Annotated in this window: 57 protein-coding genes (2 of these 57 only partly in view); 29 read left to right on the forward strand and 28 right to left on the reverse strand. The window is 73.5% G+C overall.

Annotation, left to right across the window (positions count from 1 at the left end):
• The 6 genes from FFT21_RS07710 to FFT21_RS07735 all read right to left on the reverse strand — a co-directional run.
• A protein-coding gene (locus FFT21_RS07710; protein ID WP_137813073.1) for an ATP-dependent DNA ligase crosses the window boundary here: on the reverse strand, positions 1–878 show its 5' portion. It extends 673 nt beyond the left edge of the window; the window shows 878 of its 1,551 coding nt (coding positions 1–878); its start codon is at positions 876–878; its stop codon lies beyond the left edge, outside the window.
• 188 nt (positions 879–1,066) lie between these two features.
• On the reverse strand, positions 1,067–2,464 hold the full coding sequence (locus FFT21_RS07715) for a class II fumarate hydratase (protein WP_137813074.1): 1,398 nt from the start codon (positions 2,462–2,464) through the stop codon (positions 1,067–1,069).
• Between the two features lie 93 nt (positions 2,465–2,557).
• Positions 2,558–3,154, reverse strand: coding sequence for a L,D-transpeptidase (locus tag FFT21_RS07720; protein WP_225978187.1), 597 nt, complete (start codon positions 3,152–3,154; stop codon positions 2,558–2,560).
• A 133-nt stretch (positions 3,155–3,287) separates the two neighbouring features.
• Positions 3,288–4,088, reverse strand: coding sequence for a S1 family peptidase (locus FFT21_RS07725; protein WP_137813076.1), 801 nt, complete (start codon positions 4,086–4,088; stop codon positions 3,288–3,290).
• Positions 4,089–4,289: 201 nt separating this feature from the next.
• Positions 4,290–5,375, reverse strand: coding sequence for a class II fructose-bisphosphatase (glpX, locus tag FFT21_RS07730; protein WP_137813077.1), 1,086 nt, complete (start codon positions 5,373–5,375; stop codon positions 4,290–4,292).
• Positions 5,372–5,551 (reverse strand): hypothetical protein, encoded by a 180-nt coding sequence (locus FFT21_RS07735; RefSeq protein WP_137813078.1) that lies wholly within the window; start codon positions 5,549–5,551, stop codon positions 5,372–5,374. Before FFT21_RS07735 ends, glpX begins: the two co-directional genes overlap by 4 nt.
• A 399-nt stretch (positions 5,552–5,950) precedes the next feature.
• Between FFT21_RS07735 and FFT21_RS07740 the strand changes: the two genes are divergently transcribed.
• A complete protein-coding gene (locus FFT21_RS07740) occupies positions 5,951–6,601 on the forward strand; it encodes a DUF4245 domain-containing protein (protein WP_137813079.1) in 651 nt (216 codons plus the stop codon).
• 166 nt (positions 6,602–6,767) lie between these two features.
• Here FFT21_RS07740 and FFT21_RS29630 read toward each other — a convergent pair whose 3' ends face one another.
• The 4 genes from FFT21_RS29630 to FFT21_RS07760 all read right to left on the reverse strand — a co-directional run bounded on the left by FFT21_RS29630 (position 6,768) and on the right by FFT21_RS07760 (position 9,415).
• Positions 6,768–7,094, reverse strand: coding sequence for an exodeoxyribonuclease VII small subunit (locus FFT21_RS29630; protein ID WP_371856739.1), 327 nt, complete (start codon positions 7,092–7,094; stop codon positions 6,768–6,770).
• Entirely contained in the window at positions 7,091–7,513 is a 423-nt protein-coding gene (locus FFT21_RS07750; RefSeq protein WP_137813081.1) for a hypothetical protein, read from the reverse strand. Before FFT21_RS07750 ends, FFT21_RS29630 begins: the two co-directional genes overlap by 4 nt.
• Positions 7,514–7,518: 5 nt before the next feature.
• Positions 7,519–8,781 carry an exodeoxyribonuclease VII large subunit gene (xseA, locus tag FFT21_RS07755; protein ID WP_137813082.1) on the reverse strand — a complete coding sequence of 421 codons (1,263 nt, stop codon included), beginning with the start codon at positions 8,779–8,781 and terminating at the stop codon, positions 7,519–7,521.
• Between the two features lie 88 nt (positions 8,782–8,869).
• Positions 8,870–9,415: a lipid droplet-associated protein gene (locus FFT21_RS07760; protein WP_137813083.1), complete on the reverse strand. Its 546-nt coding sequence runs from the start codon at positions 9,413–9,415 to the stop codon at positions 8,870–8,872.
• Between the two features lie 125 nt (positions 9,416–9,540).
• On the opposite strand from FFT21_RS07760, the gene FFT21_RS07765 reads away from it, so the two are divergent.
• On the forward strand, positions 9,541–10,569 hold the full coding sequence (locus FFT21_RS07765) for a 4-hydroxy-3-methylbut-2-enyl diphosphate reductase (RefSeq protein WP_137813084.1): 1,029 nt from the start codon (positions 9,541–9,543) through the stop codon (positions 10,567–10,569).
• 135 nt (positions 10,570–10,704) lie between these two features.
• Here FFT21_RS07765 and FFT21_RS07770 read toward each other — a convergent pair whose 3' ends face one another.
• Together FFT21_RS07770 and FFT21_RS07775 are read right to left on the reverse strand one after the other, a co-directional pair.
• The gene (locus FFT21_RS07770) at positions 10,705–11,469 is read right to left on the reverse strand and encodes a DUF6542 domain-containing protein (protein ID WP_137813085.1); all 765 of its coding nucleotides are present in this window, start codon (positions 11,467–11,469) and stop codon (positions 10,705–10,707) included.
• Between the two features lie 149 nt (positions 11,470–11,618).
• Complete coding sequence (locus FFT21_RS07775; RefSeq protein ID WP_371856740.1) at positions 11,619–12,632, reverse strand: DNA recombination protein RmuC; 1,014 nt, start codon at positions 12,630–12,632, stop codon at positions 11,619–11,621.
• Between the two features lie 78 nt (positions 12,633–12,710).
• Here FFT21_RS07775 and FFT21_RS07780 point away from each other — a divergent pair, with 78 nt between their 5' ends.
• Both FFT21_RS07780 and FFT21_RS07785 read left to right on the forward strand, forming a co-directional pair.
• Positions 12,711–13,865 carry an exonuclease SbcCD subunit D gene (locus tag FFT21_RS07780; RefSeq protein WP_137813087.1) on the forward strand — a complete coding sequence of 385 codons (1,155 nt, stop codon included), beginning with the start codon at positions 12,711–12,713 and terminating at the stop codon, positions 13,863–13,865.
• A 52-nt stretch (positions 13,866–13,917) separates the two neighbouring features.
• Entirely contained in the window at positions 13,918–16,887 is a 2,970-nt protein-coding gene (locus tag FFT21_RS07785; protein WP_137813088.1) for an AAA family ATPase, read from the forward strand.
• A 232-nt stretch (positions 16,888–17,119) separates the two neighbouring features.
• Here the strand turns inward: FFT21_RS07785 and FFT21_RS07790 are convergent, their stop codons facing one another.
• Together FFT21_RS07790 and FFT21_RS07795 are read right to left on the reverse strand one after the other, a co-directional pair.
• Positions 17,120–17,623, reverse strand: a complete 504-nt coding sequence (locus FFT21_RS07790) for a methylated-DNA--[protein]-cysteine S-methyltransferase (protein ID WP_137813089.1) — start codon at positions 17,621–17,623, stop codon at positions 17,120–17,122.
• Complete coding sequence (locus FFT21_RS07795) at positions 17,620–19,146, reverse strand: AlkA N-terminal domain-containing protein (protein WP_137813090.1); 1,527 nt, start codon at positions 19,144–19,146, stop codon at positions 17,620–17,622. Before FFT21_RS07795 ends, FFT21_RS07790 begins: the two co-directional genes overlap by 4 nt.
• A 72-nt stretch (positions 19,147–19,218) precedes the next feature.
• Here FFT21_RS07795 and ychF point away from each other — a divergent pair, with 72 nt between their 5' ends.
• Both ychF and FFT21_RS07805 read left to right on the forward strand, forming a co-directional pair.
• Positions 19,219–20,301 carry a redox-regulated ATPase YchF gene (gene ychF, locus FFT21_RS07800; protein ID WP_137813091.1) on the forward strand — a complete coding sequence of 361 codons (1,083 nt, stop codon included), beginning with the start codon at positions 19,219–19,221 and terminating at the stop codon, positions 20,299–20,301.
• A 9-nt stretch (positions 20,302–20,310) separates the two neighbouring features.
• On the forward strand, positions 20,311–20,640 hold the full coding sequence (locus tag FFT21_RS07805) for a YnfA family protein (RefSeq protein WP_137813092.1): 330 nt from the start codon (positions 20,311–20,313) through the stop codon (positions 20,638–20,640).
• Between the two features lie 60 nt (positions 20,641–20,700).
• Here the strand turns inward: FFT21_RS07805 and FFT21_RS07810 are convergent, their stop codons facing one another.
• From FFT21_RS07810 to FFT21_RS07835, 6 genes are all read right to left on the reverse strand, one after another.
• The gene (locus FFT21_RS07810) at positions 20,701–21,030 is read right to left on the reverse strand and encodes a hypothetical protein (protein WP_137813093.1); all 330 of its coding nucleotides are present in this window, start codon (positions 21,028–21,030) and stop codon (positions 20,701–20,703) included.
• 82 nt (positions 21,031–21,112) lie between these two features.
• The gene (locus tag FFT21_RS07815; protein ID WP_137813094.1) at positions 21,113–21,787 is read right to left on the reverse strand and encodes a YoaK family protein; all 675 of its coding nucleotides are present in this window, start codon (positions 21,785–21,787) and stop codon (positions 21,113–21,115) included.
• Between the two features lie 84 nt (positions 21,788–21,871).
• The gene (locus FFT21_RS07820) at positions 21,872–22,171 is read right to left on the reverse strand and encodes a 4a-hydroxytetrahydrobiopterin dehydratase (RefSeq protein WP_137813095.1); all 300 of its coding nucleotides are present in this window, start codon (positions 22,169–22,171) and stop codon (positions 21,872–21,874) included.
• Positions 22,172–22,294: 123 nt separating this feature from the next.
• Entirely contained in the window at positions 22,295–23,179 is an 885-nt protein-coding gene (locus tag FFT21_RS07825) for an ABC transporter permease subunit (protein WP_137813096.1), read from the reverse strand.
• Between the two features lie 163 nt (positions 23,180–23,342).
• On the reverse strand, positions 23,343–24,356 hold the full coding sequence (locus tag FFT21_RS07830; RefSeq protein ID WP_137813202.1) for an ABC transporter ATP-binding protein: 1,014 nt from the start codon (positions 24,354–24,356) through the stop codon (positions 23,343–23,345).
• Between the two features lie 14 nt (positions 24,357–24,370).
• Positions 24,371–25,486: a LolA family protein gene (locus FFT21_RS07835; protein ID WP_137813097.1), complete on the reverse strand. Its 1,116-nt coding sequence runs from the start codon at positions 25,484–25,486 to the stop codon at positions 24,371–24,373.
• 343 nt (positions 25,487–25,829) lie between these two features.
• Between FFT21_RS07835 and FFT21_RS07840 the strand changes: the two genes are divergently transcribed.
• From FFT21_RS07840 to FFT21_RS07900, 13 genes are all read left to right on the forward strand, one after another.
• Complete coding sequence (locus tag FFT21_RS07840; protein WP_137813098.1) at positions 25,830–26,579, forward strand: response regulator transcription factor; 750 nt, start codon at positions 25,830–25,832, stop codon at positions 26,577–26,579.
• Positions 26,576–27,919, forward strand: coding sequence for a sensor histidine kinase (locus tag FFT21_RS07845; RefSeq protein ID WP_137813099.1), 1,344 nt, complete (start codon positions 26,576–26,578; stop codon positions 27,917–27,919). Before FFT21_RS07840 ends, FFT21_RS07845 begins: the two co-directional genes overlap by 4 nt.
• A 274-nt stretch (positions 27,920–28,193) precedes the next feature.
• Positions 28,194–29,036 carry a (deoxy)nucleoside triphosphate pyrophosphohydrolase gene (locus FFT21_RS07850; RefSeq protein ID WP_225978189.1) on the forward strand — a complete coding sequence of 281 codons (843 nt, stop codon included), beginning with the start codon at positions 28,194–28,196 and terminating at the stop codon, positions 29,034–29,036.
• A 270-nt stretch (positions 29,037–29,306) separates the two neighbouring features.
• Positions 29,307–29,615, forward strand: a complete 309-nt coding sequence (locus tag FFT21_RS07855; RefSeq protein ID WP_137813101.1) for a YciI family protein — start codon at positions 29,307–29,309, stop codon at positions 29,613–29,615.
• Positions 29,616–29,908: 293 nt separating this feature from the next.
• Positions 29,909–31,825, forward strand: coding sequence for a translational GTPase TypA (typA, locus tag FFT21_RS07860; RefSeq protein ID WP_137813102.1), 1,917 nt, complete (start codon positions 29,909–29,911; stop codon positions 31,823–31,825).
• Positions 31,826–32,012: 187 nt separating this feature from the next.
• Positions 32,013–33,737: an ABC transporter family substrate-binding protein gene (locus FFT21_RS07865; RefSeq protein ID WP_225978190.1), complete on the forward strand. Its 1,725-nt coding sequence runs from the start codon at positions 32,013–32,015 to the stop codon at positions 33,735–33,737.
• A 608-nt stretch (positions 33,738–34,345) separates the two neighbouring features.
• Positions 34,346–36,127 (forward strand): ABC transporter family substrate-binding protein, encoded by a 1,782-nt coding sequence (locus tag FFT21_RS07870; RefSeq protein ID WP_137813203.1) that lies wholly within the window; start codon positions 34,346–34,348, stop codon positions 36,125–36,127.
• A gap of 233 nt (positions 36,128–36,360) precedes the next feature.
• Positions 36,361–37,359 carry an ABC transporter permease gene (locus FFT21_RS07875; protein ID WP_137813104.1) on the forward strand — a complete coding sequence of 333 codons (999 nt, stop codon included), beginning with the start codon at positions 36,361–36,363 and terminating at the stop codon, positions 37,357–37,359.
• A complete protein-coding gene (locus tag FFT21_RS07880; RefSeq protein ID WP_225978191.1) occupies positions 37,352–38,296 on the forward strand; it encodes an ABC transporter permease in 945 nt (314 codons plus the stop codon). The genes FFT21_RS07875 and FFT21_RS07880 overlap by 8 nt, the downstream gene beginning before the upstream one ends.
• Positions 38,296–39,417 (forward strand): ABC transporter ATP-binding protein, encoded by a 1,122-nt coding sequence (locus FFT21_RS07885; protein ID WP_137813105.1) that lies wholly within the window; start codon positions 38,296–38,298, stop codon positions 39,415–39,417. The genes FFT21_RS07880 and FFT21_RS07885 overlap by 1 nt, the downstream gene beginning before the upstream one ends.
• Positions 39,418–39,457: 40 nt before the next feature.
• A complete protein-coding gene (locus tag FFT21_RS07890; RefSeq protein WP_137813106.1) occupies positions 39,458–40,501 on the forward strand; it encodes an ABC transporter ATP-binding protein in 1,044 nt (347 codons plus the stop codon).
• An 80-nt stretch (positions 40,502–40,581) separates the two neighbouring features.
• Positions 40,582–41,433, forward strand: a complete 852-nt coding sequence (gene mshB / locus FFT21_RS07895; RefSeq protein WP_137813107.1) for an N-acetyl-1-D-myo-inositol-2-amino-2-deoxy-alpha-D-glucopyranoside deacetylase — start codon at positions 40,582–40,584, stop codon at positions 41,431–41,433.
• The gene (locus FFT21_RS07900) at positions 41,430–41,918 is read left to right on the forward strand and encodes a hypothetical protein (RefSeq protein WP_225978192.1); all 489 of its coding nucleotides are present in this window, start codon (positions 41,430–41,432) and stop codon (positions 41,916–41,918) included. Before mshB ends, FFT21_RS07900 begins: the two co-directional genes overlap by 4 nt.
• A gap of 23 nt (positions 41,919–41,941) precedes the next feature.
• Here FFT21_RS07900 and FFT21_RS28805 read toward each other — a convergent pair whose 3' ends face one another.
• Both FFT21_RS28805 and FFT21_RS30255 read right to left on the reverse strand, forming a co-directional pair.
• Positions 41,942–42,106: a hypothetical protein gene (locus tag FFT21_RS28805; protein WP_153816545.1), complete on the reverse strand. Its 165-nt coding sequence runs from the start codon at positions 42,104–42,106 to the stop codon at positions 41,942–41,944.
• Between the two features lie 88 nt (positions 42,107–42,194).
• Complete coding sequence (locus tag FFT21_RS30255) at positions 42,195–42,320, reverse strand: hypothetical protein (protein WP_264081631.1); 126 nt, start codon at positions 42,318–42,320, stop codon at positions 42,195–42,197.
• Between the two features lie 148 nt (positions 42,321–42,468).
• On the opposite strand from FFT21_RS30255, the gene fdxA reads away from it, so the two are divergent.
• The gene (gene fdxA, locus FFT21_RS29635; RefSeq protein WP_137813108.1) at positions 42,469–42,789 is read left to right on the forward strand and encodes a ferredoxin; all 321 of its coding nucleotides are present in this window, start codon (positions 42,469–42,471) and stop codon (positions 42,787–42,789) included.
• 2 nt (positions 42,790–42,791) lie between these two features.
• On the forward strand, positions 42,792–43,895 hold the full coding sequence (gene dapC, locus FFT21_RS07910; RefSeq protein WP_225978217.1) for a succinyldiaminopimelate transaminase: 1,104 nt from the start codon (positions 42,792–42,794) through the stop codon (positions 43,893–43,895).
• A gap of 91 nt (positions 43,896–43,986) precedes the next feature.
• Here dapC and FFT21_RS07915 read toward each other — a convergent pair whose 3' ends face one another.
• From FFT21_RS07915 to FFT21_RS07925, 3 genes are all read right to left on the reverse strand, one after another.
• Complete coding sequence (locus FFT21_RS07915) at positions 43,987–44,895, reverse strand: CHAD domain-containing protein (protein ID WP_137813110.1); 909 nt, start codon at positions 44,893–44,895, stop codon at positions 43,987–43,989.
• A 377-nt stretch (positions 44,896–45,272) separates the two neighbouring features.
• Positions 45,273–46,265: a 2,3,4,5-tetrahydropyridine-2,6-dicarboxylate N-succinyltransferase gene (dapD, locus tag FFT21_RS07920; RefSeq protein WP_225978193.1), complete on the reverse strand. Its 993-nt coding sequence runs from the start codon at positions 46,263–46,265 to the stop codon at positions 45,273–45,275.
• A gap of 75 nt (positions 46,266–46,340) precedes the next feature.
• A complete protein-coding gene (locus FFT21_RS07925; RefSeq protein WP_137813111.1) occupies positions 46,341–46,781 on the reverse strand; it encodes a hypothetical protein in 441 nt (146 codons plus the stop codon).
• Between the two features lie 126 nt (positions 46,782–46,907).
• On the opposite strand from FFT21_RS07925, the gene dapE reads away from it, so the two are divergent.
• From dapE to FFT21_RS07940, 3 genes are all read left to right on the forward strand, one after another.
• Entirely contained in the window at positions 46,908–47,984 is a 1,077-nt protein-coding gene (dapE, locus tag FFT21_RS07930) for a succinyl-diaminopimelate desuccinylase (protein ID WP_137813112.1), read from the forward strand.
• A 202-nt stretch (positions 47,985–48,186) separates the two neighbouring features.
• Positions 48,187–48,924 carry an LOG family protein gene (locus FFT21_RS07935; protein WP_137813206.1) on the forward strand — a complete coding sequence of 246 codons (738 nt, stop codon included), beginning with the start codon at positions 48,187–48,189 and terminating at the stop codon, positions 48,922–48,924.
• A 44-nt stretch (positions 48,925–48,968) separates the two neighbouring features.
• Positions 48,969–49,544, forward strand: a complete 576-nt coding sequence (locus FFT21_RS07940) for an LOG family protein (RefSeq protein WP_137813207.1) — start codon at positions 48,969–48,971, stop codon at positions 49,542–49,544.
• A gap of 4 nt (positions 49,545–49,548) precedes the next feature.
• On the opposite strand, the gene FFT21_RS07945 is transcribed toward FFT21_RS07940, so the two are convergent.
• Positions 49,549–51,141 (reverse strand): CocE/NonD family hydrolase, encoded by a 1,593-nt coding sequence (locus tag FFT21_RS07945; RefSeq protein WP_225978194.1) that lies wholly within the window; start codon positions 51,139–51,141, stop codon positions 49,549–49,551.
• 304 nt (positions 51,142–51,445) lie between these two features.
• Between FFT21_RS07945 and FFT21_RS07950 the strand changes: the two genes are divergently transcribed.
• The 3 genes from FFT21_RS07950 (at position 51,446) to FFT21_RS07960 (ending at position 52,917) form a co-directional block, all read left to right on the forward strand.
• Positions 51,446–51,784 carry a PadR family transcriptional regulator gene (locus tag FFT21_RS07950; RefSeq protein ID WP_137813113.1) on the forward strand — a complete coding sequence of 113 codons (339 nt, stop codon included), beginning with the start codon at positions 51,446–51,448 and terminating at the stop codon, positions 51,782–51,784.
• An 82-nt stretch (positions 51,785–51,866) separates the two neighbouring features.
• Positions 51,867–52,250, forward strand: a complete 384-nt coding sequence (locus tag FFT21_RS07955) for a DivIVA domain-containing protein (protein WP_137813114.1) — start codon at positions 51,867–51,869, stop codon at positions 52,248–52,250.
• Positions 52,251–52,314: 64 nt separating this feature from the next.
• Positions 52,315–52,917, forward strand: a complete 603-nt coding sequence (locus FFT21_RS07960; protein WP_225978195.1) for a DNA-3-methyladenine glycosylase I — start codon at positions 52,315–52,317, stop codon at positions 52,915–52,917.
• Between the two features lie 3 nt (positions 52,918–52,920).
• Here FFT21_RS07960 and FFT21_RS07965 read toward each other — a convergent pair whose 3' ends face one another.
• Positions 52,921–53,715, reverse strand: coding sequence for an enoyl-CoA hydratase-related protein (locus FFT21_RS07965; protein ID WP_225978196.1), 795 nt, complete (start codon positions 53,713–53,715; stop codon positions 52,921–52,923).
• A 44-nt stretch (positions 53,716–53,759) separates the two neighbouring features.
• Positions 53,760–54,557: a PaaX family transcriptional regulator gene (locus tag FFT21_RS07970; RefSeq protein WP_137813116.1), complete on the reverse strand. Its 798-nt coding sequence runs from the start codon at positions 54,555–54,557 to the stop codon at positions 53,760–53,762.
• A 284-nt stretch (positions 54,558–54,841) separates the two neighbouring features.
• On the opposite strand from FFT21_RS07970, the gene FFT21_RS07975 reads away from it, so the two are divergent.
• Positions 54,842–55,009, forward strand: a complete 168-nt coding sequence (locus FFT21_RS07975; RefSeq protein WP_137813117.1) for a DUF3117 domain-containing protein — start codon at positions 54,842–54,844, stop codon at positions 55,007–55,009.
• A 217-nt stretch (positions 55,010–55,226) separates the two neighbouring features.
• Positions 55,227–56,503, forward strand: the 5' portion of a protein-coding gene (locus FFT21_RS07980; RefSeq protein ID WP_137813118.1) for a leucyl aminopeptidase family protein. Its footprint extends 226 nt past the window's final position; the window shows 1,277 of its 1,503 coding nt (coding positions 1–1,277); the start codon lies at positions 55,227–55,229; its stop codon lies off the right edge, out of view.

The following is a 56,503-nucleotide window of genomic DNA, read 5'->3' on the forward strand; positions in this document are numbered from 1 at the left end:
GCGACGTCCGGGGCCAGCCCGCCCAGCTCCCGGCTGAACCGGCTCATCGTCTCCTGGAACGGCCGCGGCCGGCCGTTGTCGTTCAGCGCCAGGGTCTCCCCGTCCAGCACGACCGACCGGCAGGGCAGCGCGCGGACCAGCTTCACCAGCTCGGGCACGCTGCCGGTGATCTCCCGCAGCGTGCGGGTGAACACCGCGACCTCGCCGCCGTCCCGGTGCACCTGGATACGGGCACCGTCCAGTTTGTACTCCACGCTGCACGGACCGGCCTCGGCCAGCGCCGCCTCCAGCGACTCGGCCGGCGAGGCCAGCATCGGGCGGATCGGCCGGCCCAGCTCGAGGCGGAACTCGGCGAGCGCGGCCTCGCCGCCGGCCAGCGCGGCCCGTGCGGTCGCCGGCAGCCGCCCGGCCAGCATGAACGCCCGGCGCACCGCCTCGGCCGGCACGCCGGTGGCGGCGGCGACGCCGTCCACCATCACCCCTTCCAGGGCGCCCTGCCGCAGTTCCCCGGTGAGCAGCCGGAACAGGAACCGCTGCTCCTCGGCGGTGGCCCGGCCGAGCAGCCCGGTGAGCAACTCCGCGCGGCGCCGGGTGGAGCCCTTGCCGGAGGTGTGCGCGATCGCCGCGAGCGCGGCGTCCACCTCGGCGACGGTGAGCCCGGGTTCGGCGGCCGGCGGCACGTCCAGGGCGGCGAGCGAACGCCAACCGGTACCGATCCGGCCCTGGCGCGGCGTGCCGACCAGGAAGGCCACCACGACCTCCACCTCGGCCGGATCGGCCAGCCGGCCGAGCAGCCCGGCCAGCTCACGCACCTTGGCCAGCCGCGACCGGGTGGCGGCCACGGCCGCCGAGGTGCGCACCACGTCGCTCAGCAGCACGCCCCCATCCTCACCCCGCGCACCGACAATGACCCGCGCCGAATGGGGCGAGCAGCGCGTCCCGGTGCGCCGGCTCGGTGCGGGCCTGCGCCGCGCGGCACCGGACCCCGCCGCGGCCGGCGGGCCGGCCCCCGGTGCCGGGGCCACCGGGCGCCCCGGGTCCGGCGCCGCCCGGTCCGGAGCCCTGGTCAGCGGTCGCCGCGCGCCATCCGCAGCACGTCCAGCGCGGCGTCGAGTTGCTCGGCGGTGATCCGGCCGGCGTCCACGTGGCCGCGTTCCAGCACCACGTCCTTGATCGTCTTCCGTTCGGCCAGCGCCTGCTTGGCGATGGACGCCGCCTCCTCGTAGCCGAGATAGCGGTTCAGCGGCGTGACGATGGACGGGGACGACTCGGCGTACTCCCGCATCCGGTCCACGTCGGCCTCGGCGCCGGCGACCACCTTGTCCGCGAGCAGCGTGGCCACCGAGGCGAGCAGCCGGCAGGACTCCAGCACGTTGCGGGCCATCACCGGCATCATCACGTTCAACTCGAAGTTGCCCTGGGCGCCAGCGAACGCGACGGCGGCGTCGTTGCCGATCACCTGGGCGGCGACCATCATGGTCGCCTCGCAGATCACTGGGTTGACCTTGCCGGGCATGATCGACGAGCCGGGCTGCAGGTCGGGCAGCCGCAGCTCGGCCAGGCCGGTGCGCGGCCCGGAACCCATCCAGCGCAGGTCGTTGGCGACCTTGAACAGCGACACGGCGACCGTGCGGAGCTGGCCGGACAGCTCGACCAGCCCGTCCCGAGCACCCTGCGCCTCGACGTGGTCGCTCGGCTCGGACAGCGGCAGCCCGGTGACGGCGACCAGTTCCTCGACCACCCCGGCGCCGAAGCCTTCCGGCGTGTTCAGCCCGGTGCCCACGGCTGTGCCGCCGATGGGCAGCTCGCCGAGCCGGGGGAGCGCGGAACCCAGCCGCTGCACGCCGTTGCGGGCCTGCGCGGCCCAGCCGGCGGCCTCCTGACCGAGCGTGATCGGCACCGCGTCCATTAGGTGCGTGCGACCCGCCTTCACCACGTCCGACCAGTCCTTGGCGCGCCGGCCGAGGGTGTCGGCGAGGTGTTCCAGCGCGGGCAGCACGTCCCGCACCACCGCCTCGGTGGCCGCCAGGTGGATGGTGGTGGGGAACACGTCGTTGGACGACTGGGACGCGTTCACGTGGTCGTTGGGGTGCACCTCGCGGCCGAGCCGGCGGGCGGCGAGGGTGGCGATCACCTCGTTGGCGTTCATGTTGGACGAGGTGCCCGAGCCGGTCTGGAACACGTCGACCGGAAACTGCTCGTCGTGGCGGCCCTCGGCCACCTCGTCGGCGGCGGCCGCGATGGCCTGGGCGAGCTCGGCGTCCAGCACGCCCAGCCGCTCGTTCACCCGGGCGCAGGCGGCCTTGACCAAGCCGAGCGCGCGGAGTTGTGCCCGCTCCAACCGGCGCCCGGAGATCGGGAAGTTCGCCACGGCCCGCTGCGTCTGGGCCCGCCACAACGCGTCCACGGGCACCCGGACCTCGCCCATGGTGTCGTGTTCCACGCGGTACTGCTCGTCGCCCATGTGCGTCAGTCTGGACCTTCGTCCGCCGGCGGGCAGGGTGACGTCGGCAACGTGCGGGCCGCGGCTCCTCCCCGCGGCCCGCACGCGCGGCGGTCACGGGACGATCTGCACCACGTCCCCGACGGCGAGGACGTTGAAGAACGTCTTGGCCGCCGCGGTGGACAGGTGGATGCAGCCGTGCGACTGGGCGTTCAGGCTGCCCGCGTGGAAGGCCATGCCGCTGTAGAAGAACACCGAGTACGGCATGGGTGCGTTGTTGAACTCGCTGCTGCGGTGGTCCTTGTCCTTCCACTGCACGCGGTACGTGCCCGGCGGGGTGCGGTGTCCCGGCTTGCCCGAGGTGATCGGCACCGGCCCGTAGACCACGTTGCCGTCCTTGAGCAGCCAGGCCTGGTTGGCCGACAGGTCGACGCAGGCCCGTGCCGTCGCGCTGCACGGGGCGCCCACCGCCGGCCGCGGGCGTGCCTGCGGCTTCGGCGACGGGTTGGCCGCCTTCGCCGGCTGCACCAGGACCGGGGCGGCCGGAGCCGCCGTGCCGGCCGGGGCGGCACTGCTCGGCCGGACCGCGCCGGCGGCCGGCGCGGCCACGGTGCCGGTGTGCGCCGGCGCGGCGACACCAGGGTTGCAGGCGGCGACGAGCGTCGCTCCCGTGGCGGCCACGGCCGCGACCAGTGCCCTCGTTGCTCGCACAGTCAAACACCCCCGCCCTCTTCGGCTGGCGAAGCGGTTACCTCTCCGGAGGTACCCGCCGGGCACCCCATCGTGGCCCGCCGTCACCCGATCGAGGGCAACGATACGGCCACAGCCGCGGCGCCGGTGGGGCTCAGCCGCCGGTGTGCGCCGCGATCCAGCCGGCGTACGCGGTCACGTCGGTGTAGATCGACGGGCCGGTGGCGCAGGTCGGATCGTCGTTGCCGCTGCGACTGGTGGCCCCGATGAGCTGCCAGACGCCGGCCACCAGGCGTAGCTGCGGGCTGCCGGAGTCGCCGTAGCACGCGCCGGCGTCGCCGTGCGGGTTGTCCGTGCACAGCTCGTGCGCGGCGTCGATGTGCGTGCACCGCGCCGGGTCGACGAGTTGGGTGTCGAGCTGCCGGAGGGTCTGCGGGATGGCGCACCCGTTGGGCTGCGGGCAGGTCTGCCCCCAGCCGATGATCCGGGTCCTGGTGCCCGGGCCGCCGGAGCCGGCCGCGATCGTCACCGGCGCCGCGTGCACCGCGGTGTCCAGGTGGATGAGGGCGATGTCGTTGCCCGGTGAGTGCCCGTCGTAGCCGGGGTGCACGGTGAACCCGCTGGCGCCGACCAGTTCGCCCCCGGCGGTGCGGTCCATGCTGCCGATGCGCAGCCGGAGCTGGCTTGGCCGGAGGTCGAGCACACAGTGCGCGGCGGTGACCACCCACGCCGGCCCGACCAGCGACCCGCCGCAGAAGTGGTGGCCGGCGGTGTCCTGCAGCGACGCCATGAACGGGTACGCCCGGTCCACGCTGGTGCCGCCGACGATGAACGGCTCCGGCCCGCCCGCCGCGGCGGCGGACGGGCCGTCCGCCGCACCCACGGCACCGGCGACGGTGCTCACGGCGGTGACGGCCGCGGCGAGAAGTCCCCGAACCAGAGAACCTGCGGTCATGTTCTCTCTCCTTCCATGCCCGCCCGCGCAGCGGGAATGTTGCGGAACGTAAGAGAGAGAACAGGCCGGTGACAGCGGCGATGGGAGGTATTGGCGAACTGCCACCCAGATCGGTCAAGAACTAACACCCCGGAGAGGGTGAGCCGCCGGCCGTCCGGGACACATCCCAAGATGGCCCGGGACGGCCGGGCTCCTGCCGGATCAAGGCAGCGGGGGCGGGGCCGACTCGCCGTCGCCGGCCCGGTCGAAGTCCACCGAGGAGTACTGGCGCAGCTTGGTCAGCCGGTGGAAGCCGTCGATCAGCCGCACCGTGCCCGACTTGGACCGCATCACGATCGACTGGGTGGTGCAGCCGCCGGCCTGGTAGTGCACCCCGCGGAGCAGGCTGCCGTCCGTGACACCGGTCGCGCAGAAGAACACGTTCTCCCCGCTGACCAGGTCGTCGGTGCTGAGCACCCGGCCGAGGTCGTGCCCGGCGTCGATGGCCTTCTGCCGCTCCTCGTCGTCCTTGGGCCACAGCCTGCCCTGGATCGCGCCGCCCATGCACTTCATGGCGCAGGCCGCGATGATCCCCTCGGGTGTGCCGCCGATACCCATCAGCATGTCCACACCGGTGTCCGGGCGGGCCGCCGAGATCGCGCCGGCAACGTCACCGTCCGTGATGAACTGGATCCGGGCGCCCGCCTCGCGGACCTCCTTGACCAGCTGCTCGTGCCGCGGCCGGTCCAGGATGCAGACGGTCACGTCGGAAACGTCGCTGTGCTTGGCCTCGGCGACCCGGCGGACGTTCTCCGCCACCGGCGCCTCGATGTCCACCACGTCGGCCGCCTCCGGGCCCACCGCGAGCTTCTCCATGTAGAACACGGCGGAGGGGTCGAACATCGCGCCCCGCTCGGTCACCGCCATCACGGCCAGCGCGTTCGGCATGCCCTTGCTCATCAGCGTGGTCCCGTCGATCGGGTCCACCGCGACGTCGCACTCCGGGCCGTTTCCGTTGCCGACCTGCTCGCCGTTGTAGAGCATCGGCGCCTCGTCCTTCTCGCCCTCGCCGATCACCACGACGCCGCGCATGGAGACCGTGCCGATCAGCTTGCGCATGGCGTCCACGGCGGCCTGGTCGCCGCCGTTCTTGTCGCCCCTGCCGACCCACCGGCCTGCGGCCATCGCGGCCGCCTCGGTGACTCGCACCAGCTCCATCGCCAGGTTGCGGTCGGGTGCTTCACGCCGCCGCCCGGTGCCCGGCGAACCCGACTCGGTGGTGTCGGTGAACCGGCCCGTCGTGTTCATTCGGCCTCCTTCTCCACGAGTTCGCGCGCGACCGCGACGGCGCCGCCAGGGTGCGCCACACGTACCCGGGCCGCGTCCTCCGCGCCGGCACCTGGCCGCCCCGAGCGCCGGGGCCGATCTCCCGCGCGCTGGCACGCGCCGGCGTCGTCTCGGCTGCCGCGGCTCGACACGGTCACGGAAACTCCCGCGGGCCCCGCGCGATGCCGCGCGGGAACGATGTTCGGCGATCGGGCGAAGGCCGGCACCGCGTGCGGTGCCGTGACGCCCCGTCCCTGTTACCCGAATCCTCCCAGATCAGCACGCGGGGCACGTACGTGAGCCCGTCCGGGCCAGGCCGCGAAGCCCTCCGCGGACGTGAGAAAGCGCGCCCGGACAGCGGTACCTGGTACCCGGTACGCGCCTGACGGCCTGTTCCGGAACTGGGCGGACGAGCATGGGAGCGCGCCGGGGCGAACCCCCCAAACGCACGCCCCGGGCGAAGCCCCACGAGCGCAGCGGGCCGGCTCCGCGCGGTGCCGCGTCCCGCCGGGCGATCGTGGTGCGCGCACCGGAACCGGCACTGAGACGATGGGACCGTGACATCCTCCGAGGGTCCCGCCGGGCGGCAGCGGAGCGGCGAGCGGCCGAACACGTCCCCGGCCCGGGGTCGGGGCGGCCGTACCCTGCGCGACCTCGGGCTCTCCCTTGCCGTGCTGGCCGGCATGGTGTTGGTGCTCACCGGGCTGAGCAGGGGCTGCTCGTTCAGCCCGGGCGGCATCTCGGTGGACCCGCACGCGGTGCCCACCGTGGACCAGTCCGCCGAACTGCGCAGCGCCGCAGCCCGGGTCGGGTTCTCGGTACGCGACCCGCGGCTGCCCGCCGGCTGGCGGGCCAACTCGGCCGACGTGTCCGATGCCGGCGCCACCCCGGGCGGGCCGCGGGTGGTCCAGGTGGGCTGGCTCACCGCGGCCGGCCGGTACCTGCGCTTCGCCCAGTCCTCGGCCGACTCCGCCGACCTCGCCAGGTTCGAGGCGGGGCGACCGCCCGGCGAGAACCCGGTGTCCACCGGCACGGTGGACGTGGCCGGTCGGCAGTGGACCGTCTATCCCGGGCTGCGCGACGAACCGTCCTGGCTGACCGACCTGGGCGGGGTGCGGCTGCTGATCACCGGCAGCGGCTCGCCGGACGAGTTCCGCACGCTCGCCGCCGCCGCGCAGTCCGCGCCGGTACTGCCGAGATCGCCGTAGCCGGGTCCGCATCGGTGCTGTGGAGATCGCCGTGGCCGGGTCGGCGCCGGTGCTGCGGACATCGCCGGAGGCCGGTCAGCGCCGGCGTGAAGCCGGTGACCGTGCCGCGAGGCCCCGGCGCTCGCCCGCCGAGTTGCGCCACGTCGACCTGGCAGCGGCTCCGCCGCTACTCGGGTTCCTCGGTGGGAACGTCCTCCTCAACCACGGCCAGCGCGGTGTCGATGCGTTCCCGCGCGCCGGCGAGGTGCCGCTCGCAGACCCGGGCCAGCGACTCGCCGCGCTCCCACAGCGCCAGCGACTCCTCCAGGGACAGGCCACCGGCCTCCAGCCGGCGCACCACCTCGACGAGTTCGTCGCGCGCCTGCTCGTAGCCGAGCCCGCCGAGTTCGTCCGGGATCTGCCGCCCGTTGCCGCCCGCCGGCTCGGCGGCTGGGGTCGCGTCGCCGGGGCCGGCTGCCGGCGCCTCGGGACGGATCGCGTCGTCGGGGGTCACGATGTGGGGCTCCCCATCCGGCCCTGCCCGCATACCACGGCGGTGGCCACGGCCTGGTCGTAGCCGACGAACGCCTCGGCGAACTCCTCGCCGTCGCCGTCCCGCACCGCCTCGTCGATGCGCACCTGGGCCTGGGTGACCCTGCGGCAGTGCACCGAGCCGCTGCCGATGCCCGCGTAGCTGGACGTCGCCTCGGTGAGTTCGCGCAGCCTCGCCGGCAGGGCCCGGCGGGCCGGCGAGTCGCACCCGGCGAGCAGCGCGGTCCAGCAGGCGGCCGCCGTGGCCTCGGCGGCTTCGGCGCGGCGCTGCACGATGTCGGCGCTGCCGCGCTCCGCCGGAGCGCATCGGTCGATCGCCGCCGCCCGGGCCGCGGCCACGGTGAGCGGAAGGAAGGTGGGGCCCTGGGCCTGGTATGGCACCGCACTCACCTCCGCTCGCCGCTACCGGCCGGCACCTCCGGCTCCGTTGGCACGACCGCCTGCACCACTCCGTCAACGAGCCGCACCCGCAGCCGCGTTCCCGGGGGTGCATCGGCGACCGAGCGGACCACATGCGGCACGTCGTCGGGCCCGAACCGCTGGACGATCGCGTACCCGCGGGCAAGGGTGGCCGCCGGTCCGAGGGTCGTCAAGCGTGATCGGATCGCTACCAGCTCAGTCTGCTCCGCCACGATCCGAGCGAGCATCGCGCGACGCGCCCGTTCGCGCAGCGCGAACAACTCCTCACCGCGCCGGTCCAGCGGACCGTACGGGTCGGCCATGCAGGGGCGGCTGCGCAGCGCGTCCAGCAGCCGCCGTTCCCGGTCCACCCAGCCGTGCAGGGCCCGGCGCGCCCGGTCCCGGAGTTGGTGGATGCGCGCGGTCTCCTCGGCCACGTCCGGCACCACCCGCTTGCCCGCGTCGGTGGGTGTGGAGCAGCGCAGGTCGGCCACGTGGTCCAGCAGCGGGGTGTCCGGTTCGTGGCCCACCGCGCTGACCACCGGCGTGCGGCAGGCCGCCACCGCCCGGCACAGCGCCTCGTCGGAGAACGGCAGCAGGTCCTCCACGCTGCCACCGCCACGGGCCACCACGATCACGTCCACCTCCGGGTCGGCGTCTAGAGTGGACAGTGCGGTGCGGATCTGGGGCACCGCGAGCGGGCCTTGCACCGCGACGTTGATCACCCGGAACCGGGCGGCCGGCCAGCGTCCCCTGGCGTTGGTGAGCACGTCCCGTTCCGCGGCCGAGGCCCGGCCGGTGATCAAGCCGACCCGGCGGGGCAGGAACGGCAGCCGGCGCTTGCGCGCCGTGTCGAAAAGGCCCTCCGCGGCGAGCAGCCGGCGCAGCCGCTCGATCCTGGCCAGCAGCTCACCGATGCCCACCGCGCGGATCTCGTCGACCCGCAGGCTCAGCGTGCCCCGGCCCACGTAGTAGGTCGGCCGGCCGTGCACCACCACCCTGCTGCCCTCCGCGGGCGGCGGCTCCATGCCGCGCAGCAGCGCCGCTGGGCAGGTCACCGTCATGGAGACGTCGGCGGCCGGGTCACGCAGCGTGAGAAAGGCGGTGGAGTTGCCCGGCCGCACGGACACCTGGGTGAGCTGGCCCTCGACCCACACCGCGCCCAGCCGGTTGATCCACTCGGCGATCTTGCGGGCCACGGTCCGCACCGGCCAGGGGTGCTCCGCGGTGGTGGGGCCGGTGGACGTCACGGTCGGGCGATCCCTTCTGGGCTGGTGGGCGCGGCGCGCCGGAACACGCGCCGAGCGGACAATCGGCGCTCGGGCCGGCGGCCTTCAGTCAGCGCTGCTGGTTGCGCACGGTGAGCAGGCGCCGTTCCAGCATGCCGAGAAACTCCGGCCGCGCGGCGTGCTCCCGCTCGTACGCCAGCAGCTCCTCGAGTTGCACCGCGGACAGCCGGCGCAGCCTGCCGCGCAACTGGGGCAGGCTCAGCTCGCCGTACTCGGGCAGCGCGTCCGGCCCCTCGCCGTCGGTGCCCTCGGCGCCGCTGTCGAACTCGCCCTCGACGTGCTCCTCGGCCAGGGCCCGCTCCTCCTGCGCCCACGGGTCGGCCACGTCCGGCCCGCCCGCGCCCGGCTCCGGGAGGTCCTCGTCGAAGGTGGCCCACTCCGGCGTCTCCGGCGCCGGGCGCAGTCCGGCCAGCAGGTCGTCGCCCTTGATGGCCAGCTCGGTGACCGTCTGCTGGACCCGCATGGACAGCTGCAGCGCCTGGCTGACCAGCGTCACCGGCAGACCGGCCAGCTGCTGCGGCAGGCGGCGCGCCTCGTCCACGGCGGTCACCGCGAGCCCGGCTGCCACGCGTACCGGAAGCGGTAGGCACTTCATGTGTTCTAGCCTGCCCCAGCGGCCCCCCTCCTGCCCAGCGGGCGCCCCGCACGTAACCGCGCTCACCCGCCGACGATCCCTGCGGGGCGCTGCTCTCCGGCGGCCTCGCCCGTACCCTGGGCACCATGAGCGCTTCCCAGCCGAGCACCGAACCGGGCAGCATCGAGACCGGCGGTTCCGACGTGAGCAGCGGCGACACGCAGACCACGAAGCCGAAGCGGGTGCTGCTGGCCAAGCCCCGCGGTTACTGCGCCGGGGTGGACCGGGCCGTGGTGACGGTGGAGAAGGCGCTGGAGACCTACGGACCGCCGGTGTACGTGCGGAAGCAGATCGTGCACAACAAGCACGTGGTGGAGACGCTGGAAAAGCGTGGCGCGATCTTCGTCGAGGAGACGGACGAGGTGCCCGAGGGCGCGCTCGTGGTGTTCTCCGCGCACGGCGTCGCGCCGGCGGTGCACGACGGCGCGAAGCAGCGGAACCTGCGCACCATCGACGCCACCTGCCCGCTGGTCACCAAGGTGCACCAGGAGGCCAAGCGGTTCGCCCGGGATGACTACGACATCCTGCTGATCGGCCACGAGGGGCACGAGGAGGTCGAGGGCACCTCCGGTGAGGCCCCGGAGCGCATCCAGTTGGTGGACCGGCCCGAGGACGTGGACAAGGTCCAGGTGCGTGACCCGTCCAAGGTGATCTGGCTGTCGCAGACCACGCTCAGTGTCGACGAGACCATGGAGCGGGTGAACCAGCTTCGGGAGCGGTTCCCGGAACTGCAGGACCCGCCCAGCGACGACATCTGCTACGCCACGCAGAACCGTCAGGTCGCGGTGAAGGCGATGGCCGCCGAGTGCGACCTGGTGCTCGTGGTCGGCTCGCAGAACTCGTCCAACTCCAAGCGGCTGGTCGAGGTGGCGCGCAACGCCGGCGCGCGGGACGCGCACCTGATCGACTACGCCGACGAGGTCGACGAGTCCTGGCTGGACGGCGTCGGCACGATCGGCGTGACCAGCGGTGCCTCGGTGCCGGACGTGCTGGTTATGCAGCTGCTGTCCTGGTTGGCCGAGCGCGGCTGGGCGGACGTCGAAGAGGTCACCACGGCCAACGAGAAGGTCGCGTTCGCACTGCCCCGGGAGCTGCGCAAGGACCTGGTGCGCTGACGCGATCGCCGCGGCGCGATCAGCCGTGGCCGCTGATCAGCGCGCCGACCCGAGCGGGGTTGACCGCGAAATTGGGCGCGACCTTCGAGTGCGGCCGCCGATCAGCGGTGACGGGCGATCAGCCGTGGCCGCCGATCAGCGGTCGTCGGACCGCCGGCGGCGAGGCTGCGGCGTCGGGCGACCGCCGCGCGCCGATGGACTCTGCCGCCCGCCGCGCGCCTGCTGGCCACGCTGACCCGCGCCGCCCCGTGCCGACCCGGTAGAGCGCTCCGACGATCCGCGCCGGCCGGCGTCGGCCGAGGCGGCCGCACCCCGGGTGGGCGTGCCGCGCCGGGCGGCGGTGGAGGCGCGCTGCTTCGCCGCCTGCTCGCGCTGCCGGTTGGCCCGTTCGCGCCGCCGTTCCGCCGCCCGCGTCGCGCGTTCCTCGGACCCGTACGGGTTGCGCTGCCTGATCCGGCGGTACAGGCCGATCAGCACGGTCAGCGCGGTCGTGATGGCCATCACCGGAAAGCTGTTGATCAGCGGCGTGGCAACGGACAGCGCCTTGGCGGTCAGGCCACCACCGCCGGCGGTCGAGCCACCTGCCACCAGCACGGTGAGCGGCACCGCGATCACCAGGATCAGCGGGGGCTGCACGGTGGGCCCGAAGACGTTCCTGCGCCGCGCCCAGCACACCGCGACAACGCAGCTCACCAGGTAGAGGGCCTCGAAAATGAAGCCCGGCGCCTTGCTGCGCTGGATGTCCACCACGGCGCCAACCGCCGAGAGCGCCAAGGGCAACAGCACGGTGCCCCACAGGGGCAGCCCTCTACCGGTACCGGCGATGGGTCGCTCGGTCCACGGCGTGACGTCGGGTTCGACGTCGTCAAGGTCGGTTCGCCGGTCGTGCGTCGCGGTCACGAGTGCACACGGTAGCCCGTTTCTCCCGGCCGATCTGTCACCGCATACGAGTCTCCTCTCGCGGACCACCCCGGCGCGGCATGTCGCCGCCTCGTTGGACGCGTATGCGGGGCGCCACCCGCCGATCCCGGCGCGCCGGGCGCGCGTGCTCACTCGCCGGCCAGCTCCTGGCTCAGCACCTGCTGCGCCGCCGAACCGCCGGCCACCTCGTCGGCCTGGCGCACCGCCGGCAGCGGTGTCGGGCTGGCCGCGGTCTCGGTGAGCGGCCGCACCGCGGCGCGGAAGCTCTCCAGCGCGTCCAGTTCGCGGCGGCGCGCGGACAGGAACCGTTGCAGGTGTGTGGTGGACAGATTGGCCGCGTCGATCGCGCCGCCGGCCTGCCGGTGCGCCCTGGCCGCCTGCGCCCGCACCTGCTCCACGTCCTCGGCGAGGGTGCGCTCCGTCGCGGCGAACAGCGCGGCCGAGGCCACCACGGCGAACCCGGTGGGGCCGCAGAGGAACACCCGCCGGTCCAGCAGCCAGCGCAGCAGGTCCGCGTCGGTGTCCATGGCCGCGACCACGGCGGCGTCCGAGGGCACGAACATGATCGTTCCGTAGATCGCGTCGGCCCACCGCTGGTAGCCCTTGCCGGCCAGTTCGGCCGCCCGGGACCGGATGTTGCGCACGTGCACCCGCAGCGCCTCGGCCCGCTCCTCGGCGTCGTCGGTCTCCACCGCCTCGGCCCAGCACGCCAGGCTCATCTTGGCGTCCACCGGGACCCTGCGGCCGCCGCCGACCAGCAGCACCATGTCTGGCCGGACCGATCCGCCGCCGGCCAGGTCGGTCTGCACGGTGAAATGCAGCCCCTCCCGCAGGCCGAGCGCCCTGGCCGTCTCGACCAGCACCTGCTCGCCCAGCTCGCCCCGCCCGCTGATCGAGGAGAACGCCACCTCGTAGCGGCGCAGCGCGGCCTGTGTCGCGTCGGAACGGTCCCGTTCCTGCTGCACCGCGGCGAGCGCGGCGTCGGCGCGGCGCACGCTGTCCTGGTACAGCCGCCACAGCAGCAGCACCGCCCCGGCCAGGAGCAGCGCCACCACCACAGCCGCCGTGCTGATCACTGCAGACGTCACGAGCCCTCCCCGATCGAGGTCGACGCTCACACCTCGCGAAGGATCATCACGCATCCCCCCGACAGAAATCGTCAGGTGACGCGCCGAGGCGTGATCCCGGAATCTGTCGGCGGCTGCCCTTACGTTGGCGCCATGCGGGTGCTGCACACCTCGGACTGGCACGTGGGGCGGACCTTCCACGGCCGGGACCTGCTCCGCGACCAGGAGGCGGTGCTGACCGGGCTGGCCGACCTGGTCGTCGACGAGCGGGTCGGCGTGGTCGTGGTGGCCGGGGACCTGTACGACCGCGCGGTGCCCTCCGGCGAGGCGGTGCAGGTCTGCACCCGGGTGCTGGCCCGCATCCGGGAGGCCGGCGCCCGCATCGTGATCACACCGGGAAACCACGACTCCGCGCCCCGGCTGGGCGCGTTCGGCGAGTTCGCCGCGGCCGGCGGGCTGCACCTGCGCACCCGGATCGGCGAGTTAGATCGGCCGGTCCTGCTCGCCGACGAGCACGGTCCGGTCGCCCTGTACGGCATCCCGTACCTGGAGCCGGAGATCGCCCGGCAGGCGTTGGACGCGCGGGAGGCTCGGGGGCACGCCGGCGTGCTGGGCGAGGCGATGCGCCGGGTACGGGCGGATCTCGGCGGGCGTGGCGAGGGAGTGCGCTCGGTGGTGCTGGCGCACGCGTTCGTCACCGGCGGCCAAGGCTGCGAGTCGGAGCGGGCGATCGCCGTCGGCGGGGTGGAGCAGGTGCCGGGATCGGTGTTCGACGGCGTCGACTATGTCGCGCTGGGGCATCTGCACGGACCGCAGCGGCTGGCCGACCACCTGCGCTACTCGGGCAGCCCGCTGGCGTACTCCTTCTCCGAGGCGGGCCACCGCAAGTCGGTGCTGCTGGTCGAGCTGGGTCCGGCCGGGTTGGTCGGCGTGGAGCCGCGCGAGTTGCCGGTGCCGCGCCGGCTGGGCACGTTGCGCGGCGCGCTGGCCGACCTGCTCGCCGATCCGGCACACGACGAGCTGACCGGCCACTACCTGTCCGTCACGCTCACCGACCGGGTGCGGCCGCTGGACGCGTTGCGGCGGCTGCAGGAGCGTTTTCCGCACGCGGTGCGGGTGGACTGGCAGCCGGACGGCGGGCGGCCCGAGGTGGCGTCGCGCTATCCCGGCGCGGCCCGTGGCCGGCCGGACGAGGAGGTGGCCTGCTGTTTCCTGGCGGACTGCCGCGGGGAGGGGCCGAACCAGCGGGAGCGGGCCCTGCTGGACGAGGCCTTCGCCGCGGTGCGCCGCGCGGAGGTGCACGCGTGAGCCGCGGCCGCCGCCCCGATCGCGCGCGCGAACTCGCGGAAGGTGGGGCCCGATGAGGCTGCACCGGTTGGACCTGGCCGCGTTCGGGCCCTATCCGGGCCACGAGTCCGTCGACTTCGACGCGCTCGGCGCGGACGGGCTGTTCCTGCTGCACGGCGACACCGGTGCGGGGAAGACGACGCTGCTCGACGCGGTGGCGTTCGCGCTGTTCGGCTCGGTGCCCGGGGCCAGGGGCGAGGTCAGGCGGCTGCGCTGCGACTACGCCGATCCGCAGGTGGCCACCGAGGTGAGCCTGGAGCTGACCGTGCAGGGGCACCGGTTCCGGATCGCCCGCAGCCCGGAGTACCAGCGGCCGAAGAAGCGCGGCGACGGCTTCACCACCCAGCCGGCGAAGGCGTCGCTGGTGTGGCTGGACACCCCGCCGAGCGGGCAACCCTCCGAAGGGCTGACCCGGATCGACGAGGTGGGCCGCACCGTGCAGCGGCTGCTCGGGATGAGCGCCGACCAGTTCTTCCAGGTGGTACTGCTGCCCCAGGGCGACTTCGCGCGGTTCCTGCGCGCCGAGACCACCGAGCGCGAGCACCTGCTCGAGCGGCTGTTCGGCACCGAGCGGTTCGCCGAGGTGGAGAAGTGGTTCCGGGAACGCCGGCAGCAGCGCGGGCGGGACCTCGACGACCGCAGGAAGGCCGCGGCCCAGCTCGTCGCCCGGGTGGCCCAGGCGGCCGGCGAGGAGCCGCCGGAACCGGACGCGGCGGGCGAGGCGTGGCTTGCCGAGCTGCGTGGCCGGCTGGCGGAGGCGGCCACGGCGACCGCCGCGCGGGAACGGGACGCCCGCCTCGCGTGCGAGACGGCCGAGGCGCGGCTGGCCGAGCGCCGGGCGCTGGCCGACCGGGTCCGCCGGGTCCGGCTGGCCACCGCCGAGCTGGCCGAGCTGGACGAGCACGCCGGCGAGCGCCGCGCGTGGCAGGAGGAAGCCGTCGCGGCCAGGCGGGCGGTGCCGGTGGTCACCGAGGAACGCGCCGCCCGGCGGCTGGAGACCGAGCTACGCCGCGCCGAGACGGCGGAGCGGGACGCCGCGCGTGCCGTCGCCGACCTCGGCCATCCCGCGGACAATCTCGACGCGGCCGCGCTGCGCCGCACCGCGGGCGACCTTCAGCAGCAGGCCGGTGCCCTCGGCCACCTGGTCGGCGAGGCGGACACGCAGCAGCGGGAGCTGGCCCGCCTGGCCGCGCTGGCGGACGCCGAGCGGGACGCCGGCGAGCGGGTGGCCGACCTCGACCGGCGGCTCGCCGCCCTGCCCGAGCGGGTGCGGGAGGCGCGGGAGCGGCTGGACGAGGCCGCGCAGGCCGAGGCCCGGCTGGAGGGTCTGCGCGCCCGGCGGGACGAGCTGGCCGCCGCGGTGGCTGACGCGCGGCGGCTACCCGAGGTCGAGGCGGAGGTCGAGCGGGCGCACCGGGAGCGCTCCGACGCGGTGGAGGCGCATCACGCCGCCCGCGAGCGGCTGCTCGACCTCCGGCAGCGGCGGCTGGACGGGATGGCCGCGGAACTCGCCGGCGGCCTGGTCGGCGGGCAGCCGTGCCCGGTGTGCGGCTCGGCGGAGCATCCCCAACCCGCCCGGCCGGTGGCCGATCCGGTCGGCGAGGCCGACGAGCGGGAGGCCGCCGAGGCCGAGCACGCCGCCCAGCTTCGCCGGCAGGCAGCGATGGAGGCCGCGCAGGCCGCGGAGCAGCGCCGCGTCGCGCTGCTGGACCGGCTGGCCGGTCGCGGCGCCGACGAGCTGGCCGGGGCGTTGCGCGCGGTGGCCGAGGAGTTCGACCGCGCCGCCGAGCTGGCCGCACAGGTGGCCGCCCGCCGGGACGCGGTCCGCGCGCTGGAGGAGGAGGCCGAGACGCTGCACGGCCGGCGGGCGAGCGCCGAGACGGACCGGACCCGGGTCGCGGTGGACCGCGCCAACCTGGCCGAGGTGGTCGCCGAGCGTGCCGAGCGGCTGGAGCGGGCCAGGGGCGAGTACCCCGACGTGGCCGCCCGCCGCCGGCACCTGCTGGCCCTGGTCGACGGCCTGAACGCGCTGGCGGAGGCGCGCGCCGCACGGTCCGACGCGGCCCACCGGCTGGCCGAGCAGCGCGACGCGGTGACGGCCGCCGCGCTCCGAGCCGGGTTCGTGGACGCGGCCGAGGCACTTGGCGCGGCCCGCGACGACGCGGTGCTGACCAAGCTCGAGGAGCAGCTGGACGAGGCCCGCCGGCGGGAGGCGGCGGCCCGGCACACGCTCGCCGAACCGGAACTGGCCGGCATCGACCCCGGTACGGAGGTCGACCTGGACACCGCCGAGCGCCTCGCCCGGGACACGCGCGCCGAGTCCGAGACGGCGCTCGCCGCGCTCCGCGCCGCCGAGGGCCGCGCCGCGGACGTGGACGAACTCGCCGTCCGGTTGCGCGCGGCATGGGCCGAGCTGGCGCCGGCCGAGGCCGAGTTCGCCGAGCTGGACGCGCTCACCGACGTGGTCAACGGGCGCGGCCAGAACAGCCGGCGGATGTCGCTGCGGTCGTACGTGCTCGCCGCGCGGCTGGCCGAGGTCGCGGCCGCCGCCACGCAGCGGCTGCAGCGGATGAGTCACGGCCGGTACGCGTTCGTGCACACCGACGAGGCCGGCCCCCGCGGCACCCGCGGCGGGCTCGGGCTGTCCGTGCTGGACGACTACTCCGGCCGGGAACGCCCAGCGAAGACGCTCTCCGGTGGCGAGTCGTTCCTCGCGTCGCTGTCCCTGGCCCTGGGCCTGGCCGACGTGGTGGCCGCGGAGACCGGCGGCGCGCTGCTGGACACGCTGTTCGTGGACGAGGGCTTCGGCACCCTCGACGCGGAGACGCTGGACGTGGTCATGGACGCGCTGGACGAGTTGCGCGCCGGCGGCCGGGTGGTCGGCCTGGTGTCGCACGTGGAGGAGCTGCGCCAGCGCATCCCTGTCCGGCTGCGGGTGCGCAAGGCCCGCACCGGCTCCACGCTGCACATCACCGCGGGCTGAATCGGCCACGGGGGGTTGCGGCCTGGCAGAACCACGGCTTCCTGCCGCTGCTGACCGCGGGCCCAGCCGGCCCGCGGCCGCCCGGGGGTTTGCGGCTCAGGAGGACGACGGCTTGCTGCTGCTGCTCCCGATCGCGGGCTGAGCCGGCCCCGGAGGCTCCGGGGTTTGGGGCTTGGCAGGAGCAACCCGCCGGTGGGGTCTGCGGTGCGTGCGGACCACACCGGCGAGGCGGTCAGGCGGCCGGAGCCTCGTGGTCCAGCAGCCAGCGCTTGGTGTCGGTGCCCCAGCGAAACCCGCCGAGCCCGCCGCCGATGCGCAGCACCCGGTGGCACGGCACGAACAGCGCCGCGGCGTTGCGGGCGCACGCGGCGGCCGCCGGCCGCACCGCCGCCGGCCTGCCGGCCAGCGCGGCGAACTCCGTGTAGGTCACCGGCCGGCCCGGCGGCACCTTGCGCAGCACCCGCCAGGCGTGCTCCAGGAACTCCCCGGAGCGCTGGCGGACCTCGATGGCGTCCACCGCGTCCCACTCACCGGCGTGGTAGGCGCGCACCGCCCTGGTGACCGGCCCCAGGTCGGGAACCTCGCGGGCCTCGCCGCGCCGCAGCGCGGGGGCGACCTGGGGCAGCAGCGCGTCCACCGACGCCGTCCAGCCCGAGGCGAGCACCGCGCCGTCGGCGTCCACCACCGCGGTGAACGGGCCGATCGGCGTGTCCACAGTGGACCACTGGGAAGTCATGCCGTCCTCCTTGCATTGATTTTGGTGCCCGCGCGCCACAGGTGCATGCCCGCGTATGACCGCCACGGGCGCCAGGTGCGGCCCCGGTCCGCGAGCCGGTGCGGGTCGCCGGGCAGGCCGAGCGCGGTACCGCCGCGGCGCATCGCGGCGTCGCTGGCCAGCAGCACGTCGGGCGCGCCGAGCACGCGCATCACCACGTACTGCGCGGTCCACGGGCCGATGCCGGGGAACGTCTCCAACTCCGCGGCCAGGTCCTCAGCGGTGCGGCCGACGTGGACCTGCAGGCCGCCCTGGGCCAGCGCGGCGCTCACCTCGAGCACCGTGCGGATCCGCCGGACCGGGCCGGTGAGCACCTCGGCGCCCCGCTCGGCGACCGCGGCCGGGGTGGGAAACAACGTGGTCAGCCCGCCGTCCGGGGTGGTGAGCTGGTCGCCGAGCGCGGCGACCAGCGCGGCCGCGGCGGTGCGCGCGGCAGCCACCGAGACCTGCTGGCCGAGCACGGCCCGCAGCACGGTCTCCGCCCCGTCTACGCTGCCCGGCAACCGGATGCCCGGCGTGGCGGCGACCGACCCGGCCAGCGCCGGGTCGGCGGCCAGCAACTCGTCCACCGCGCACGGGTCGGCGTCCAGGTCGAGCAGCCGGCGTAGCCGGGCCACCGCGGCGCCCAGATCGCGCTGGTCGGCCAGGTGCAGGGTGGCCTGCACGTGGCCGTCCCGGGGGATCAGGCGCGCGGTGGCCGCCCCGTGCGGCAGGCGCAGCGTGCGGGCGTAACCGCCGTCGGCCACCTCCTCGACCCCGGGCACCGCGCGGGCGGCGAGGAAGGTGAGCAGGCCCTCGGCGTCCAGCGGCGGCCGGTAGGGCAACCGCAGCGTGATCCGGCCCGCCGCGGGTGCCGGCTGGTCCGCCCGCCGGCGGGCCGCGGCGCGCAACTCCGACGGGTTCGCGGCGTACACCTCGCGGATCGTGTCGTTGAACTGCCGCACGCTGGCGAACCCGGCGGCGAACGCGATGTCGGCGAACGACAGGTCCGTCGTCTCCACCAGCACCCTGGCGGCCTGCGCGCGGTGTGCCCTGGCCAGAGCGAGCGGTCCGGCGCCGAGTTCCTGGGTGAGCACCCGGGTCAGGTGCCGCTCGGAGTAGCCCAGCCGGCGGGCCAGCCCGGGCACGCCCTCCCGCTCCACCAGGCCGTCGGCGATCAGGCGCATGGCCCGGCCGGCGAGGTCGGCGCGCAGGTTCCACTCCGGGGAGCCGGGCACCGCGTCCGGCAGGCAGCGCCGGCACGCCCGGTACCCGGCGGACTGTGCCGCGGCCGCGGTGGGGAAGAACTCCACGTTGCGCCGCTTCGGCGTGACCGCCGGGCAGGACGGCCGGCAGTAGATCCCGGTGGTGCGCACCGCCGTGACGAAGCAGCCGTCGAACCGGGTGTCGCGGGCGGCGACGGCCCGGTAGGCATGTTCCGTGTCAACCAGCACGTCACCGATGCTGCCAGCCGGAACGCGGTAGGGCCGGCGGAAATCGGACATGACCGTGGAGTGTCCGGCCCGGGCCGGCGGCCGTGTGCGGGCCGGCCGCGAGCCCACCTAGACTGGCTCGTCGTGAGCCTTACCCTCGGCATCGTGGGGCTGCCCAACGTGGGCAAGTCCACCCTGTTCAACGCGCTGACCCGGAACGACGTCGTGGCCGCGAACTACCCGTTCGCCACGATCGAGCCCAACGTCGGCGTGGTGCCGCTGCCCGACCCGCGGCTGGACACGCTCGCCGAGATGTTCTCCGCCGCGCGGACGGTGCCCGCGACGGTGTCCTTCGTGGACATCGCCGGGCTGGTCAAGGGCGCCTCCGAGGGTGCGGGGCTGGGTAACAAGTTCCTCGCCAACATCCGCGAGGCGAACGCCATCTGCCAGGTCATCCGGGTGTTCGACGACCCGGATGTGGTGCACGTCGACGGCGAGATCAACCCGTCCAGCGACATCGAGACGATCAACACCGAGCTGATCCTCGCCGACCTGCAGACCCTGGACCGCGCGCTGTCCCGGCTGGAGAAGGAGGCGCGCACCCACAAGGACCGGCGGCCGGCGCTGGACGCCGCGCAGGCCGCCCGCGCGGTGCTCGACTCCGGCCGCACGCTGTTCTCCGCGGACCTCGCCGGGGAAGCCCTCTCCGAGCTGCGCGAGCTGAACCTGCTCACCACCAAGCCGTTCCTGTACGTGTTCAACGCCGACGAGGCGGTGCTGACCAGCGAGGCGCGGATGAAGGAGCTGCGCGAGCTGGTTGCCCCCGCCGACGCGGTGTTCCTGGACGCCAAGGTCGAGGCCGAACTTCTGGAGCTGGACGAGGACTCGGCGCGCGAACTGCTGGAGACGATCGGCCAGCCCGAGCCCGGCCTGCACGCGCTGGCCCGCGCCGGTTTCCACACCCTCGGCCTGCAGACCTTCCTCACCGCCGGACCCAAGGAGGCCAGGGCGTGGACCATCCGAAAGGGCTGGACCGCGCCGCAGGCCGCCGGCGTGATCCACACCGACTTCGAGCGCGGCTTCATCAAGGCCGAGGTGGTGCACTACGCCGACCTCGTCGAGGCCGGGTCGATGGCGGCGGCCCGGGCGGCCGGCAAGGTCCGCATGGAGGGCAAGGACTACGTCATGGCCGACGGCGACGTGGTCGAATTCCGCTTCAATGTCTGACCGCTCGCCGTGGTTTCGCGCTCGATCACGCTGTTCGTGCTCGCCGCCGGGCTGGAGATCGGCGGAGCCTGGCTGGTATGGCAGGGCGTGCGCGAGCACCGGGGCTGGTGGTGGGTTGGCGCCGGGATCGTCGCGCTCGGGTTGTACGGGTTCGTGGCGACGCTGCAGCCGGACGCACACTTCGGCCGGGTCCTGGCCGCGTACGGCGGGGTGTTCGTCGCCGGCTCGCTGGCCTGGGGCGTGCTGGTGGACGGCTACCGGCCGGACCGTTTCGACGTGCTGGGCGTGCTGGTCTGTCTGACCGGGGTCGCGATGATCATGTACGCCCCGCGGGGGTGAGACTCCCCGCCGTCGGCAGGGCCCGCGCCGGAACGACGCGGGCCCAGTTGTTCTGCGGGATCAGTGGTACAGGTAACGGCTGCGCGCGGTGTACCAGAGCACGGCGCCCGCCGTGCCCAGCATGGCGATGCCGGCGAGCCCACCGACCAGGACGTCACGGTCCGGGAGCAGCGTGCGGGTGGCCACGGCGTGCCTGGTCGCGGTGTTGCTGGCGTGACCGGTGGCGGTGGCGGACGGAGCCGCCGGAGTGGTGCTGGCGTAGGCCGGCGACGCGCCGAACAGCGCCGCGCCGAACAGCACCGCCACCAGCAGGCCGAGCACGGCGGCCAGGGTGACGACGCGGCGCGAGCGCGGAGCGTCGGCTGCGGCGACGACCTCGGTGTTGATCACAGGACCCCCTTCTGGCATGGTGAACTGGCTTCACGTTGTTCATCAGGTTCCGACGTGTGGATGTTTCTTCAGGTGTGGCAGTTCACGCCGGAAGCCGTTGGCTGGCCAGCGCAAGCCCCGCGCACAGCGCGGTCGCCAGTAGCAGCGGCCATCCGGGACGCACCGAAACCAACGCGGCGCCGAGCGCGGCTCCGCACACCATCAACAGCAGGGCGAGCACGCGTCGCGGCCAGCGCGGTCCGGTGCCACCGGCGAGGGGGGACTCCGCGACCAGACCTGTGATCATCATAGTCACAACTGTGGTGTTCAGGTCCGCCACACCAGACATCCGGGCGAGCGCCGTCTGCAGGCCCATGGCGAGAGCGAGCAGCATGGTGATCGCCAGCCGGGCGGCCAGCGTTCCGGCACCCGCCAGCATCGTGACCAGCGTCGCGGCGGCCAGCAGCCCGGCCTCCACGCCCAGCCCGGCACCGAACAACCTCTGGTGGTAGCCAGGAGCGGCGCGGCGGATCCGGTGCGCCACCTGCCCCCCGAGCAGTGCGCCGGCGAGGAACGAGGCGAGGGCGACCGCGGTGCCCGGCGTGGAGCTACCGCGATAGCCACCGATTCCGAAGCCGAGCAACACCACGTTGCCGGTCATGTTGGCGGTGAACACCCGGTCCAGCCCCACATAGCTGACCCCGTCCACCACTCCGGCGACCGCGGTGAGTGTGAGCATCACGACCACCACGTGCGGTGACTCGCGCCGTTCGGTCATGATCTCAGACGCTAGGCTGGCCAGCGCCAGCGCGCGATCGGAGCTGGGCGCGCCCGGTCGCCGTGCGCGGGCGGTTGGAAAGCGTCAACTCTGGGCGAGGGCCTCCACCACCCCGTCGATCTCCTCGGCGAGGGACACGTCGGCCTGGGTGATGCCGCCCTTCGAGTGGGTGGTGCACCGGAAGACCAGGGTGCGCCACCGGATGTCGATGTCCGGGTGATGGTTGTTGTTCTCGGCGATCTCGGCCACCCGGTTCACGACCTGGATAGCGCGCGGGAAGCTGGGCAGTTCCACGCTACGCACCAGGGCCGCGCCCTCGCGATCCCAACCGGACAGTCCGCGTAGCGCCTCGACAATCTGCTCGTCGCTCAACGTGTCGGCCATGTGTCCATGGTGGTCCCTCGCCGGGCTGGGCGGCTACCCGGGCTGACGGTCCACAGCGGACGCCGGCCCACCCGCCCGCCGCGTCGGCCGGCGGATGGGCCGTGCTTGCGGGGCCGAGTCCGGTCAGCCGTCCTTGGTGACCACGCGGGCGAGGGTCACCGAGAGGCCGATGAGCAGGTAGCACCCGGCACGCCATACGCCGTCCAGCAGGCCCGTGGTCGGCATCGGGTCGCGCAGCACGTCCAGGATCGAGGGCCACCCCTCGGTCAGCAGGAACGGCTGCAGCCAGTCCAGCGACGGGATCGAGCTGAGCACGCCGAACACGATCGCACCGGCCAGTGTGACGGCCATCACCACCAGCGGGTGCTCGGTGAAGGCGGACACCGCGAGCGCCACCGCCGCGACCGCCCACACCTGCACCGTGGCCCACAGCGTGGCCACCAGCACCCGGACCAGTGCGCTGCCCAGCGACACCGAGGTGCCGGAGAAGGTGACCATGCCGTGCGAGCCGACCAGCACCAGGCCGGTGACCACGCCGACCACCGCGATCACCGTGGCGGCGGTGAGCACCACGGCGGCCACACCGAACGCCTTGATCCCCACCAGCCGCACCCGGCTCACCGGGGCGATCAGCAGTGCACGCAGGGTGCCGTGCGCCGCCTCGCCGGCCAACGCGTCCGCCGCGGACATCGCGCCCACCAGCGGCAGCAGCAGCGCCAGGCACACCGACAGCGCGATCACCGGAAGCATCAGTCCGTTGCCGGCGATCGAGGTGAACACGCCGTCGCTGCCCGGCGCCCGCGCCTGGCCGCGATCGGCGACCAGCACGCCGATCGCCACCACGATCGGCACCAGCCCGAGCAGCGCCAGCGAGACGATGGTGCGCGGACGGCGCAACACCCAGGTCACCTCGGACCACAGCATCCGGCCCAGCGGGGCCTGGACCGCCCGGGGTGTCGCCGGTGTGTCGCCAGCGGCCACCGCCGCGGTATCCGTTGCCACGGTCATCGCAGGGCCCCTTTCCGCGGGTTTGCACGCCCACGATCCCGTCGGCAGAGCAGGTCTCGCGTGCGTGTGGCGTGCCGCGGGAGAGTGCCCCGCCTCCGTGATCGTGCGGCCTGGCGGCCGGAGTGTGCGCTGCGGTCGTCTCGGATGCTGTGACCTGCCGGGATCATCGCAAGGCCTCCTCGACGTCCAGGCTGTCCCGCGCACCGGCGAACGTCTCCGACTCGCCCGGATCCGCCTCGGTGAGCTGGGTGAACAGCTCCTCCAGGCCGGTTCGCTGGCGCCGTGCCTCGTGCACCGCCACGCCGGCCCGCACCAGCACCTCCAGCACCGCCGGTGCTGCCGTACCGGTCAGTTCCACCCGGACGCCACCCTCCCACGGCCGGGTCGAGATGCCGCCGGCGCGCAGCGCCTCCACCGCGCGGTCGACGTCCGGAGTGGACACCAGCAGCGCGGGGGTGCTCGCCTCCAGCAAGTCGGCCAGTTCGCCCTGGGCCACCACTGTTCCCCGGTGCAGCACGGCCACGTGCGTGCAGGTCGCCTCGACCTCGGCGAGCAGGTGCGAGGACACCAGCACGGTGGTGCCGCCGCGGTGCAGGTCCGCGATTACCTGCCGCACCTCCCGGGTGCCGGCCGGGTCGAGCCCGTTGGTGGGCTCGTCGAGCACCACCAGCCGGCGGGGAACCAGCAGCGCGGCGGCCAGTCCCAGCCGCTGCTTCATGCCCAGCGAGTACCCCCGGTAGGTGCGGTTGGCCGCGTCCGCCAGCCCGACCCGCTCCAGAGCGTCGTCCACAGCGGTGCTGATCGACCCGGTGGCCAGCAGCGGCTCGGCTGCGGCGCACCGGCGCAGGTTGTCCCGCCCGGACAGGAACGGGTGGAAGCCCGGACCCTCGACCAGCGCACCGACCTGGGGCAGTGCGCGGGCCGCGCCGTCCGGCAGCGGGTGGCCGAGCAACTCCACGGTTCCTGTGGTGGGGCGAACCAGGCCGAGCAGCATTCGGATGGTGGTCGTCTTGCCGGAGCCGTTCGGCCCGAGCATGCCGAGCACGGCGCCCTGCGGCACGTCGAGATCGACCCGGTCCACGGCGACGGTCTTCCGGTAGACCTTGCGCAACCCTCGGGTGCGTGCGGCGAGCGGCGGCGCCGGGGTGGCGGAGGCCTGCGGCTCCGCCACCCCGATCGTGCCCGGCGTGGTCACTTCGCCTGACCGATCGCCTCGGTGAGCACCTGCGCCGGCACCGCGCCGACGGCGACCCGGCCGTCCGATGTCACCAGCGCTGTGCCGACCTTCGTACTGAACAGCCAGCCCGAGCCCCACGGCCCACTTGTCGGGGTGCCGAACCGCTGCACCAGCGCCATCGGGTCCTCGCTGCTGCGGCCATGCCGGTCGTTGGATGTGCCCGGCCGCGATGTGACCGGCCGCGACGTGCCCGGCTGCGCCTGGGCGGGCAGCCGGCCGATCAGCACGCTGTCCCAGCCGTCGCCCACGACGGTCGGCCGGCTCGACTGCCCGGCCTTCTCGTGGTCACCCTGCGGCTGCTCGTCGGAGTTCCGCACCGTCGCCCCGGGCGGCGGGGTGAACCGGAACAGCTTCGGGTCCTGCGGGCCGATCGTGAGCTGGGTGAATCCGACCTGCAGGGCCGGGTCGGATGACCCGTTGGCGAACACGCTGAGCCGCACCGGGATCCGGGTCTCGGAGTCGGCCGCGACGCGCACCTCGCGCAGCAGTGTCCGCTCGGTGGGCTTGGGCGTGAGCACCAGGTCGTACACCGGGCGGCCGGCCACCCAGTCCGTGCCGTCGACGCTCACCGTGCTGGTCTTCTCCACCGTGGCGAGCATCTGCTGGGCCGCGGACGCCGGGTCCGTGGCGTTCGGCAGCACGCCCTCGTGCTTGTCCTTCGGCTTGGCCGGCTCCGCGTGCTGCGGCGACCTGGTCACCGTCCTGGTGGTCGAGTCCCACTGCCAGAGTGTGCTGCCGTCGTCGACGTAGACCTTCTCGCCGTTGTTCTGCGGCAGTGAGAGCCGGCCCCGGCGCTGGCCGTCGGTCCACACCCGCGCCTCGGTGGTGCCGTCGGCGGCCTGCGGGAGACCGGGCAGCGCCGGCAGCCCGAGCTTGTTGACCACCTGCACCGTGCCGTTCATCGCGGTCGGCTTCGCGGTGAGCACCGACTGCACCAGTTGTTCCGGGCTCGTCGGCGGCAGCGACGGCGCCGGGCCGGCCCCCGCCGGCATCGCCAGCACTCCCAGACCCACCACGCCGGCGACGGTGCCGGCCGCCGCCGCGGCCAGTGCCGTCCTTCTCCGGTTCATGCGTCCTCCTTCTCGGCCGCGAGTCTGCGCGCCCACCATCCCGTGGGCAGGGCCCGGCTCGCGGGCGACGTCGGCTTGCTGCGCAGGGGCGCCCTGCCTCCGTGATCGTGCGGCCTGGCGGCCGGGATGCGCTCCGTGGTCGCTTCCGTGGCGCGGCCTGACGCGATCATTGACGCTCCTTTTCCCGCCCCTTGCGTACGTGACCGCGATCTCCGTGTCACGCGCCTCCGAGCCTGCTCCCCGGCACCTGAGACAACGCTGAGAGCCGAACACGGCGCTTACCGAGCTGAGAGTGCGCTGAGAGCTGTGCCGTTCTGTCGGTCGGCGGCGGCATGCTGGCCGCATGATTCCGCGGGTGCTCGTCGTGGACGACGAGATGGGCGTGCGCAGGGCCCTGGAGAAGGGGCTGGGCGCCGAGGGCATGGACGTGGTCACCGCCGCAGACGGCCACAGCGCGCTGCGTGCCGCGTTGACCGGCGCGTTCGACGTCGTGCTGCTCGACGTGATGCTGCCCGGCCTGTCCGGTTACCGCGTGCTGGAACGCATGCGGGCCGAGGGCGTCCACACACCCGTGCTGCTGGTCTCCGCGAAGGACGGCGAGTTCGACCAGGCCGACGGGCTGGACCTGGGCGCGGACGGCTACCTGGTCAAGCCGTTCTCGTTCGTGGTGCTCGTCGCGCAGGTGCGCGCGCTGCTTCGGCGGGGCTCGGCCGACGTCTCCGCGCGCCGGCTGCGCGTCGGTGACCTGGTCGTGGACCGGGCCACCAGGGAGGTCCGGTGGGCCGGCGAGGCCGTGCCGCTCAGTCCCCGCGAGTACGCCGTGCTCAACGTGCTGGCCGGCCGCGCCGGCTCGGTGGTGACCAAGGACGAGCTGCTGCGCGCGGTGTGGGGCGACGAGCAGGCCGCCACCCGCAACGCGGTCGAGGTGTATGTCGGATACCTGCGGCGCAAGCTGGAGGCGGTCGGCGCGGACGAGGTGGTCCGCACCGTCCGCGGCCACGGGTACCTCGCGTCCACATCCGAGCTGGACGCGGCCGTGGGGCGTTCGCCGCACCCGGCCGTGCTGTCACCGGACCCCGGCGGTCCGCCGTGATCCGCCTGCTGCGCAGGCCGAGGGAGTGGTGGCTGCGCCGGACGCTGCGGTTCCGCGTCACGCTGGTGGCCACCGGTGTGGCAGTGCTCAGCCTGCTCGCGCTCGCCCGGCTGACCGAGGGATTGGTGGGCACGCTGCTGGTGGACGCGGCCGACAGCGAGCTGCGCGGCGTGCTGGCCACCGCGACGTCGGCGGTCACCGCTGGTCGCGCTCCCGCCCCACCGCGCACGGGCGTCGAGCTCCGGGTGCTCGACTCGGCCGGTGATCCGCTGGACGGCCGCCCACCGCCGCGGCTTTCCGCCCCCGACATCCGCCACCTCAAGGCTGGCGAGGGCGTGCTGTACCTCGGCGAGGACCCGCCTCGCCGGTGGGTGGCCGAGGTGGTGTCCGCGCCGGACGGCACCCAGCGGCTGATCGCCGCCGGCGCCGACCTGATCGGCTACGTGGTCACCCTGCAGCGAAGCACCCGCTGGCTGGTGGGCGCCGCCCTGCTTGGCGGGCTCGCCGTCGGCGTCGCCACCTGGTTCGTGGTCAGCTGGTCGCTCTACCCGGTGGAGCGCATGCGGGCCGCCGCCGGGGCGCTGCCACCCGGACGGCGACTGCCCGTGCCGGCCGCCAAGGACGAGCTGCGGGCGCTGGCCGAGGCGCTGAACAACCTGCTGGCCCGGCGGGACGACGCCACCGAGCGGCTGCGCCGGTTCACCGGGGACGCCGCGCACGAGTTGCGCTCCCCGATTGCCTCCATCCGGGCGCAGACCGAGGTCGCCGTCGCGCACCCCGATCCGGAGTTCAGCCAGGAGGTCCTCAAGGCCGTGGTGGAGGAGTCGCAGCGGATGTCCACACTGGTGGATCACCTGCTCGTGCTGGCCAGGTCGGACGCGGGTGAGCTGCCGCCGGCCGAGCCGGTCGACCTGGTCGTCGCCGCCGAGGCGGCCGTCGGCCGGCTGCCGCCCGGCCCGCCCCGGGTCGTGCTGGACGCGCCCACCTCGACCGCGTGGGCGCTGGCCAGCCGCGGCGACGCCACCCTGGTGCTGGACAACCTGCTACGCAACGCGGTCCGCCATGCCCGCGCGCTGGTCCGGGTGGCCGTGCTGCCGGCCGGGCGGCAGGTGCGGCTGGTCGTGGACGACGACGGGCCGGGGGTGCCGGCCGAGCACCGCACCCGGGTGTTCGACCGGTTCTACCGGGTGCAGGACGACCGCGGCCGGGCCACCGGCGGCTTCGGGCTCGGGCTGGCGCTGGTCGCCGAGGTGGTCCGGCGTCGGAGGGGGACGGTTCGGGTCGGCGACTCACCGGAGGGAGGTGCTCGCTTCGAGGTGCGCTGGCGTGCCGCCTGCTGAGCCACCGGCACCACCGGTCACCGGGCCGACCGGCGGTGCGCCGGTGCTCGCCGCGGCCCTGCGCGACAGTGGGCCCCTGGGTGGCACGGGCCCCTGCGTGCACGGCGGGATGTGGCAAGCGGCTGGCGTGGTGCGGGCTGGCGTGGCACGCGGCTGGTGTGGTGCGGGGCTGGTGTGGTGCGGGGCTGGTGTGGTGCGGGGCTGGTGTGGTGCGGGGCTGGTGTGGTGCGGGGCGCCGGCGGGCATGTCGCGGCGGGCGGGCAGGATCGTCCGGGTGACCACGCTGCGCGACACCGTGTTCGTGCCGGCGTCCGCCCGGGCCGTGGCGGCCGCCGCGCTGGACGCCGAGCTCTTCGCTGGCAGCGCAGCCCGGGCCGGCTGCTGGGTGCGCCGCACCCGGGGCGCCGGCCGCGTGCTCGCGGTCGGCGACGAGCTGCGGCTTTCCCTGCCGGTCGCGCCGCGCGGGCCGCGGGTGCCGATCCCGCTGCGGGTCGTGCGCGCAGGTACGGCGGGCTTCGCGGTCACCGCCATCGGTGGTCCGCTGCGCACGTTCGAGCTGTGCACGGAGTTGGTGGAGACGGCGGGCGGCGTGCTGGCGGCCGGTACGGTGCGCTTCCTCGTCACGGGTGGCCCGTCCGGTGCGCTCGCTGGCCGGCTGCTGCGCCGACCGGTGCGGCGCCTGCTCGCTGCCCGGACCGCGGCGCTCCGCGACGGTGCGCCGCGCTGGGCATCCGCGCCGGTCGTGGTCGGCGCCGCGATCGTGCGGGACGGCTGGCTTCTCGCCCAGCAGCGCCGCTATCCGCGGCGCGACGCGGGCCGCTGGGAGCTGCCGGGTGGCCGGGTGGAGGACGGAGAGCCGGACGCGGCCGCGCTGACCCGTGAGTGCCGCGAGGAACTCGGGGTTGACGTGTGGATCGGCGGTCCGGTCGGGCCGGACCTGCCGCTACCCGGCGACCTGCTGCTGCGGGTGTATGCCGCCGAGGTGGTGGGCGCGGCGGAACCGGCCGCCCTGGAACACCGGGCTGTGCGCTGGGTGACCGCCGGTGAGCTGGCCGAGCTGGATTGGCTGGACGCCGACCGCGCGCTCCTCCCGGCGCTTCGCGCGTTACTGCGCTGAGGCCCTGCCACCAGCGCACGCCGCCCACCGGACGGCCCAGCGATGCCTCCGGACCGGCCGGCGGTGCCCGCCACCGGCCGGCGGTGCCCGCGACCCTCCTGGCCGGCGGCGCCGACCACCCGGACGGCGGCGGCCGGTGCCGGCCGGCGGTCCGCGGCTCGGTCCGAGCCGTCTGGGGCGCCGCCGTGCCGGGGTACGGAGCCGTCACCGGGCCGGGCCGGGACCACCGACCGTCGACGGCGCGCGGGCCGCCGGGTCTACCGTCGAGACATGTACGTCGTACTGCTGACCTACACGGCGCCGCCGGCGGATATCGACCGCGCGCTGCCCGACCACGTCGACTGGCTGACCAGGCAGTACGAGGCCGGCTACTTCCTGGTGTCCGGGCGCCGCAACCCGAGGACCGGTGGGGTGATCGTCGCCCGGCCGATGTCCCGGATGAAGCTGGACGCCATTCTGGCCACCGATCCGTTCGCCATGGGGGAGCTCGCCCGGTACGAGGTGATCGAGTTCCGGGCCACCAGGACCGCACCCGAACTGGCCACGCTACGGGAGCCGCTGTCCGAGACACCGTCCTGACGGCCCCCGTCCGGCGCGTGACGAACACCGACGGGCCGTGCGCGCGGAAACAAGGCGGCACCGCAGTACATCTGGCGCCGCGGTACATCTGGCGCCGCAGTACCCCGGCTGCCGCGATGCGCCAGCCGTCGCGATGCGCCAGCCGCCGCAGGCCGTCGCCCTCTTTAGGTGAGGTCCAGGTCACCGGGCCCGCCGTCCGGAAAGCGGCCGGATACGGACCGTCGCCGGTTAGGCTGTGTCCGGCCGCGAGTGTGGCCGTCCCCAGCCTTTCGCCAGCACCCAGGAGCCTTCGCGTGCCCACGGCCACCGCGCTCGCCACTACCCCGCCCGGCACTGTCAGAACCGACCTGCGCAACGTCGCGATCGTCGCGCACGTCGACCACGGCAAGACCACGCTGGTCGACGCCATGCTGCGGCAGTCGGGGGCGTTCTCCGCCCGCGCCGAGCCGATAGACCGGGTGCTCGACTCGGGCGACCTGGAACGCGAGAAGGGCATCACCATCCTCGCCAAGAACACCGCGGTACGCCGGCGGACACCGGACGGCCCGGTGACCATCAACGTGGTGGACACCCCCGGCCACGCCGACTTCGGCGGCGAGGTGGAGCGCGGACTGTCCATGGTGGACGGTGTGCTGCTGCTGGTGGACGCGAGCGAGGGCCCGCTGCCGCAGACCCGCTTCGTGCTCCGCAAGGCGCTCGCCGCCGCGCTGCCGGTGGTGCTCGTGGTGAACAAGGTGGACCGGCCGGACGCGCGGATCTCCGAGGTCGTCGACGAGACCCAGGACCTGCTGCTCGACCTGGCCACCGAGGTCGGCGCGGACGACTCCGTGCTCGACCTGCCGGTGCTGTACGCGTCGGCGCGTGCCGGGCGGGCCAGCCCGCACCAGCCCGCGGACGGCGAACTGCCCGACTCGGACAACCTCGACCCGCTGTTCGACGTGCTGCTGTCGCACGTGCCCGCGCCCACCGGCGACCCGGACGCGCCGCTGCAGGCGCTGGTCACCAACCTCGACTCGTCCAGCTTCCTGGGCCGGATCGCGCTGTGCCGGCTGCACGCCGGCCGGCTGCGCAAGGGGCAGACGGTGGGCTGGTGCCGGGCCGACGGCACGGTGGAACGGGTCCGGATCACCGAGCTGATGATGACCGAGGCACTGGAGCGGGTCGCCGCCGAGCAGGCCGAGGCCGGTGACCTGGTCGCCATCGCCGGTATCCCGGACATCACCATCGGTGACACCCTCGCCGACCCGGACGAGCCGGTCCCGCTGCCGCGGATCACCGTGGACGAGCCGGCCATCTCGATGACCATCGGGATCAACACCTCGCCGCTGGCCGGCAGGGGTGGCGGCACCAAACTGACCGCCCGGCTGCTGAAGAGCCGGCTGGACGCGGAGCTGGTCGGCAACGTGAGCATCCGGGTGCTGCCCGCCGACCGCCCGGACACCTGGGAGGTGCAGGGCCGCGGCGAGCTGGCCTTGGCCGTGCTGGTGGAGACCATGCGGCGGGAGGGCTTCGAGCTGACTGTGGGCAAGCCGGACGTGGTGACCAGGACGATCGACGGCACGCTGTGCGAACCGTTCGAGCGGCTCACCGTGGACGTGCCCGAGGAGTACCTCGGCGCGGTCACCCAGTTGCTGGCCGGGCGCAAGGGACGCATGGAGCACATGGGCGGCCACGGCACCGGCCGGGTGCGGCTGGAGTACGTGATCCCGGCGCGCGGGCTGATCGGCTTCCGCACCGAGTTCCTCACCGAGACCAGGGGCGCCGGCATCGCGCACCATGTGTTCGAGGGCTACCAGCCGTGGGCGGGCGAGCTGCGCACCCGCCGCAGCGGTTCGCTGGTCGCCGACCGCGCGGGCAGCGCGACCAGCTACGCGCTGCTCCAGCTCGCCGACCGGGGCACCTTCTTCGTGGCGCCCGGTGCCGAGGTCTACGAGGGCATGGTGGTTGGCGAGAACCCGCGCGCGGAGGACCTCGAGGTCAACATCTGCCGGGAGAAGAAGCTCACCAACATGCGTTCGTCCACAGCGGACGAGCTGGAGCGGTTGGCCCGGCCGCGCAGGCTCGGTCTGGAGGAGGCGCTGGAGTTCTGCGCGGTGGACGAGTGTGTCGAGGTGGCCCCCACGGTCATCCGGGTGCGTAAGGTCACCCTGGAGGGCGCGCAGCGGGCCAAGGAACGTTCCAGGGCCAGGGCCCGCGACCGGGCACGTTGACCGCGGCGGAGATGATCGGCCGCTGAGCGGGCGGCGGAACCATCCCGGCCCGTCGGACGTCACCCCAGCGGGGCGGCGAAGGGGAACCGTGCGCGGCCGCCCCGGGACGTTCTGGCACGCTCGGTGCGGCGCCGCGCGGGACGCGCGACGCCGCTGGATGCGCGAAGACGGTGAGGAGGTCTCAGGCGTGGCCTGGTGGGCCCGGCGTGGTGCCTCCCGGCTGATCCCGCTGCTGCTGGCCGGGATCGCCGGGCTGACCGGGTGCGCCAGCACACCGCCGCCACCGCCGCTGGTCAACCCCAAGACCACCACCACGACACCCCGGCCGGTGGACACCGCCGAGGTGATCGTCGGCGTGGACGGCGTCACCGGCGGCTACAACCCGCACACCCTCGCCGACCAGTCCGCCACCACGACCGCGCTGTCCGACCTGATGCTGCCCTCGGTGTTCCGCCCGGCCGCCGACGGCTCGCCGCGGCTCGACCGGACGTTGATGGTCTCCGCCGAGGTGACCAGTGCCGAGCCGTACACGGTCACCTACACCATCCGCCGGGAGGCGTCCTGGTCGGACTACGCGCCGATCGCCGCCGAGGACTTCGTCTACCTGTGGCAGCAGATGCGCAGCCAGCCGGGCGTGGTCGACCCGGCCGGCTACCGGCTGATCTCCGACATCAGCTCCCGGGACGGCGGCAAGACCGTGGTGGTCACCTTCAGCAAGCCCTACCCCGGGTGGCGTTCGCTGTTCGGCAACCTGCTGCCAGCGCACCTGCTCAAGGACGCGCCCGGCGGCTGGACCAGCGCGCTCGCGGAAAACTTCCCGGCCACCGGCGGCCCGTTCGCGATCAAGCAGCTGGACCGGGACCGCGGTGAGATCACGCTGGAACGCAACGACCGATGGTGGGACCGGCCGGCCGCGCTGGACCGGATCGTGCTGCGCAAGTCCGACGCGCCCGGCATGGTGGCCGCGCTGCGCAGCGGCGACGACCAGGTCGCCCTGCTCCGCGCGGACGGCGCGACCGACGCGCTGCTGCACCAGCTTGCCGGCGTGGTGCAACTCGACACGGTGCCGCGGGGCGACCTGGTGCAACTGCTGCTCCGGCCGGCGAGCCCCCGGCTGGCCGATGCGCGGGTGCGCGGCGCGGTGGCCGCGGCCCTGGACCGGGACTCGCTGATCGCCGCCGGCACCGGCAACGGCCCGGCCGCGCGCCTTCGCGCCGACGCGCACGTGCTGCCGCCGTCCCGGCCGGGCTACGCGCCGACCATGCCCAGCGGCGGTGCGCCGGCCCATCCCGATCCGGCCACCGTGGACCGGCTGCTCACTGAGGCCGGCTACACCAGGCTGGCCGGCGCCTGGATGCGGGACGGCCGGCCGCTCAGCCTGGTGATCGGCGCGCCCGCGGACCGCCCGCAACTGGTCGACCTCGCCGGCCAGGTACAGCGCCAGCTCACCGCGGCGGGCATCGACGCCAAGGTCGCCACGCCGAGCCCGGACCAGCTCTACGACACCTCGCTGGCCGGCGCCGCGGCGGCCAGCGGTGCCGCGCCGGACGGCGGGGTGGACATCGCGGTAGTGCCGGAACCGGTCGGGGGTGACCCGGCCACCGTGCTCGCCTCCCAGTTCGGCTGCCCGCCGCCCACCCCGGACGGCGCCAAGCCGCTGCCCGGCAACCCGGCCGGGTTCTGCGACCCCACCATCCAACCGGCCATCGACGGCGCGCTGACCGGGCGGCTACCGCTGCCCGACGCCCTGGCCGCGGTGGAGCCGGTGCTCTGGCAGCAGTCGGTGGCCATCCCGCTGTTCCAGCCCGCCGACGAGTTGGCGGTGCGGTCGGAGGTGTCCGGCCCCACGGCGGGAGCACCGTTCACCGGCCCGTTCGGTAACGCCTCGGTCTGGCAGCGGGCGAAACACTGACAGCCTGTTCCGGAACGGGACGGACCTGCGATGACGAGCACGGGAACGCGCCGGGGCGAAGCCCCGATCGCGGGGGCGGGGTGCCCTGTCAGGCATGACTGGAGTGTCATGTCCCTGCCGTGCCCCGGCGACGCGATCGCGGCGCGCGTTCAGGAACAGGCACTGACGCCTGTTGCGGAATCGACGTACCGGCGATGACCAGCCCGCGATCGCTGCGGTGAGCGTGCCGGAACGGGCAGGCGAGCACCGGGCACGCGGGAAACGGGTCCTCGGATGTGGCGACCGCCGCACCGGACCGCGCAAGCGCTCCGGACCGGTCACCGTCTGACCGTCTTTTTTTGCCCGTTCATCACACCTTCCTTCACAGTATTCTGGTTGTTCGGTTGACGAACGCTCCCGGCCGGTAACCGGGAGGTTGCGCTCCGCTACCGCCTTGTCACCCTTTGGTCACGATCGCTCTTCTCCCGATGACCGCGCAGCCACCCGCTTTCTACGTTTCCGGGGGCAGCGCGCGTGTCCGTCGAAGGCTCACGTGGCGTGCGACAGATTCCGGGTGGACGCCGGTCCGACCAGTCGGCGCCCGCCCTGTGCTAGGAGGGCACGTGTTGATGAGGAGATCCAAGGCATTCGCCGGGTTCGCCCTGTCCGCGGCGGCCGCGCTCGCGCTGAGCGCGTGCGGCGGTGGCGGCGGTGGCGGCAACGGCGCTCCGACCGGCGACGTCAAGAGTTGGGCGACAGCGCAGGGGGAGAAGAACGGCGCGTACTCGGCCCCCCAGGTGCCGCAGAGCAACGACACCATCAGCGTGATCACGGACAAGCCGTGGAATTCCTACAACAACGGCACGGCTGACGCGTCCAACAGCTACAACAGCTTCATCAACGTCGCCACGCTGCAGTCGCCGTTCATGCTGGACGGCAACAACAAGGTGATCCTGAACAAGGACCTGATGGACTCGGTCGAGGTCACCAACCAGAACCCGCAGACCATCGTCTGGAAGATCAACCCCAAGGCGGTGTGGTCGGACGGCGTGCCCGTCGACTGCAAGGACTTCTACCTCGCGTGGCTGTCCAACAACGGCGCGGCCAAGGACTTCAGCACCGCGTCGACCACCGGCTACGAGCAGATGCAGGCGCCCACCTGCTCCGACAACGGTAAGACGGTGACCACGGTGTTCACCTCGCCGTTCTCGGACTGGAAGTCGCTGTTCGACATCACCTCGAACAACCTGCTGCCGGCGCACATCGTCGAGCAGAAGACCGGGATCGCCGACATCACCAAGCTGACCCCGACCAGCCCGCCGGACCAGCTCAAGAAGGCCGCCGACTTCTGGAACAATGGCTGGAAGGGATTCGACAAGTCGATCGACCTCTCGGACGGGCCGTACGTGATCGACGGCTGGGTGCAGAACCAGTCGATCACTCTGGTGCGCAACCCCAAGTGGTGGGGCAACCCCGGTGGCCCGGCCAAGATCACCGTGAAGTGGGCGCGTGACCTGGTCGCCCAGGCCCAGGCGCTGCAGAACAACGAGGTGCAGGTCCAGTTCTCCGCGCAGCCGGACGCCAACGGCTCGGACAAGTTGAAGAGCCTGTCCTCGCAGGGCGTGACCTACGCGGCCACCCCGGGCCTGTCCTTCGAGCACCTCGACCTGAACTTCAAGAACCCGCTGTTCCAGGACGAGGCGGTGCGGAAGGCGTTCTTCCAGTGCGTCAACCGCAACGAACTGGTGGACAAGCTGATCAAGCCGATCGAGTCGGACGCGAAGCCGGCCGGCGCCCTGATGTTCTTCCCAGGTGAGCAGGGCCTTCCGGACAACTACTCGGACAAGTCCACCGGCAACGCCAACCAGGCCAAGCAGACCCTGCAGGCGGCCGGCTGGCAGTTCGGGCCGGACGGCGTGGCCACCAAGAACGGCCAGCGGCTGGCCTTCTCGATCAGCCACACCGACATCCCGCGCCGGACCCAGACCGTGCAGCTCATCCAGAGCGAGTGCAAGGCGGCCGGGTTCGACATCGCCGACAAGACCGACCCGAACTTCCTGAACGGCCCGGTCAGCGCCGGCCAGTACGACGTGGCGCTGTTCGCCTGGTCGCAGGCTCCGTTCAAGTCCTCGTCCATCTCGGTGTACAAGACCGGCGGCGGGCAGAACTGGCAGGGCCTGACCGCGCCAGCGGCGGACCAGGCGTTCACCCAGGCGCTGGCGCAGACCAGCCAGGAAGCCGCAATCCCGTACTATCAGCAGGCGGAGAAGGCGATCTCGGAGACCTACGGCACCCTCCCGCTGTTCAACACGCCGAACCAGTGGGCCTTCGCGCAGGGCATGAAGGGGGTCTACTACCAGTCGTACAACGGCGCCCTGTGGGACGCCAACGAGTGGCAGAAGACGTCCTGACAGTCATGGGGTGACGGGGTTGACGGTTCGCCCCGCGACCGCCCGTGAGGTCACCCGTCCGTGGCGGGCCGGGGGGGACCAGTCCCGGCCCACCCGGCCCGCCACCGGGCGCCCGCCGAGGTACGTTGTCCTGCCGAAGCGGGAGACCGCTCCATCACGGGTCGGGGTGGTACCGCACCCCGCCCGAGGTCGGTCCCGTCCACCCGCAACGGGACCTGGTAGGAGAATGATCCGTGTTTCGCTACGTCATCCGCCGCCTGCTGATATCCATTCCCATCCTGCTGGTGGGGACCTTCGCGGCGTTCGTGCTGGTCGCGAGTTCGGGCGATCCGGTGGCCGCGCTGGCGTCCAAGCCGGGCGTGACCAAGGAGGTCGTGGAGAACGCGCGGCACGCGCTGGGGCTGGACCAGAACATCTTCGTCCGGTACTGGCAGTGGCTCATCCACTTCGTCCGCGGTGACTGGGGCGTCAGCCTCGCCCTCGGCCAGGCGCAGGCCAGCGTGTTCGACGTGGTCACCCAGTCGCTGTGGGTGACCGTCCGGCTGGTGGTCGGCGCGGAGATCATCGCGCTGATCCTGGGCGTCGCGGTGGGCGTGCTCGCCGCGGTGCGCCAGTACTCGATCTTCGACTACATCGCCACCAGCGCGGCGTTCCTCATGTTCTCCATGCCGATCTTCTGCGTCGCCATCGTGCTGAAGAACTACGGCATCCAGTTCAACAACGTGCTGGTGTCGTGGGGGCTGAAGCGCTGGCTGACCACGGCCGGCCCGCCCACCGGCGGCTTCTCCGGCTCGGTCGGCAACCAGATCGTCCAGTACACCGGCACCTTCCTGCTGCCGACGCTGAGCATCATGTTGATCAGCTTCGCCGCCTACAGCCGGTTCCAGCGGGCGTCGATGCTGGAGACGATGGGCATGGACTACGTGCGGACGGCGCGGGCGAAGGGCCTGTCCCAGGGGCGGGTCATCTTCCGGCACGCCTTCCGCAACGCGCTCATCCCGGTGACCACGTACTTCTCGCTGAACTTCGGTGCCGCGTTCACCGGGGCCATCGTCACCGAGACCGTGTTCGGCTGGCACGGCATGGGCACCGTGCTCATCGACGCCGTGACCCAGTACGACCCCAACATGCTGATGGGGTTCCTGGTGGTCACCGCCACCCTGATCATCGTGTTCAACCTGATAGCCGACATCATGTACGGCTTCCTTGACCCGAGGATCCGCCTTGGCTAGCCCGCTCATGTCGTCCCCGGAGACGACCGCCGTCGAGTCCCACGGGCCGCAGCCCGGGGAGGTCGGCCGGCACGACTTCGACACGAAGGCCCGCAAGCAGAGCCGAGTGATCCTCGGCCGGTTCCTGCGGCACCGGCTGGCGATGGCCAGCCTCAGCGTGCTCGTGCTGCTGGTGGTGCTCGCCTTCGTGGTGCCGGCCTTCTGGAAGTACACCTTCTGGGACACCTCCAGCGGCGGCTACCTGAAGCCCAGCCCCGACCACCCGATGGGCACCAATCAGGTCGGCAACGACATGTTCGCCCAGGTGCTCCGGGGCACCCAACTGTCCCTGCTGATCGCGTTCGTGGTGGCGATCGTGTCCACCGCGATCGGCGTCGTCCTCGGCGCGCTGTCCGGATACCTGCGCGGCATCATGGACACCGGGTTGATGCGGCTGGCCGACCTGTTCCTGATCTTCCCGCAGATCGCCGCGGCCGCGCTGCTGGTGAACCGGCTCGGCGGTAGCTGGTACATGGTGGCGCTCGTGCTGGCGCTGTGGAACTGGATGCAGATCGCCCGGATCACCCGGGGCGAGACGCTGTCCCTCGCCCAGCGCGAGTACATCGAGGCGTCCCGGGCGGCCGGCGCGGGCACCGGGCACATCATCTTCCGGCACCTGGTGCCGAACATGATCGGCACCATCACGGTGAACGCCACGCTGACCATCGCGCTGGCCGTGCTCCAGGAGGCGGCGCTGTCCTTCATCGGACTCGGCGTGCACATCCCGGACACCTCGCTCGGCCTGATCCTCAACACGAACTACTCGCAGATCCTGGAGCGGCCGTGGCTGTTCTGGTGGCCGTTCGTGATCATCGTGTTGATCTCGCTGTGCGTGAACTTCATCGGTGACGGCCTGCGCGACGCGTTCGACCCCCGACAGACGAAGGTGCGTGCCTGATGGCGGAGACAGTGACCCGGCCGGCCTCCGGCAGCGCGCCCACGGAAGACTCCGACGTGCTGCTGCGGGTGGAGAACCTGTCCGTGGATTTCCCCACCGACGACGGCGTGGTGCACGCGGTGCGCAACGTGTCGTTCACCCTGCGCCCGAGGGACGTGCTGGGCATCGTCGGCGAGTCCGGCTCCGGCAAGTCCGTCTCCTCGATGGCGGTCATGGGCCTGCTGCCCAGGACGGCGCGGATCACCGGCTCCATCCGCTACCGAGGCCGGGAACTGGTGGGGCTGTCCTACAAGCAGATGCGGTCGCTGCGCGGCAACTCCATCGCCATGATCTTCCAGGACCCGATGACGTCGCTCAACCCGGTTTTCTCGGTGGGCTGGCAGCTCGCCGAGGCGTACCGGGCGCACCACGACGTGTCCAGGAAGGCGGCGTGGACAAAGGCCGTGGAGGCGCTGGAACTGGTCGGCATCCCGCAGCCGGACCGCAGGGCCGCGCAGTACCCGCACGAGTTCTCCGGCGGCATGCGGCAGCGCGCGGTGATCGCCATGTCGATCATCAACGATCCCGACGTGATCATCGCGGACGAGCCCACCACCGCCCTGGACGTCACCGTGCAGGCGCAGATCCTGGACACCCTGCTGCGCATCCGGGACGAGATGGACTCGGCCATCGTAATGATCACCCACGACCTCGGCGTGGTGGCCGGCATGGTCAACCGGGTGCAGGTGATGTACGGCGGGACCGTGGTGGAGTCCGGGCCGGTCGACGAGGTGTTCGACCTGCCCCGGATGCCCTACACGGTCGGCCTGCTCGGCTCGATTCCCAACCCCAGCCTGGTGGGCAAGCGGCTCACCCCGATCAAGGGCGCGCCCCCGTCGCTGGTCAACCTGCCGCCGGGCTGCCCGTTCTCGCCGCGCTGCCCGCTGGTGGTCGACAGGTGCCGCGAGGTCGAGCCCGAACTGCTGGAAACCGACCGGGCCGGGCACTTCGCCCGCTGCCATCGCTCCGACCACCTGGCCACCATCGAAGCGCCGTCCCGCCTGTTCGCCCACCAGGAGATCACCGTGGACGAGGCGGACACCTCCGCGGACGGCGACGCCGAGGAAGAGGAGGCTTCATGAGCCGCCTCACGGTCGCGCGCACACTCACGGAGAGCACAGCATGAGCACCACGGTCGACAGTCCCGAGCGGGCCTCAGCCGAGCAGCCGCGCGTGGCGCCGCTGCTCCAGGTCAGGGACCTGGTGAAGACCTTCCCGGTGCGCGGCAACGGGATCATCCCGCGCACCGTCGGGCAGGTGCACGCGGTGTCCGGGGTCAGCTTCGACCTGGCCGCCGGGGAAACCCTGGGCCTGGTCGGCGAGTCCGGCTGCGGCAAGTCCACCACGGGGCGCGCGGTGCTGCAGTTGCACAAGCCCACCTCGGGCTCGGTGAAGTTCGACGGCCACGAGCTGACCACGCTGGGCAACCGGGCGCTGCGCCCGTTCCGGCGGGACATGCAGATGGTCTTCCAGGACCCGTACGCGTCGCTGGACCCGCGCTGGCAGGTCAACAACATCATCGCCGAGCCGCTGCGCATCCACGGCGGCTCGGACGAGCGCGCCATCCAGTCCCGGGTCAACGAGCTGATGGAACTGGTCGGCCTGAACCCGGAGCACCGCAACCGGTACCCGCACGAGTTCTCCGGCGGGCAGCGGCAGCGCATCGGCATCGCCAGGGCGCTGGCCGTCAACCCGCGGCTGGTGGTGCTGGACGAGCCGGTGTCCGCGCTGGACGTCTCCGTGCAGGCGGGCGTGGTCAACCTGCTGGAGGAGCTGCAGGAGCGGTTCGGGCTGGCCTACCTGTTCGTGGCGCACGACCTGTCCGTGGTCCGGCACATCTCCGACCGGGTCGCGGTGATGTACCTGGGCAAGATCGTCGAGATCGGCTCGCAGAACGACATCTACCGCCGGCCGAGCCACCCGTACACGCAGGCGCTGCTGTCCGCGGTGCCGGTGCCGGACCCGAAGGCGGAGCGCCGCAGGGAACGGATCGTGCTCACCGGGGACGTGCCGAGCCCGGTGAACCCGCCGTCCGGCTGCCGGTTCCGCACCCGCTGCTGGAAGGCCCAGGACATCTGCGCCACCGAGGAGCCGAAGCTGATCCGCCGCACCTCCTCCGGCGCGCTGTCCGCCTGCCACTTCGCCGAGGAACTGTCCATCCTGTGAACTCCTCTCGGGTGTGATCTTGGCACTCGTTGATCGGGATGGGTGACATCGGAGGGCTGGCCGGGTTCTACGCTGAGCGGGTGACACTGACCGCTCCGCCTCGGTTGATGCTGGTGCACGCGCACCCCGACGACGAGAGCCTGTGGACCGGCGGCACCATCGCCCGCTATGCCGCGCAGGGCTACCACGTCACCGTGGTGACCTGCACGCTGGGCGAGGAGGGCGAGATCATCCCGGGCAGCCTCCGGGAGCTGGCCGCGGACGCGGCGGACCAGCTCGGCGGCTACCGCGTGGGCGAGCTGCGATCAGCCTGTGCCGCGCTGGGTATCACCGACCACCGTTACCTGGGCGGCATCGGCCGGTGGCGGGACTCCGGCATGGCCGGGTCGCCGGCCAACACCCGGCCCAGGGCGTTCGCCGCCGGCCCGCTGGAGGAGCAGGTGGCCGAGCTGGCGGCGGTGCTGCGCGAGGTGCGGCCGCAGGTGGTGGTCAGCTACGACGCCAACGGCGGCTACGGCCACCCGGACCACATCCGGGCGCACCAGATCACCATGGCCGCCGCCGCGAACGTGCCGGACGTCGCGCGGGTGTTCCACGCGGTGACCTCGCGGCGGGCGGTCGAGGAGGGCGTGGCCAAGCTGGCCGCGGTCGACGGCCTGCCGTTCCGGCTGCCCGAGCCCGGCGAACTGCCGGTCACCGAGGACGAGAAGATCACCACCGCGGTGGACATCTCCGCGCACCTGCAGGCCAAGCTCGGCGCGCTGCAGGCGCACGCCACGCAGATCAGCGTGTGGCGCGGCGGCGAGGGGGTGGCCAGCTACGCGCTGTCCAACGGGATCGCGCAGCCGGTGGTGGACCACGAGTACTACGTGCTGGCCCGCGGTCCGGCCGACGGCGCGGAGACCGACCTGTTCGGCGGGCTGGGCATGTGACCGGGCCGGGAGACGGCGCGGCGCCCGCCCGCGCGACATGGGTCCGGTGGCCGGTGCTCGCGCTGCTGGTCGTCGACGCTGCGGTGTCCGCGGTGGTGGAGTTGTTCTTCCTGCCGCTGCGGTTCGACGGCGCGCTGCTGCCCGACCTCGGGGGCGTGCCGTTCCCGGCCACCGCGGTGCTGGCCGCGGTCGGTACCCCGCTGCTGGTGCGCACCGCGGCGCGGCTGGCGCCTCGCCTCCCGGTCGCCGGGGCCCCGCTGGCCGCGTGGCTGGCCACCGTGCTGGTGTTCGGCTTCTTCGGCCCGGGTGGCGACGCCGTGCTGGTCGGCGACTGGCGGGCGCTGCTGCTGCTGGCCGGCGGCGCGCTGCCCGCCGCCGTGGTGCTCGGCGGCGAGATGGGTCGCGCCCAGCAGGCGGCCGCCCAGCGCGCCGCGGACCACGACGCGGCGCGGCGACCGGGCGTCGGGACCCGGACCGGCGCCTGAACGTTCCGGCCGGTGCGGCGCGGTCAGGGGCGCGGAATCCAGTAGCGGTAGCGGTGGTGCTCCACGCCGCCCAGCCGGGTGTAGAGCCGCAGCGCCGGGATGTTGTGCGTGGCGACCTGCGGCGCGTACCGGCGCGCGCCCAGCCGGCCCCCGCCCACGATGTCCTCGGCGGCCAAGCCGACGACCACGTGCGCGGTCGGCCGGATGCCGTGGTCCGCCGCGAACCGGACCGTCCCGCGCAGCGCCTCCCGCCCGGGAACGTCTGGTTCCCGGTGGTCAGGGTGCTGTTCGCGCGGCCGTGAAGCCGCCGGCCGCACGCATGCGCCACTGGCCCAGCGGCTCGTCGGCGAGTGCCGGCCAGGCGTCCGCGCAGAGGTGCTCCAACCGGGTAACGTCGTCCACGCGGGCAGTCTGCCTGGCGTGGTGAGGTGCGGAGGTGTGAACTCCGGCACCGGCTGCGTACCCCTCAAGGGGGGCGAGAGATACTGTCGCGTGCCGCGTTACCTGCCGCTGGCGCGGCTGGACTGGTGATGAGGAGCAGGAGAGCGCAGTGACCTATGTGATCGCCGAGCCCTGCGTCGACGTGCTGGACAAGGCATGCATTGAGGAGTGCCCGGTCGACTGCATCTACGAGGGCGAGCGGATGCTTTACATCCACCCCGACGAGTGCGTGGACTGCGGTGCCTGCGAGCCGGTTTGCCCGGTGGAGGCCATCTACTACGAGGACGACGTCCCGGACCAGTGGAAGGACTACACCAAGGCGAACGCGGACTTCTTCAACGAGCTCGGTTCGCCGGGGGGCGCGTCCAAGGTCGGCAAGATCCACTCGGACGTGCCGCTCGTCGCGGCGCTGCCGCCACAGGGCGAGTGACCATCGGGCGGAGCGGCCGGCAGCTCCCCGACTTCCCGTGGGATCTGCTGGCCGATCACGCTGCGCGGGCACGGGAGCACCCCGGCGGGGTGGTCAACCTCTCCGTGGGCACACCGGTCGATCCCGTGCCCGGCGTGCTGCGCGACGCCCTCGCCGCCGCGTCCAACGAGCCCGGCTACCCGGCCACGCACGGCACCCCGGCGCTGCGCGAGGCGGCGGTCGCCGCCCTTGCCCGGCGGTTCGGAGTGACCGGGCTCGACCCGGACGCGGTGCTGCCGACCATCGGCTCGAAGGAACTCGTCGCCTGGCTGCCCACGCTGCTCGCGGTGCGGCCCGGCGACATCGTGGCCATCCCCGAACTCGCCTACCCCACCTACGAGGTGGGTGCTCGGCTGGCCGGGGCCGAGGTGGTCCGGCTCGCCGACGGCGAGCGACCGCCGCCGGGTACCGCGCTGGTGTGGCTGAACTCGCCGTCCAACCCGACCGGCCGGGTACTGCCCGCGCTGGCGTTGGCCGAGGCGGTGGCCGCCGCCCGCGAGGTCGGCGCGCTGGTCGCCTCCGACGAGTGCTACCTCGGCCTGGGCTGGGACACCCAGCCGGTGTCCGTGCTGCATCCGGCGGTGTCCGGGGGACGGTTGGACGGCCTGCTCGCGGTGCACTCGCTGTCCAAGTCGTCCAGCCTGGCCGGCTACCGCGCCGGCTTCGTCACCGGTGACCCCGGGCTGGTGTCCCGGCTGCTGGAGGTGCGCAAGCACGCCGGGATGATGGTGCCCCGGCCGGTGCAGTCGGCGATGACTGCGGCGCTCACCGACGACGAGCACGTGGCCGCGCAGCGGAGCCGGTACGCCGGACGCCGCGACGTGCTGCGCGCCGCGCTGGCCGCCGCCGGCTTCGACGTGCACCACTCCGAGGGCGGGCTGTACCTGTGGGCCACTCGCGGTGAGAACGCCTGGGACAGCGTGGCCTGGTTCGCGGAGCGCGGCGTGCTGGTCGCCCCCGGTACGTTCTACGGGCCCGCCGGCGAGCGGCACGTGCGCGTCGCGCTGACCGCCACGGACGAGCGGGTCTCCGCCGCCGCCGATCGCCTGGCCCACGCCCGGGTCTGACCCGCTACCCGCGTCCCGCTACCCGCATTGAGCGGGCTGAACGGCGTTTCGCGGCGTCCGCGAACCCCCGTCGAGCCCGCTGAACGCGAGTTCAGCGGGTGGAGAGCAGCTTCCTGGCCCGGCGGTCGACCTCCTGCCAGGCGGCCGGCCAGCGATTCCGGTACGCCGCCCGGCGGGCCCGCTCCCGCTCGGCGAGCCGGCCCGCGACGAAGGCCAGGTGCGCGTCCCCGTCGGAGTCCTCCGCCGTGGCCAGCTCGCGTACGGTCTTCTCGGCGACCGCGGCGTCCTGGTGCTCGCCGAGCACGTCCTGCAACACGGTGACCGCCTTGACCAGCTTGCGCACCGGCCGGCCCTGGTCCGGCTCGATCAGCTCGGCGGCGTAGCGTAGCCGCTTGCCGCGGATGCGCAGCGCGTGCAGCGCCTCGTCACTGCCGTCCTCGTCGACCTTGCGCACCTGCCGGAGCGCCTTGCGGTACGGCCGGCGCACCAGGTCCAGCGGGGCCACGTCGACCGGGGCCGCCGGCGGGCCGGCCTCCACGGCCTTGTCCAGCGCGGCCAGCAGGTCGGCGTACCGCCGGCTGCGCAGTGCCCGCAGCAGCCGCTGCCGCGCCGCCCGCCGTTTCCGGGTCAACCCGCGCAGCAGCGCCTCGACCGCGTGCCGCTCGTCGTCGGTGAAGTCCGCCGACTCCGCGCGCAGCCGCCCGATCAGCACGTCCAAGTCGCGCACCGGGCCGAGCACCTGGCCCAGCCAGCGCAGCTCGGCCCGCAGCTCGTCCGCCCACCGGCGGTCCACCGCGTCACCGGCGGCGGCCAGCACCGCCCGCATCCTGCGCACCGCCACCCGCATCTGGTGCAGGTCCTCCGGGTCGGCGCCGGAACGGGTGCCGGCCTCGTGCTCGCGCAGCGCGGCGAACCGCACCCGCAGGGCGTCGCGGACCAGCCGTGGAACCGGTGGTAGGTCGTCCTGGGGCGGTGATTCCTGCCGACTGCTGCGCGCCATCGGGCGAATAGTAGGTGAACCGCTGTCGAACGTGGAGTGGCCAACGTCCCTCGCCTCACTCGGCCGTCTGCCCGCTGACCCGGCGTTGACCTCACCGCGTATCCCGGTCCACCGGCTGGTGTGGCGGATCACCTTCACACACGGTGGCCGCCTACGATGTACACCTCGCCGAGAACAGGCGTGGTGCACTGATCATATGACTCCACCCAGCACGCCAACACCTTCTCGGTTCCCGGATTTCTGCTCGCACAGGTGGCGGCGACGCCGGTGACCTCGCCAAGGGGATGCTGGTCTCCCACCCGGCGCTCTGCGCGTGCCGCGTAGCCGGCGGGGCGACCAGGGCTGCCCCGCTGACGGCGGTGGCCAGCGTGCGAGGATCAGTCGTTGGCGTGCAGGGCGGCGTTGAGTTCGACGCCGCCGCCGGTGCGGGGGACGACTTCGACGGCGCCGGTCTGGGAGTTGCGGCGCAACAGCAGGCCGGAGGACCCGGACAGCTCGCGTGCCTTGACCACCCGGCCGTCCGGCAGGGCGACCTTGGTGCCGGCGGTGACGTACAGGCCGGCCTCGACCACGCAGTCGTCGCCCAGCGAGATGCCGACGCCGGCGTTGGCGCCGATCAGGCAGCGCTGGCCGACCGAGATGACCTCCTTGCCGCCGCCGGAGAGGGTGCCCATGATCGACGCGCCGCCGCCGAGGTCGGAGCCGTCGCCGAGCACGACGCCGGCCGAGATCCGACCCTCCACCATGGACGCACCTAGCGTGCCGGCGTTGAAGTTGACGAAGCCCTCGTGCATCACCGTGGTGCCGGAGGCGAGGTGGGCGCCCAGCCGGACCCGGTCCGCGTCGCCGATGCGCACCCCGCTCGGCAGCACGTAGTCGACCATCCGCGGGAACTTGTCCACTCCGTACACGGTGACCTGGCCGCGGGCGCGCAGCCGCAGCCGGGTCCGCTCGAACCCGTCGACCGAGCACGGCCCGTGGTTGGTCCACACCACGTTGGACAGCAGGCCGAAGACGCCGTCCAGGTTCGCCCCGTGCGGCCGGACCAGGCGGTGCGAGAGCAGGTGCAGCCGCAGGTAGATGTCGTGCGCGTCAATCGGTGCCTCGGCGAGCTTGCCGATCCCGGTGCGCACCGCGATCACCTCGACGCCGCGGTCCATGTCGCCGCCGACCAGCATGGCCACGTCCGGGCCGAGTGCCTCCGCCGCCTCCTGCTCGGAGAGCCGGTGCGTGCCCACGGTGGGCGGGTCGCCCAGTTGCGGGGCGGGGAACCAGGTGTCCAGTACGGTGCCGTCGGCGCTCACGGTGGCCAGGCCGGCGCCGTATGCGCCGGTGCCGTGCGGGTCGAAGTCCACGGGTGCGCTGCTCACGGTCCCCCACCGTAGCCGGCCGCGGTGGCCGGGGCCCCGCGCGGGTCGGGCAGTGTTCCCACCAGGCAGAAACGCTCAGCCGCCCGGCAGGGCGCTGCCGGCCTGGGCGAGCGCGGTGCGCAGCGTGGTCAACGCGGCGGCGCACTCGTCCGCGGGCGCGGCCGGACCGTCGCAGCCGCGGCTCTGGTACGCGGACACGCCGGACTGCAACCGGGCCAGCGCGTCGCCGGCTGCCGGCTGCCCGCTGAGCTGGCTGCGCAGGGTGCCCACCGTGCCGGCGACCTCGGTCACGTACCGCCCGCACTCCGGGTAGACGGTGCGCGCGTCCACGCGCTGGCACTGGTCGGCTTCCAGCGCGTGCACCTTGACCCGCAGCGCGGTCGCGTCGGCGGTGGTGGGCGGCGCGGGAGTGCCGCTACGAGAGCCGCCGGCACACCCGGCCAGCAGGACGAGCAGGGCCACACCGGCCAGCCACACCGGCCGCATGGATCGCCCGCCCGCTGGATCGATCGGCACGGGACCCACCGTAGCCTGCCCCGGAACGCGCGCCGCGATCGCGTCGCCAGGGCTCGGTGATGGAAGGCAACCGCCGGCCACGCCACCGAACTCGGGCCGCCACGCCGCGCCGGGTAACGTGCCGTTGTGACCGTGGCTCTGGATCTCACCGCCGATCCCGTCGAGCTGACCGCCGCGCTGGTGGACGTGGCCAGCGTGTCCGGTGAGGAGGCGGAGCTGGCCGACGCCGTGGAGCTGGCCCTCCGCGAGCAGGCCCCGCACCTGGAGCTGGTCCGCTCCGGCAACGCCGTGCTCGCCCGCACCCGGCTCGGCCGGCCCAGCCGGGTGGTGCTGGCCGGGCACCTGGACACCGTCCCGGTAGAGGACAACCTCCCGCACCGGCGCACCGGCTCGGGTCCGGCCGCCCTGCTGCACGGCCGCGGCAGCGTGGACATGAAGGGCGGCGTCGCGGTGATGCTGCACCTGGCGGCCACCACCGAAGCTCCGAACCACGACCTGACCTTCGTGTTCTACGACTGCGAGGAGGTCGACGCGGCACGCAACGGGCTGGGCCGGATCGAGCGGGAGCTGCCCGAGTGGCTGCATGGCGACCTGGCCATCGTGTGCGAGCCGTCGAACGGCGTGGTGGAGGCCGGCTGCCAGGGCAGCATCCGGGTCGAGCTGCGGGCCACCGGCAAGCGCGCGCACACCGCGCGTGCGTGGATGGGCAGCAACGCGATCCACGCGATGGGCGAGGCGCTGCGCCGGCTGGCGGAGTACCAGCCGAGGGACGTCGACATCGACGGCTGCACCTACCGGGAGGGCCTGCAGGCGGTGCGCATCGCCGGCGGGGTGGCCGGCAACGTGGTGCCGGACGAGTGCGTGCTCACCGTGAACCACCGGTTCGCCCCGGACCGCTCGCCGGAGCTTGCCGAGGCACACCTGCGCGAGGTGTTCACCGGCTACCAGCTCACCGTGGTCGACCTGTCGCCGCCGGCGCCGCCCCGGTTGACCACGCCGGCGGCCAAGGAACTGGTGGACGCCTCGGGTGGGCGTCCGGTGGCCAAGCTGGGGTGGACCGACGTGGCCCGGTTCGCGGCGCTGGGCATGCCGGCGGTCAACTTCGGCCCCGGCGACCCCACCCTGTCGCACACCCGCGAGGAGCATGTGCCGGTCCAGCAGATCCGGCACTGCGCGGACGTGCTGCGCCGGTTCCTCGCCTGACCAGCCGGCATGCTGCGCTGACCAGTCGGGCGTGCGGCCGCCGGTCGCCGCGTTCCCGGCGGGTAGGCCGTCGGGGTTAAACGGTTTCCAAACCGCCACCCAACGGTCTGGTGTTGACCTTCGGCACGCGGAACCGCGCCCTACACTCGTCGGCGTGACCGCGCAGCAGCCCGAGCCCGACCAGGAACCCGACGAGTTCCCGATGGAGAAGCGGCGCGGCCCCGTCGTGCTCCGCCGGGCCGCGCGGGTCGAGGCGACCACCACCGACCAGCGGTTGCTGGACTCCCGCGGCCCCTCCGACTGGGTGCACACCGACCCGTGGCGGGTACTGCGCATCCAGGCCGAGTTCGTCGAGGGGTTCGGTGCGCTGGCCGAGGTGCCCAGGGCGGTGACCGTGTTCGGCTCCGCCCGCACCCCGCGCGACCACCCCGAGTACGCCCTCGGCCAGGAGATCGGCGCGGCACTGGCCAGGGCCGGGTTCGCGGTGATCACCGGTGGCGGCCCGGGCGCGATGGAGGCGGTCAACCGCGGCTGCTCGGAGGCGGGCGGGCTGTCCATCGGGCTGGGCATCGAGTTGCCGTTCGAGCAGGGCCTGAACCCGTGGGTGGATCTCGGGCTGAACTTCCGGTACTTCTTCGCCCGCAAGACCATGTTCATCAAGTACGCGCAGGCGTTCATCTGCCTGCCCGGCGGGTTCGGCACGCTGGACGAGCTGTTCGAGTCGCTCACCCTGGTGCAGACCAAGAAGGTCACCAAGTTCCCGGTCATCCTGTTCGGACGGTCCTATTGGGACGGTCTGTACTCCTGGCTGCGGGACGTGGTCCATGCCGGTGGGAAGCTCAGCGAGTTCGACCTCCGCCTGGTGCACGTCACCGACGACGTCGACGAGGCGGTGCGCATGGTCGAGGACGCCTACCGCGCCTGGGAGGAGACGCATTGACGGCCGGCTCCAGCATCGGCGGTTCCCCCGGTGACGAGTACGGGATCCCGGGGCGCGTTCGGGGACAGGCAGCGGGCACGTACGCGGTGTGCGTCTACTGTGGATCATTCGCCACGGTCCCGCGGCAGTATCTGGACCTGGCCGAGGCGGTGGGCAAGGGCATCGCGGAGCGCGGCTGGTCGCTGGTCTGGGGCGGCGGCCGGACGTCCATGATGGGCGCGCTCGCGCGTGCCGTCCGGGAGAACGGCGGGCGCACCGTCGGGGTGATTCCCCGGGCGCTGGTCGCCCCGGAGATCGCCGACCGGGACGCGGACGAACTCCTGGTGGTGGAGACCATGCGGGAGCGCAAGGAATTGATGGACGCGCACGCGAGCGCGTTCCTCGCGCTCCCGGGCGGGCTCGGCACCTGCGAGGAGCTGTTCGAGATGTGGACGTCCCGCTACCTGCGGATGCACGACCGGCCGGTGGTGCTGCTGGACGTGGAGGGGCACTGGTCCGGGCTGCTGGCGTGGGTGCGGGAGTTGCGCGACCGCGGCTTCGCATCGGACGCCTCGCTGGCGGCGCTCACCGTGGTCAGCGAGGTGGACGCCGCGCTGGACGCGTGCGCTCCGCGGTCCTGAGGGTTCAGCCGGTCGGTACCCGCAGCCAGGCAGGGTCGTTCTCCGGCGAGCCGAAGGTCACCGTGCTGCCCGGACGGCTGGCGCTCCGGTAGCGGGGGTCCACGGTGTCCACCACCAGTTCCAGGTGATGCCCGGCCGGCACGTCCCAGGAGATCGGCTCCAGGACGAGGTCCACCATCCTCGGCCGGTTCGGGGTGACGTCGCGCAGGGTCACCGGCTGGTGGCTGATCAGCGCACCCTGACCGGCGGCGTCGACGTCGTAGAGGTAGGCGAACAGCGAGGTGGTCGGCGCCGACGGGGTGACGGTCAGGTGCAGCCGCGGCACGCCGAGCACCGTGGTGCCGGTGGCCAGCGCCGGCCCCGCCCAGACCGCGGCGTCGGCCCGGTTCACGCCCGGCGTCCACACGCCGACCGGCCGGTTCAGCCAGCCCTGCAGCACGCCGGAGATGAACGCGGTGCCGCTGTCCGCGGTGGTGTCCCGGCCGGCGTCGATCCGCTGCCGCCAGCCGGTGGCCGGCCGGGTGGTGAGCGCGGCGGTGTCCGGAACACGCGCCGCCGTGCCCGGGCCGCCCAGGTAGTAGCCGAGGGCGCCGGTCGAGGCGGACGCCCAGTCCGGGAACGACCGCCAGCCGCCGCCGTCGGCCGACCTGATCTTCACCGGGGCGCCCAGGTCGGTGGGCAGGCCGCGCAGGTAGTGGTCGAACCAGTTGGCCACCGCGTCCCAGATCTCGTTGGGCAGCCCGGCCGCGCCGAACAGTTCCTGGCTGACGTGGTCGCCGGGGGAGAGCATGAGCTGCTTCGGCACGGTCAGCCGGCCGAAGAAGTCGGTCATCTGGCTGGGCGCGAAGAAGGAGTCCTCGAAGGCGTTGGCCATCAGCACCGCGGGCCGGTTGGCGTTCAGCGCGGCGACCTTGGTGGCCACCGACCGCTGCGGGGTCAGCGACACGGCGTCCGGGGTGTTGTCGCTGTGGTAGTCCGCCTCCATCCGGCGCAGGTCCGCGCCGGGCCGCCCGGTCAGGTGCGCCAGGTCCAGCAGCACCTCGACGCCCTGCCGGTTGACCGTCTGGTTCGGGTAGATGGAGCGGCCGAGGTCGGCCCAGCCGCTCATCGCGGCGACCGCGCGCACCCTCCGGTCCGCGGCGGCGGTGAGCAGGCTGATCCCGGCGCCGTAGGACATCCCGGCCATGCCGATCCGGTGCTCATCGGCCGGGGTGTTGCGCAGCGCCCAGTCGATCACCTGCCGGGCGTCCGCGATGTCCTGCGGCCCGGCCACCTCGATCTGCCCGCCCGAACCGAAGAATCCCCGGTCGGTGTAGGCGACGACCACGTACCCGGACTCGTAGGCCAGCCGCGCCGCCGCGCCCACGTAGGCGAGGTTGGGAGTGCCCCACGGCGTCGGAAGCACCAGGAGCGGGAACGGACCGGCGCCCCGGCCGGTCGGCTGGACCACCCGCGCCCGTAACGGGGTCCCGCCGTCGCCGGGGATGGTCGTGTCGCGCACGGTGAACCCGGGCGCCGCGGCCGCCGACGGGGCCGCCACGCAGACACCGAACACCGAGATCGCCATGACCAGCAATGCCGTCGCCAACCTACGCACGTCGCCTCCTCGCTGAGCCGCCGCAACCGTGGGGTGGCGCACAGTGAACGGTTTGTTACCGGCCAGTAGCAAGACGCTGTGTCCTGGCTCACCGGTCCGTGACAGGGGAAGGCGCCGCTCGGACCACGGGCCGTGGGCGGGCGGGCGTGCCCGGTACGCCGCCCGGGCCTGCCGGGCGGCGGCCCGCCACCAACCGGCGCCGCACCGGGGGTGGCGGCGCCGATGGCTGCGTTCCGGTAACCGGGCGGTTCGGACGCGTAGCAGTTCTACTCGTCCGTATGTATGAGTCAGTACACTCGCCCGGGTGAAATCGGACGCCTTGCGGGGACATCTGGACGCGTTACTCCTGGCCACTCTCGACGGCCGGGACCTGCACGGTTACGCGATTATCGAGGCGCTCCAGGCCCGCAGCGGCGGGGCGCTCGACCTGCCCACCGGCACGGTCTACCCCGCACTGCGCCGACTGGAGAGCATCGGGCACCTGACCAGCGAGTGGAGCGTGGAGTCCGGGCGAAGGCGGCGGGTGTACCGGCTCACCCCGGCCGGGCGGCAGGCGCTGGCCAGCGAGCGAACCGCGTGGCGGCAGTTCGCCGGGGTGATCGACGGCGTGCTCGGCGCCGACCGGACCCCGACCCTGCCGTGATCCCCCGACCAGGTCCGATCGTTCGGCGTTTGCCGGACCCGCCGGCTGCCCTTCGGCGGCCGGTCGTGCCACGATCGCGGGTGTGACCACCGTGCTGATCTACCTCGTCGTCATGGTGCTCGTGGCCGGCGTGGTGTTCCTGCTCGTCTCCGCGGTGTTCGGCCGGGGGGAGGAGATGGCCCCGCTGCCGCCGGGTGCCTCGCCGACCCGGCTGCCCGCCTCGGACATCCGGCCGGAGCATGTCCGTGGCCTGAAGTTCCAGATCGCGCTGCGCGGTTACCGCATGTCCGAGGTCGACTGGGCGCTGGAGCGGCTGGCCGGTGAGGTGGGCGCGCTGCGGAGCAGGGTGGCCGAGTTGGAACGGCAACTTGGCGAGCCCACCAACGGGGGACGGCCCGCCTCCGCCGTGCCGGCCTCCGCGGGGGAGGACCCCTACCGGCGCCATCACCGGGAGAGCGCACCCTGACGCCGCTCGTACCTGCAGGAAGGCTTGCCAATCCGCGTGTCGAGCAGCGACAAGGGAGGGCGTCGTGACCGACGGTGTCGCCGAGGCGGCGGCCGGCCTGGTCGTCGGGGAGGACGGTCGTACGCGGTGCGCGTGGGGCGGCTCGACCCCGGACTACGCCGCCTACCACGACGACGAGTGGGGCGTGCCGCTGCGCGGCGAGGCCGCGCTGTTCGAGCGGCTGTGCCTGGAGGCGTTCCAGTCCGGGCTGTCCTGGCTGACCATCCTGCGCAAGCGGGAGGCGTTCCGCAGGGCGTTCGCCGGTTTCGACCCGGCCGCGATGGCCCGGTTCGACGAGCGGGATGTCGAGCGGCTGCTCACCGACGCCTCGATCATCCGCAACCGGGCGAAGATCGAGGCGTCGGTGCGCAATGCCCGCGCCGTGACGGACCTGGACCGACCACTGGACGAACTGCTCTGGTCGTTCGCGCCGGACCCGGAGGGCCGGCCGCGGCCGCGCACGCTGGGTGCCGTGCCGGCCGTCACACCCCAGTCCACCGCGATGGCCAAGGAACTCAAGCGCCGCGGCTTCGTCTACGTCGGCCCCACCACCTGCTACGCGCTTATGCAGGCCACCGGCATGGTGGACGATCACCTGGTGGGCTGCTGGCGGGCCGGTGGCCGGTGACCGTCAGCGGCCGGTGAACGACGGCGGCCGCTTGGCCACGAACGCCTCGACGGCCTCCCGGTGGTCGGCGGTCTGCCCCGCCTCGGCCTGGGTCCTGGCCTCCACCGCGAGCGCGCCGTCCAACTCGGCGGACGCCGCGGCCAGCATCGCCTCCTTGATCTTGGCGTACGCGGTGGTCGGGCCCGCGGCCATCCGGGCCGCCAGCGCCTGAGCGGTGGCCAGCGCCTCGCCGTCCGGCACGACCTGGTTGACCATGCCGATGCGCAGCGCCTCCTCCGCCTCCACCGGCTGGGCGAGCAGCAGCATCTGCATGGCCCGCCCGTAGCCGATCAGCCGGGGCAGCGTCCACGACGCACCCGAGTCCGCGGTCAACCCGACGTTGGCGAACGCCATCAGGAACTTCGCCGACCGCGCCGCGATCCGCAGGTCGCAGGCGTAGGCCAGGGAGGCTCCGGCGCCGGCCGCGGTGCCGTTGACCGCCGCGATCACCGGCTTGGGCATCCCGGTGACCGTCCGGATCAGCGGGTTGTAGTGCTTCTCCACGGTGGAAAGCGGCGCGGGGTCGTTCGCCTGCAGCAGGCCGACGTGCTCCTTGAGGTCCTGGCCGGCACAGAAAGCGCGGCCCGCCCCGGTGAGCACGACGGCCCGTACCTTCGGTTCCTCCGCCGCGTCGCGCAGCGCGCCGAGTAGGTCCTCCTTGAGTTGGAGGGTCAGCGAGTTGAACGAGTCGGGGCGGTTGAGGGTGAACGTCCGCACGCCGTCGGCGTCCTCGACGATCAGGGCGTCCTCAGTGGACAACGAGCACCTCCGTGGGATCGCGGTACCGCGCGCGCGGTACCGGGTCATGCGGTGGACGCCGCGCTGGCCCCGGCCAGGCAGTCGTCCACGAACTCGTTGGCCGGGTCGGCCAGCCGAGCGGTGTGGTGGTCGAAGAACTCCGCCGCGGCCAATCCCGGCCAGTCCGGCGGCAGGAGTTGGGTGGGTAGGCCCGGGTCGCGGAAGAGGAACTTCCGCCAGGCGTGCAGCAGCCGCTGCGACGCGGCGAACGCCTCCGCCGGGCAGTCGCCGTCCACCGCGGACATCACCGGCCGCCACTCGGCGACGAAGTCCGCGTAGTCCCGGCCCAGCGCGTGCAGATCCCAGGCGGTCGCGGCCAGTTCGGCGTCGTCGCCGTCGTGCTCGGCGTGGAAGGTGCGTGCGGTCACCCCCTCGGCGGCGAGCACGTCGGCCAGTTCGGCCGCCGGCCGGAGCGCCACCCAGGTGGTCGGGTTCAGCGACCCGTAGCCGAGTAGCCGCAGCGACCCGGTCAGCCGCTCCCGCTCGGCCCGGCCGGGTGTGGACACCAGCAGCACCAGGTGCCAGCGACCGTCCCAGGTGGAGGGACGGGTGCGGTAGATCCGCGCGGCGGCCTCGTCCAGCCGTCGCTCGGCCCGCGGGGTGAGCGCGTAGCCGGGCCCTTCGGCCAACCGCACGGGGGTCAGCCAGCCCTGGCGGACCGTCCGGGACACCGCGGTGCGCACCGCGGGCGCGGCGAACCCCAGCGGCTCGAGCAGCCGGAGCAGGGCGGCGATCGTCGCGGCGCCGCCTCGCTGGCGCAGGTGGCCGCCGTAGACGTCGAACAGGGCGGAACGGGCTCGCACGACGGCCGAGTCTGGCACCCCGGCGCGGTCCCTACCAGCCACCCGTCCCACCCATCCGGGACGTGTCGTAGGCGGCATGCCGCCGAGAGGTGATGGGAAAGTGACCATGTTCCGCTAAGTCTTCGGTTCGCGGAGTGCGTGGGAATTGAATCGGAGCCCTCGCCGGCAAGACACGAAAAGATCGGCTCGGTTTCACTGCCGAGTCCGGATGGGGGAGAATGGAACCGCACACCGGCAGGCTGGGAGGCATGCCGGGTGGGGAACAGTGACGGAGGGAGCACGCTATGGCGGCCATGAAGCCCCGGACCGGCGACGGTCCCCTCGAGGTCACCAAGGAGGGACGGGGCATCGTGATGCGCGTCCCGCTCGAGGGTGGTGGGCGCCTCGTCGTCGAGATGTCGGCGGAGGAGGCCAGCGAGCTGGGCGATGCCCTGAAGGCTGCCGCGAGCTAAGGCCGCCGCACATCGCAGGGAGGGTCGGCCCGACCGGTCACCCTGGACCCACGGGCCCCGGTTTCGCGCACGCGGAGCCGGGGCCTCGTCACGTGGGTTGACAGCCTGCGACGGAACTGGACTGGTCTGCGATGGCGAGTACCGGAGCGTGATCGCGGCGCGTTCGCAGAACAGGCACTGAACAGGCACTGACGTCGATTCGCCCAGGAGGTCCCCGTTGGAAACCCCGGTGCCGCCGGTGCCGAGCCCGATACCCGCGATCGAAGTGGCCGGGCGTATCCGGCCCGGCGTCCCGCTGGCCGTGCTCGCCAGCCCGGGCACGGACGGTGCCGTCACGTTCGGCCCGGGCGCAAACCGGCTGCCTACCGAGTGGTTGAACGGCGAGGTGCGCGGCCGGCGCGGCGAGGTGCACGCGATCCCCGGGGACGGGGTGCGCTGGGTCGCCGGCCTGGGTGACGGCGGTCCCGGCGAGTGGCGTGCGGCCGGAGCCGCGCTGGTGCGGGCGGTGCGGGCCGCGGCGGCCGCCGACGACGAGGCGGGCCGGCCGGTCGCCACCGCGCTGCAACTCGCGCTCACCGAGGAGGCCGATTCGGACCGGGTCGCCGGCCTGGTCCTCGGCCTGGGACTGGGCGGTTACCGCTACCGGGTGTCCGGTGCGGACGACCCGCCTCTGCTGCGCCGGGTGCACCTGGTCGCCCCGGAGGGCAGCGACGCCGCCGCGCTGGCCGACGCGGTGGCCAGGGCGCGCGTGCTGGCCGCCGCCACCTCGCTGGCCAGGGACCTGGCCAACACGCCGTCCAACGTCAAGGACCCGGCCTGGTTGGCGGACACCGCGGCCGACCTCGCCGGCCGGGTGCGCGGACTCACCGCCGAGGTGCGGGACGAGCGGTGGCTGGCCGGGCACGGCTTCGGTGGCGTGCTCGCGGTCGGCGGCGGTTCCGCCCGCCCGCCCCGGCTGGTCGAGCTGACCTGGCGGCCGCCGTCGGTGCGGGCCGGCGCGCCGCACCTGGTGCTGGTCGGCAAGGGGATCACCTTCGACACCGGCGGCATTTCGGTGAAGCCGGCGGACGGCATGCACCTGATGCGCACCGACATGGCCGGCGGCGCCGCGGTGATCGCCGCGCTGCGCGCGATCGCCGAGCTGAAGCTGCCGGTTCGGGTCACCGGGCTGGTGCCGTGCGCGGAGAATCACCTGTCCGGCGCGGCCTACCGGCCGGGCGACGTGGTGCGGCACTACGGCGGCACCACCACCGAGGTGACCAACACCGACGCCGAGGGACGGATGGTGCTGGCCGACGCACTGGCCTACGCGGTCGACGCGCACGCCCCGGATCTGATGGTCGACGTGGCCACGCTGACCGGAGCCATGAAGGTGGCCCTCGGCCTGCGCACCGGCGGGCTGTTCGCCACCGACGACGACCTGGCCGCCCGGATCGCGGCGGCCGGCGAGCGGGTGGGCGAGGCGTGGTGGCGTATGCCGCTCGCCGACGCGCA

The organism is Gandjariella thermophila, from assembly GCF_005405885.1.
Lineage (GTDB): Bacteria > Actinomycetota > Actinomycetes > Mycobacteriales > Pseudonocardiaceae > Gandjariella > Gandjariella thermophila.

What these genes read in the sequence shown, in the direction of transcription:
- FFT21_RS07715 (WP_137813074.1), bottom strand. Translation starts at nt 2,464, where the DNA reads ATGGGCGACGAGCAGTACCGCGTGGAACACGACACCATGGGCGAGGTC.
- FFT21_RS07725 (WP_137813076.1), bottom strand. Translation starts at nt 4,088, where the DNA reads ATGACCGCAGGTTCTCTGGTTCGGGGACTTCTCGCCGCGGCCGTCACC.
- glpX (WP_137813077.1), bottom strand. Translation starts at nt 5,375, where the DNA reads ATGAACACGACGGGCCGGTTCACCGACACCACCGAGTCGGGTTCGCCG.
- FFT21_RS07760 (WP_137813083.1), bottom strand. Translation starts at nt 9,415, where the DNA reads ATGAAGTGCCTACCGCTTCCGGTACGCGTGGCAGCCGGGCTCGCGGTG.
- FFT21_RS07765 (WP_137813084.1), top strand. Translation starts at nt 9,541, where the DNA reads ATGAGCGCTTCCCAGCCGAGCACCGAACCGGGCAGCATCGAGACCGGC.
- FFT21_RS07775 (WP_371856740.1), bottom strand. Translation starts at nt 12,632, where the DNA reads ATGCGTGATGATCCTTCGCGAGGTGTGAGCGTCGACCTCGATCGGGGA.
- FFT21_RS07780 (WP_137813087.1), top strand. Translation starts at nt 12,711, where the DNA reads ATGCGGGTGCTGCACACCTCGGACTGGCACGTGGGGCGGACCTTCCAC.
- FFT21_RS07785 (WP_137813088.1), top strand. Translation starts at nt 13,918, where the DNA reads ATGAGGCTGCACCGGTTGGACCTGGCCGCGTTCGGGCCCTATCCGGGC.
- FFT21_RS07790 (WP_137813089.1), bottom strand. Translation starts at nt 17,623, where the DNA reads ATGACTTCCCAGTGGTCCACTGTGGACACGCCGATCGGCCCGTTCACC.
- FFT21_RS07795 (WP_137813090.1), bottom strand. Translation starts at nt 19,146, where the DNA reads ATGTCCGATTTCCGCCGGCCCTACCGCGTTCCGGCTGGCAGCATCGGT.
- FFT21_RS07815 (WP_137813094.1), bottom strand. Translation starts at nt 21,787, where the DNA reads ATGACCGAACGGCGCGAGTCACCGCACGTGGTGGTCGTGATGCTCACA.
- FFT21_RS07820 (WP_137813095.1), bottom strand. Translation starts at nt 22,171, where the DNA reads ATGGCCGACACGTTGAGCGACGAGCAGATTGTCGAGGCGCTACGCGGA.
- FFT21_RS07825 (WP_137813096.1), bottom strand. Translation starts at nt 23,179, where the DNA reads ATGACCGTGGCAACGGATACCGCGGCGGTGGCCGCTGGCGACACACCG.
- FFT21_RS07835 (WP_137813097.1), bottom strand. Translation starts at nt 25,486, where the DNA reads ATGAACCGGAGAAGGACGGCACTGGCCGCGGCGGCGGCCGGCACCGTC.
- FFT21_RS07840 (WP_137813098.1), top strand. Translation starts at nt 25,830, where the DNA reads ATGATTCCGCGGGTGCTCGTCGTGGACGACGAGATGGGCGTGCGCAGG.
- FFT21_RS07855 (WP_137813101.1), top strand. Translation starts at nt 29,307, where the DNA reads ATGTACGTCGTACTGCTGACCTACACGGCGCCGCCGGCGGATATCGAC.
- FFT21_RS07870 (WP_137813203.1), top strand. Translation starts at nt 34,346, where the DNA reads ATGAGGAGATCCAAGGCATTCGCCGGGTTCGCCCTGTCCGCGGCGGCC.
- FFT21_RS07885 (WP_137813105.1), top strand. Translation starts at nt 38,296, where the DNA reads ATGGCGGAGACAGTGACCCGGCCGGCCTCCGGCAGCGCGCCCACGGAA.
- FFT21_RS07890 (WP_137813106.1), top strand. Translation starts at nt 39,458, where the DNA reads ATGAGCACCACGGTCGACAGTCCCGAGCGGGCCTCAGCCGAGCAGCCG.
- FFT21_RS07915 (WP_137813110.1), bottom strand. Translation starts at nt 44,895, where the DNA reads ATGGCGCGCAGCAGTCGGCAGGAATCACCGCCCCAGGACGACCTACCA.
- FFT21_RS07935 (WP_137813206.1), top strand. Translation starts at nt 48,187, where the DNA reads ATGGAGAAGCGGCGCGGCCCCGTCGTGCTCCGCCGGGCCGCGCGGGTC.
- FFT21_RS07975 (WP_137813117.1), top strand. Translation starts at nt 54,842, where the DNA reads ATGGCGGCCATGAAGCCCCGGACCGGCGACGGTCCCCTCGAGGTCACC.